Genomic DNA, 41,472 nt, shown 5'->3' on the forward strand with positions numbered 1-41,472 from the left:
GACCCAGAACACGATCCGCCATCCCGAATCTCCCTGCTTCGACCATCATCACAGAATCACCAATCGGCTTCTGTGCAAAGGTCTCACAAGGGGAGAAGGTGGAAGGAGCGGCGCTGGCCCCGACAATTGGTCGTCTGCAAGGCTACGCCTCGAGCCAAACCTTCTCGAAATGCTGCTCGAGCGACTGGTGCTGCTCGCAGCCATGCACGCCCTTGCGGTAGGTGCGGTAGACCGAGCGCCAGTAGGGCTGGATGATGACGCCGGAATCGCGCAGATTCTGTTCGATCTTGGCCATGAGCTCCTTGCGGGCGCCGGGATCGGGCATCGCCAGCGCCTTGTCGAGCAGACTGTCGAATTCCGGATCGGCGTAGGCGCTCTCGTTCCACGCGGCGCCAGACTTATAAGCGAGCGCCAGCACCTGGACGCCGAGCGGCCGGCCGAGCCATTCCGTGCAGGAGAAAGGATATTTGCTCCAGTCGTTCCAGAAGGTCGCGGCCGGCAGCACGGTGCGCTTGATCTTCAGCCCGGCCTCGCGCATCTGCGCGGCGATGGCGTCGCCGGTGCTCTTCTGCCAGTCGACGTCGACCGAGATGAGTTCGTATTCGTGGTCGGCCTTGCTGGCCTCGGCGAGCAGGGCCTTGGCTTGATCAATGTTGCGGACGGCCGGGCCGATATCGGCATATTCGGGATGCATCGGCCCGACATGATGGTTCTCGGCAGGCTTGCCGCGGTTGTCCATGCCGATCTTCAGCACGGCGGCATTGTCGACGGCAAGTTGGGCGGCGCGCCGCACCTTGATGTCGTCATAGGGCGGGTTGCCGACGTTGAAACGCGCCACGATGGTCGAACCGGTGGCGATCTCGGAATTGCTCAGGCCCATGGACTCGGTCTGCGCAACCGTATCGGAGGCGGTTTCGTGGTCGGTGTCGATCTCGCCCGATTCGAAGGCCGACAGCATGGCGTTGGGGTCGGAGCCGTAGTCGACCCATTTGATGCCGTCGAGGTAGAACTCGCCCTTCCACCATGGCTTGTCCTTGCGGCGGACTTCGGCGCCGACCTCGGCGTCCCATGCCACGAGTTCGCAAGGCCCGGTGGTGATCGCCAATGCCTTCAGCGGATCGCCGTCGCCTTCATAGCTGCGGTGCATGATCAGCGCCGGATAGTCGGCCATGCCGGCGATCAGCGAAATGTCGGGCTTGGGCAAATTGAGCCGGACGGTGAAATCGTCGACGCGCTCGATGCCGCCGTCGACGGCCTTCTTGGTATCGGCGTTGACCAGTGCGCCCATGCGCGCGGCCACCGAATTGCCGGCGACGGACGCATCGCACCAGCGCGTCAGATTGTGGATCACGTCGTCGGCGTTGAAGGTGTCGCCGTTCGACCAGGTGATGCCCTTGCGGACATGCAGCGTCAGCACGCGGGCGTCGTCGCTGGTTTCCCAGCTCTCGAGCAGCCATGGCTCGAAGGTGAAGTCGCGCTTCCAGCGCACCAAATATTCGTTGCACTGGCGGGCGACGTTGGACATCTCGACGCCGTCGAAGGTGCGCGGATCCTTCCAGCCCTTGACGTTCATGGCGACGCGCAAGATGCCGCCGCGCTTCGGCTCCTCGGCCCTGGCCGGTGACGGCGCAAGCCCGCCGAGCGCCAGCGCGCCGGTAGCGCTGACGCCGAGCGCAGCCATGGTGGCGAGATATTCGCGCCGGTTCATCTGGCCTTTCTTGAAGCCATCGGCGACGGGCTCGGCCTGCGGATGCAGTTTTCGATCGGTCAGCATGAACTTCATTGTCGTCATTCCCCTGTTGTTGGGCACCTCTGCCGATCGCCAAACGCGGGGGACGGATGCGATCGCCGGAGCGCCATTGCCTCGGGGATGATAGGGCGAGCTCCCGTGGGGGAGTGTTCGGACTTCCGCAGTTCTTGTGCGCTGTTCCGCAAACGGAAGGTCCCCCTCACCCGGATTGCCAACCGAATTGCGAAGGGCAATTCGGGGCAATCCGACCTCTCCCCCGGGGGGAGACGAGGTCGCCAGCGTTGATGCCAGCCTCTTCTCCCCAGCGGGGAGAAGGTGGACGCGAAGCGGCCGGATGAGGGGGCCTTCGCAACCTCAGTAAGGCCAGTCGCCTTTGCCGAGCGCGGCGATGGCCGCAATGATGCGCCCGAAGGCTTCGCCGGCTCGCGGCACGGTCTTGCGGGCGCGTAGAAAGCTATGCACGAGGCGCGGCTCCTCATGCCACCAGGCGCGACCGGCGGCGGCGAGGATGCGGTCGCGATAGGCCTCGCCTTCCGAGGACAGCGGGTCGCATTGCGCGGTGACGATGACCGTCGGCGGCAGCCCGGAGAAGTCGGTGTCGCTGAGCGGCGAAAAGGTCGGGTCGTCCTGCGACTGTCCCTTCGCCGACCGGATCTGGCGATAGAACTCGATGTCGCGCAACGTCAGCAGCGGCGCTTCGGCGTGCTCGACACAGGACCCGGCGCTCTCTTTGCCAACTGGTTCCGGGCCGCCGAGCTCGGGATAGATCAGCACCTGGCCGATCGCATGGCGAGGATGGCGGCGTGTCGCCTGTGCCACCGCAGCGGCCAGATTGCCGCCGGCGCTTTCGCCGCAGAGCACTATCGGCAGGCAGGCCGTCGCCGTCGCCCATTCGAATACGGCCAGCGCATCGTCGAAGGCGGCCGGATGCAGATGCTCGGGCGCCAGCCGGTAATCGGCGGACAGCACGGCAAAGCCGGTGCCGGCGCATATCTCGGCGCAGATGTCGTCATGGCTGTCGAGCCCGCCAAGGACGAAGCCGCCGCCGTGATAATAGACAACCATCGCTTGCGGCGCCGTGCCCGCCATCTGGTAACGCCGGACCGAGATCGCACGGTCGCCGGCAGGAACCGCGCTGTCGCTGGCCTTGACGCCGGGTGGATAGGGCTCGCGAAACGCCCGGCACGTGGCATCATAGACCGCCCGCTGCCTGTCGATCGGCATGTAGACGATTTCGGGCGGATACCACTCGTTGACCCGATCGATATAGGCCCACAGCTCCGGATCGAGCAGCGTTTGGTATTTTCCGCGCCCTCTCGTTCCGGGTCGCTCGGCCTCGGTGATCATCGCTGCGCGATCCCGCTCAGAGCTCGGCGTAGAGCCGGGCAGCATTTTCATAGCTGAAGCGCAGCGGCACCGAGCCCTCGACCTGCCAGGCTTCGACCGTCTCGCCTGCCAGCAGCCGGCAGGCGCCGTCGGTGGTGGTGACGGCACCGCCATAGAGCCGGTTGGCAAGGTTGAGGATGGCCGTCTGGTGCATCGCCGTGCTGCCGCTGCCGCAGGCATCCTTGACCAGCAGCACTCGAAACCCAAGCGCCACCGCATCCTTGACGGTGGCATCGATGCAGGCCTCGGTCCAGACGCCGGCAACGACCAGCCACTCGATGCCGTCGGCCTTCAGCCGCTCGGCGGCAGGCCCCGCGCGGAAGGCGCTGGCATCGGTCTTGACCAGCATCATCTCGCCTGTCGCCGGGCCCACTTCCGCGCAGATCGCAGTCAGCGGATCGTCCTTGTCGGAAAACGCCGACTTGCCGCTGGCCTCGACCGGGTGGAACGGCCGCGCCGTGGCGAGATCGACGATATAGGCCCAGTGGTAAAGGGGCACATTGTTGGCCCGCGCCGCCTCCTGCAGCCGCTGGACGTTGGCGAGGATGTCGCCATAGCCTTCGACCAGATAGCGCTTGTCCCGCCGATGCTCCTCCTGGAGATCGATGAACACCGCCGCCACCTTGCCGCGCTTGATCGAGATCGGGCTTTTCATGCAAAACTGCCTGTCAACACTCAAACATGCCTGTCAAGGAAATCATCCTCATAGGGGAAGCGCGACAGGAGCTCGGTGCCGGTCTCGGTGATCAGGATCTCGTCTTCCAGCTTGACGCCCTCGCGGCCGCCCTTCTCGCCGATATAGCTTTCGACGCTGACCACCATGCCGGGCACGATGACACCGTCGCGGCCATAGGTCTCGTAGTCCATGGCGTGCGCTATGAACGGCGTTTCGCCATGCATGCCGACGCCGTGCATGACCGAGGTATAACGCTGGTCGACGAAGCGGTCCGGTATCTTCCAGGCCCTTTCGGCAATCGCGCGAAACGCCATGCCCGGCTTGACGACCCCGATATTGTGCTGAACCTGGTCGTGCGCCATGCGGTAGAGCGACTTCTGATAGTCCGTCGGCTTGCCCGGTCCGCAACGGAAGGTGCGCGAAAAGTCCGAATAATAGCCGTAGCAGCCGATCGTATCGGTATCGAGCGCCAAGAGTTCGCCCGGCCTGATCTTGCGGCCGCTCGCCTCGTTGAACCACGGATTGGTGCGCTGGCCCGAGGTCAGCAGCCGGGTCTCGATGAACTCGCCGCCTTGCCGGATCACCTCACCATACATGATGGCGAACAGCTCGTTTTCGGAAACGCCAGGCTTGATCGCCTCGCGCACCGCATAGACCGCAGCCTCGGCACCAGCCATCGACACCTGCAGGCATTTTACTTCCTCGGGCGTCTTGACCGCGCGCACCGCCAAAATCTCGCCCTGGCAATCCCGCACCTCGCAGCCGCGCTTTTCCAGCGCCAGTGCCTGCAGATGGCTGCAGCGGTCAAGGCCGAGCTTCATCGAGCCGCCGCCATGCGCCTTGAGCAATTCGGCGATCTCATCGGCGAACGGGCCGGCGGTCTCGTCGTCGCGGCCCGACACCGATGACCAGACCAGCTTGGACGGACGCGCCTCGTCGATCGTGTCGAGCACCATCGAGACATGGTAGCTCTGCGGATATTCGAACAACACGATCGGCCCTTCGGTGGGGATGAAGAAGTAGCGCGTCGAGTTGCGCAGGAAATAGCCGAACATGTTGCGCGAGCCGGTGGCGTAGCGCTGGTTGTAGGGGTCGAACAAAACGACGCCGCCATAGCCGGCCTCGCGCATCCAGGCGCGCAGCCTGGCCAGCCGGCCCTTGCGCAGCGCGTCGGCGTCGATGAAGGACGGCTCGGTGTCCGACAGCCACATGCCGCCGGCCGGATCCGCCGCCGCCGGATGGCGCATGCGGTCCTTGAAGTCGACATCCTCGGTGCTGTCGGGGTCAAAAACGACAATGCTCATGGGGTGCCTCCTGAAGCGGGGAAGATGAGCCATACGTCGTTCAGAGGCTGTGCGCGATACCGCAGATGTTGTGCGAAATACCGCTTGAAGTCGTTCCGTAGCGTTCTACGGCGCCCCCCTCTGTCCTGCCGGACATCTCCCCCTCAAGGGGGGAGATCGGCTCGTCATCGCCGCTTTCGTGAATTTCCACCGTCGCAGGAGGAGCGGAGCATCGAAGCTGCCAATCTCCCCCCTTGAGGGGGAGATGCCCGGTAGGGCAGAGGGGGGCGCTGTCCCGCCAACATCCGAAATACCTACTGCCTCCGCATCACCTTCGGCGCATGGCCATGCTCCTCCCGGAACGCCCGCGCAAAGCTCGACATCGAGGCGAAACCGCAGGCCAGCGCGACGTCGCGCACCATCAGCGTCGAATGCGCCAAGAGGTCGGCGGCACGCTTCAGCCGCAGGCGGCGGTAATAGCCGTTGGGCGAGATACTGAGTTCGGAGCGGAAATTCCGTTCGAGCTTATCGGAGGAGACACCAAGTCGCCCCGCCAGTTCCGCCATGCCGAGCCGCTCCTCCACCGCATCCTCCATGATGGCGATGGCCGACAGCACCAGTTCGTTCTGCACGCCGGTCCGCAGCCTGAGCGGCATCAGCTTGCGGTCGACGCTGGAGCGTAGCGGGCTGTGCACAAACCATTCGGCGACGCCGGCGGCCAGTTCGGCGCCATAATCGCTGGTGATGATCTCCAGCATCATGTCGAGGCTGCCGACGCCACCGGCCGAAGTGAAGCGCTTGCGGTCGATGACGTAGAGATCGCGCCTCAGCTCGATATCCGGAAACGCCTCGGTGAAGGCGGCCTGGCTGGTCCAGTGCAAGGTGCAGGCATGGCCGTCGAGCAGGCCCGCCCGCGCCAGGAAGAAGGCAGCGTCCGCCACCGCGCCGATATGGGCGCCGTCGCGCAGGCTCCTGCGGATCCAGCTCACCGCATCGTGCGCGACGAGATGATCGGCATCGCCGCCCGAGCAGACGACGATGCGATCGACCTTCGGCGCGTCATGGGCGGAAAAGCCGGGCTGGATGACGACGCCGTTCGAGGCCTCCACCGGGCCTTCGGCGGCGCCGATGATGATCCAGCGATAGCAGTCCCGCTTGGCCAGCACGTTGGCGGCGCGGAGCGGCTCGATCACCGAGCTGAACGCCATCATCGGAAAGCCGGGGAAGACGAGGATGGCGAAGGTGAGCGGGGTATCGCTTGCCGTCGGTTGGTTGCGTTGTCGGTTGTTCATAGCTTCCGGAGCCAGGCAGCAAGGTGGATCAGGAAGCTACAATTCTGCCAGATGGCGCCAAGGTCAACGGAATAGAATGTAAGACACATGGATATGGATGCAGAATAAGCGCCGCTCGTTGGCGATCCTTCACGCCCCCTCTGTCCTGCCGGACATCTCCCCCACAAGCGGGGAGATCGGCAGCTTCGCCGTCCCGTCCGTGTTTCAGGTTGGCGAAAGCGCAAGATGACGGCCAATCTCCCCCCTCGTGGCCGAGATGCCCGGTAGGGCAGAGGGCACTGTCCTGCCGACGTCTCGCAGGTTCTTGTTGCCGGGCTCAGCTCGCCAGCGCCTGATCCAAATCCGCGATCAGATCGTCGCCATCCTCGATCCCGGCCGACAAGCGCACCAGCGAATCCGAAATCCCGATCTCGGCGCGTTTTTTCGCCGGGATCGAGCCGTGCGTCATCAGCGCCGGGTGCTCGATCAGGCTTTCGACGCCGCCGAGGCTTTCGGCCAGCGTGAACAGTTGCGTATGTTCGAGGAAGCGTTTGGTGCCGGCGAGGTCGCGGTCGAGCTCGACCGTGATCATGCCGCCGAAGGCGTGCATCTGCCGCCTGGCGATGGCGTGCTGCGGATGGCTGGGCAGGCCGGGATAGATGACACGGCGGATGTCGGGACGGCTTTCCAGCCAGTGCGCGATCTTCTGGCCGTTCGACGAATGACGCTCCATCCTCAGCGCCAGCGTCTTCAAGCCGCGCAGCGCCAGGAAACTGTCGAACGGCCCGGAAATGGCACCGATGGCGTTCTGCAGGAATTTCAGCCGGTCGGCGATATCCTTGTTGTCGCCGACCACGACGACGCCGCCGACCATGTCGGAATGGCCGTTGAGGTATTTCGTCGTCGAATGGACCACGATGTCGATGCCGAGCTCCAGCGGCCGCTGCAGATAGGGGCTGCAGAAAGTGTTGTCGGCGACTGAGAGCACGCCTTTGCGCCTGGCAAGTGCTGCGACGCCTTCGAGGTCGACGACACGCAGCAGCGGGTTGGTCGGCGTCTCGACCCAGAGCATTTTGGTTTCCGGGCGGATCGCCGCCTCGACCGCGGCAAGGTCGGTGAAGTCGACGAAGTCGACCTGCAAATTGGCCGAGCGCTTGCGCACCCGTTCCAGCAGCCGGAACGTGCCGCCATAGATGTCGTCGGTCGCGACGATATGCGCGCCTGAATCGAGCAATTCGAAAATGGTTGCGATCGCCGCCAGCCCCGAAGCGAAGGCGAAGGCGGCTGTGCCGCTTTCGAGGTCGGCCACCGCGCGCTCGAAGGCGAAGCGGGTCGGGTTCTGGCTGCGGGCATATTCAAAGCCCTTGTGCACGCCCGGGCTCTGCTGACCGTAGGTCGAAGTGGCATAGATCGGTACCATCACCGCGCCCGTCGTCGGGTCGTGGCTCTGGCCGCCATGGATGGTGCGCGTAGAGAAGGCGAGGCGGTTTTTGCCCGATACGGTGGCTTTGACGGTCATCGGGCGCGCCTCAGATGGTTGATCAGGTCGATGCGTGTTATCAGGCCGATGAATTCGTCGCCGTCGAAGACGATGGCGACCTCGTTGCGATCGAAGACCGGCAGCAACGCGTCCAGCGTCTGGCTGGCTTGCAGCGTGTGCAGGGTAGAGGTCATAGCCGTACTGACCGGGGCCTTGAAGCGGTCCCAGCGGCTGTCATAGGGGCCTTCGACCTTGGCGAGGATATCGCTTTCGTCGATGATGCCGACGAGCTTGCCCTCGTCCAGCACCGGCAGCTGCGAGACATCCGATCGGCGCATGCGGCCATAGGCGTTGAGCAGGCTTTCGTCCGGGCCGACGGACACGACATCGCCGGTGCGGAGCGTGCGCATGACCAGGTCGCGCAGATCGCCATGCTGCTCCTGCTCGGCCAGGCCCTGCTCGACCAGCCAGAAATCGTCGAAGACTTTCGACAGGTACTTGTTGCCGCTGTCGCAGACGAAGGTGACGACGCGCTTCGGCACGGTCTGCTCGCGGCAATAGCGAAGCGCTGCCGAAAGCAGCGTACCGGACGACGAGCCGGCGAGAATGCCTTCCTTCGAAAGCAGGTCGCGCACCGCAAGCATGCTCTGCTTGTCGGGGATGGAATAGGCCTTCCTGACCAGCGACAGATCGGCATTGGGCGGCACGAAATCCTCGCCGATGCCTTCGACGGTCCAGCTTCCGGCCTCTACCATCTTGCCGGTCTTGATCAACGGTGCCAGCACCGAGCCGACCGGATCGGCCAAAATCATCTCGGTCTTCGGCGAGACTTTCGCAAAATAACGGCCGAGCCCGGTCAGCGTGCCGCCGGAGCCGACGCCGACGACCACCGCATCGACATCGCCTCCGAGCTGTTGAAAGATTTCCGGCCCGGTCGTGGTTTCGTGGGCCAGCGGATTGGCCGGGTCAAACTGGTTGGCGTAGAAGGCGCCGGGCAACTCGGCGGCGATCTTTTCGGCCATGTCCTGATAATATTCGGCATGGCCCTTGCCGACATCGGAACGCGTCATGCGCACTTCCGCGCCGAGCGCCCGCAGATGCTGGATTTTTTCGCGCGACATCTTGTCGGGCACGACGAGGATGATGCGGTAGCCCTTGGGGATGCCTACCTGGGCGAGGCCAAGACCGGTATTGCCAGCAGTCGCCTCCACGATGGTGCCGCCGCGCTTCAGTCTGCCCTGTTTTTCGGCGGCGGCAATCATCGACAGCGCGATGCGGTCCTTGATCGAGCCGCCGGGATTCTGGCTTTCGAGCTTGATGAACAGCCGGCACTTGCCGATGTCGAATTTGGTCAGCTCGACGACGGGTGTCTGCCCGATCAGGTCGAGAACCGAGGCATAGGGCGGGCGCAGGCGGGACGATGCATCGTCCGGTGCCACGATCTTGTGCTTGCTCATGTCAGATGCTCCGTTGCCAGAATGAGCAACCGCCCTGGAAGACGGCAACCTACCGTCTTTTCCAGCCGTTTGCAGTTGGAAAGAAGATAGATCGTGCCAATCCGGCCGCCAGCAGGGGAATGGAATTTCGCGAAAGCTTCGCCGGCCTGCAGGCAGGGCAAAAGATTTGCAGAACCCGCCTGGGGCTAAACGCACCATCTCGTTCGTTGCCGCCGCCGATTCCGCCATGCTACCCGGCGCTGGGCGAACAGCAATGCAAGGAATGGCCGATGAAGATTCTTGCCTATGACAATTTCAAGCCCGGCGTCACGCTCGACGATTTGCGGCCTTATCTGCGCGACGAAGTGTCGAATGTCTGGCGGCTCTGGAAGGCGGGGATCGTGCGCGAGAATTATGCGCGCGGCGATATTGGCGGCGTCATCATCGTCTTCGAACTCGACAGCGTCGCGGAAGCGAGGCGCTACACCGAGGACTTCCCGCTGTCAAAGGCCGGGCTGCTGGAATGGCACTTCATCGCCTTCGACGCGCCATTGCCGCTTGAATTCCTGTTCGATCCGACGGTCGATATCGCCAAGCCATGGGACCGGACGGCGGCATGATCCGGGCGAGCGACGGGATCGAACTCCCGGCCAGCCTGGCTGAGTGGTGCGATCCGCGCCGCACGGCGCTGGTGGTCTACGACATGCAGGTCGGCATCTGTCGCCAGGTGGCCGGCGCCGCGACCATCGTCGAGTGTACCGGCACGGTGCTGGAAGCGGCGCGCGGGGCCGAAATGCGGGTGGCGTTCACGCGCCATCTGTCGCTGCCGCGCAAATGGATGGGCGCGACGCAGCTGCGCACCGCCATGGCCTGGCAGCGGCGCGACAGCCCCGACACGGTCGAGCCGTGGTTCCCGCGCGACGCCGAAGCGACGCGGATCGTGCCCGAGCTGGAACCCCGCGATGACGAGGCGGTGTTCGACAAGCTCACGATGTCGGCCTTCGATTCCACCGCGCTCGGCTTTGCCTTGCGCGATTGCGGCGTGCGCACGATAGCGCTCGCTGGCATCGCCATGGAGATCGGCATCGAGCCGACCGTTCGCCAGGCGACCGACAATGGCTTTGTCGCCATGGTAATCGAGGACGCCTGTGGCTTCGGCAACCGCGAAGCGCGCGACCGCTCGATGGCGACGCTACGCTTCCTCGGCGAAGCCGTCGTCACCGACGTCGCAAGCTTCTGCAGCGCGCTTGCCGGTGCGGGTTGAGGGCAATCGGCTTGCCGGGCGACCCACCGTTTCACGGCAACGCCGAACCGCTCCATCGCTTTGTCTTCACACATTGCGGACGGAAAACCGCTCCGCGCTTTTCCGGAATTGATCTAGGTGGTGGCTGCGCTGTCGGTGCGAAAACGCACGCCCTCGGCGCGGCCGTGCACGCTGCCCCAGTCATAGAGTGCCTGGAGCGCAGCGGCGAGATCACCGCCGCGACCGGTCAAGGCGTAGCGCCCCTTGCCGTCGGGCGACGTCTCGAGCGTGACGAAGCCGATCTCGACAAGCTCGGCCAGGCGCTGCGTCAGCATCTTGTCCGAGAGCGAGGGGATCAGCCGGCGCAGGTCGGAATAGCGCATCGGCTGTTCCTTGATGCGCGCCAGGATCACCGTCTTCCATTTGCCGCCGAGCGCGTCGAGCGCGAACTCGACCGGACAGCCGTAGAGTCTTCCGCGTTGGGTCATGCGCCATGGTAGGCAAGGCACGGTGACGACGAAAGCAGAATTTGCCCGGCCATCTGGCCAGGGTCGCGGCTCACGGCCTCGCCGACTACAAAATCCATGGAGGAGAACGAAGACGAGCGTGCGCGACACCAATCCGGTCAATGCGAGACGGCCGAAACGTGTGGCGTCATCGCCTGGCTGTCTCGACCACCACGGGCTGGCTGGTCGGCTTCTGGTGGAGCGAGCTCCCGCACCCCTGGTTCGCCTTCACCGAACGCGGCTCCGCAGTCGAGATCTTTTCACCCGACGACAGCGGTCTTGCATCCGAGATCGCGTCGAGACAGAGGCAGCCTCATCCGAGCAAGCGCTTGCTCAGCCGCGCGCACTGCACGCGAATATCGGGAATGGCGTCGATTTCGAAGAAGGTGCCGCGCGTCAGTGGCCCGACGGCGAGGATCTTGGCGAATACCGTGCCGTCGCCGGCGATGACCTCGCAGTTCGCGGTCACGTCGAGGCCGAGGCGCAGCGGGTCCGGCCGTGCCAGCCCACGCTCGACCAGCGACCGCACCACGCTGTTCGAGGTGGTCGAGATGTCCCTGGCGATGCCTGTGCAATCATAGATGCGGGTGACGTCGAACCTTTCGAGCTGCTGCGTGTGGCGCGACTGGACCTGTACGCTGAAGCCGTCGCCGGCGGCGATCTCGACGACGCGCCCGGCGACAAGGCGGATGCGGCCCGCTTGCACCGCCTGGGCAACGCGGGCGTAGACTTCCGGCGCCATGCGATGGCGGTGGATGTCCCACCAGGCCTTGGTGTGCTCGACGAAGCGGCGCTTGGCCGAGGACGGCCAGTTCTGCCAGATCTTCTGGTTGAAGGGTCTCAGACCGTCGACGACGTCGCGCCAGTCGATGCCGGCCTTCTGGTTTTCCCGGATCAGGTCGCGGAACCAGCCGACGAAATAGGAAAGCTGGGTGCCGAGCGGAATGTCGGCGACGTCGAGCTTGATCGGATTGCCCTTGCGATGCGGCGAAGGCAGCAGGCCGCGCCGCGACACCGCGACGATCACGCCGCGGTGGCCGCGCTGCTCGAGCGACAGGAAGGCATCGACCATGCTCAAGCCCGTGCCCAGCACCAGGACTCGGGCTTCGGGATCGAGCGCAGTATCCGTCTCGGACCCCATCCTGATCGCATGCCCCTGCCCCGCCCCCGGCTCTTCGTCGTGGCCGGTGGCGAGCACGGCAAGATGCGCAACCACGCTGGTGCCGTTGGCCAGCGCCACTTCGACGCCTGACGCGGTCGGCGAGATCGACAGGCTCTCCTCGCGGATCAGGCGCAGCCGGCCCGTCTGCTGCTCACGCGCCTCGAGCTCGTCGAGCAGCTCCTTGAGATAGCGGGCGTAGACGCTGCGCGGCGCATAGACCGGCGCCTGTTCCGGCGTCGCTATGCCGCGTTCAAGCAGCCAGCGCGAGAAATTGCCGGGATCGTCGGCATAGGCGCTCATGCCCGACGCGCTGACATTCAGCACATGCGCCGACAGCAGCGTTGAATAGGCCATGCCTTGCCCAAAATGCGGGCGTTTTTCGATCAGGCTGACGCGGAGATCGGGATTGGGCGACTTCAGCAGATGCGCGGCAAGCACGACGCCGCTGGCACCGCCGCCGACAATGATGATCGAACTTGGCGTAGCGCGCACGGTCATGCGCACACCGGCTGTCCTGGCGATCGTCGCCGGCTCAGGAGAGATTGGTTCAGGCCTGGATTTTCAACGCCGCCGAAAAATCCTCGTCGCCGGCGATGTCGCGCATTTCGGCGAGGCTGCGCTGGTCCAGCACCTCGGCGATGGCCTGCCGGACCTCCAGCATCAGGTGTCGGACTTGGCATGTCGCCTCGTTGCAGTCTTCGCAGCGCTGATACTGGGTGCGGCTGGCGCAAGGAATGGGGGCAAGCGGTCCGTCGAGCACGCGCACGACGTGGCCGACCTTGATCTCGTCCGCCGGGCGTGCCAGCCGGTAGCCGCCCTCCTTGCCCTTGCGGCTCTGAACGAAACCGGCATTGCGCAATTCGCCAAGGATGGCATCGAGGAACTTCTTCGGAATATTGTTTCCTGTGGCGATGTCGTTGACGAAGGCGAGCTGTCCAACCGGGAGGCGTGCCAGATGGACGAGCGCCTTGAGGCCGTATTTACCTTTTTTCGTGAGCATAACCCGAACGTTTCTCTGTCATGCGATGGCGCAAGGCCACCGGTTGCGAAACGCCTGGCGTGCCTCCCCGCCGCGTCCAAGCTGTCACTACAGATAAATTCTAGTGACATGATATACAAGCCGAGAAACGTTGATTTTGCTTCGTTTTCACGCCGCAATGGCCATTTTGGCCGGGGCTTGTGCTTTTGGAAGCACAGAAGCCGCCGCCAATGGCGTACCGCCAAACTGGCCGGCGGCAGGAATGTCCCCATCGGCGAGAATACCGACAGCAGTTTCTGCCCCTGAATTTGAAGGCCAAAGCATGCCGCGCGCGGCAACAAGGAGGGTGGCGTCGCTCATCGTCCTCTCCAATCCTTCAATGTCGATAAGGATACTAGACTTAACCGCGAACACAGGGAACTTGTTTCCAATTTCTTGGCTACTCGCAGCATGGTTTGCCGATGCAGGGGCGAAAACGGGAAAATCCTTGGTGCGCGCATGGACGACGTGGAAGAGGTTCCCCGGGCAAGGACGATGGTTCTCACCCGGGCCGTCCCGTCACCCAGAAGCGTGCGAATGTGCAACTGCCATAGCCAGATGACTTTTTCTAACAAGACCGAACCGATTGGAAGGATTTAACTCTACAAGAACGATAGAGTTAGGTGACTATGAAACGCAATCCGGGTTTTTCTCGTTTTCCAAGGAGCCTTTCATGTCCGCCATTTCGCGACGTATCGTTCTCTTGTCCTCGGCGGCCTTGGCTGGTGCGGCCTTTCTCGGCCCAGCCGATGCGCAGGACCTCAAGATCACTATCGGCTCCCAGACGGTCGTCGAACCCTCGAAGGTGCCGCAGGCCGACGGCGCCTATGAGAGCGCGACCAAGTCGACAATCGACTGGCGGAAATTCGATTCCGGCGCCGACGTGATCGCGGCGATCGCTTCCGGTTCGGTCGACATCGGTTATGTCGGCTCGAGCCCGCTGGCGGCGGCGGCGAGCCACGAGCTTCCCATCCAGACAATCTTCATTGTCGGGCTGATCGGCGAATCCGAAGCCCTTGTCGCCCGCAACGGCGCCGGCATCGAGAAGGCCGCCGACCTTGCCGGCAAGAAGGTGGCGGTGCCCTTCGTTTCGACGACGCATTACAGCCTGCTTGCCGCGCTGAAGCATGAGGGTGTCGACCCGAAGTCGGTCGATATTCTCAATCTACGGCCACCGGAGATCGCGGCGGCATGGGCGCGCGGCGACATCGACGCCGCCTATGTCTGGGATCCGGCACTCGGCCAGATCAAGACGACGGGCAAGGTCGTGCTGGATTCCTCCCAGGTCGCCGCCTGGGGCGCGCCGACCTTCGACGCCTGGATCGTGCGCACCGACTTCGCCGAAAGGAACCCGGAAGCGGTGCGCGACTTCGTCAAAGTGACGGGCGCTGCCTATGCCGACTTCCTGGCCAAGCCGGATCAATGGTCGGTGTCCTCGCCGCAAGCGGCCAAGATCGCCAGGATCACCGGGGCCAAGCTCGAAGACGTGCCGCAACTGCTGAGGGGCTATGTCTTCCCGACGCTCGAGGAGCAGGCCTCGGACAAGTTCCTCGGTGGCGGCACGGTCAAGGCGGTCGAGGCGACATCGGCCTTCCTCAAGGAGCAGGGCAAGATTGACGCCGTGCTGCCGGATTATTCGAAATACGTGTCGTCGAAATATGTCAGCGAAGCGCTTGCCTCGAACTGACGCCAACGCGCGCGGTTCTCCTTCCCTGACGCCGCGTGCTCCCTGCCCCGAACCGCTTGCGAGGAGCGGCTTCGGGGCAGACAGATTCGGAATATCGGCGAGGTTCCCATGACGCATCTCGTGCTCGACAAGGTCTCGGTCCACTATGACGGTCAGCCGGCGCCGGCGGTCGAAAATGTGTCGATTGAAATCGCCAAGGATGACTTCGTTGTCCTGGTCGGCCGCTCCGGCTGCGGCAAGACCTCGTTGCTCAACGTCGCTGCGGGCTTGGTCGAGCCTGTGCGCGGACGCGCCACGATTGGCGGCAGGCCGGTCACGGCGCCAGGCTCTGACCGCGCCGTCGTGTTCCAGAACGACGCGCTGTTTCCGTGGCTGACCGCGCGGGAAAATGTCGCCTTTGCGCTCAGGCTGCGCGGTGTCAGGGCGGCTGAACGGGCGCGGCGCGCCGACAAGCTTCTGGCCCTGGTGAAGCTCGACGGCGCCGGCGATAAGCGCATCTGGGAGCTTTCCGGCGGCATGCGCCAGCGGGTCGGCCTGGCCCGGGCGCTGGCGGCCGAGCCGCAATTCCTGCTGCTCGACGAGCCGCTGGGCGCGCTCGATGCGCTGACACGCGAACGCATGCAGACAACGCTGCTCGATCTGTGGACGGCAAGCCAGGTCGGCGTGCTGATGGTCACGCACGGCATCGACGAAGCGCTGGTTCTTGCCACCCGCATCATTGTGCTCGCTCCCGGCCCTGGCCGGGTGGTGCGGAGCTTCGAGACCGGCTTCAGCCGGCGCTATGCAGCCGGCGAGGCCATTCGCAGCATCAAGGCCGATCCCGCCTTCGCCGCGGCGCGCGGCGAGCTGACCGACGCGATCTTCGAAGGGGAGGCAGCATGACCGTTACCTCCTATACCGAGCGGCCGCAGCGCTCCAAGGTCGACGACGGAGCCGACGGGTTGTCGGTGCCATGGTCGCGGCCGCGGCCGAGACGCAGCCGCGTTTCGGCCCGCGTGGTCAGCGCAATCACCATTCTGGTGGTGCTGGCGGCGTGGACGGTATCGGCCCGCCTGCAATTGGTGTCGCCGGTTTTCCTGCCGTCGCCTGTCGCAGTCTGGAACAAATTTGTCGTCGTCGCCCGTGACGGCTTTGTCGACGCGACGCTGCTCCAGCATATTGCCGCCAGCCTGTGGCGGGTGTTTGCAGCGCTGATCGCGGCCGTTTTGGTCGGCGTTCCCATCGGGCTGGCTATCGGCATCAGCACGATCGGGCGCGGCATCTTCGATCCGCTGCTCGAATTCCTGCGGCCGATCCCGCCGCTGGCCTATCTGCCGCTGATCATTATCTGGTTCGGCATTGGCGAGCCGTCCAAGATCCTGGTGATTGGCATTGCGATGCTGGCGCCGGTTGCGCTGTCGACGGCATCGGGTGTTCGCGGCGTATCGAAGGACCGCATCAATGCAGCGCGCTCACTTGGCGCCACGCGGCGCCAAGTGATCAGGCACGTGATCCTACCCAGCGCGCTGCCTTCGATCCTGACCGGTCTGCGCATCGCGCTTGGCGCCGGCTGGTCGACGCTGGTCGCCGCCGAGCTGGTGGCCGCGACGCGCGGGCTTGGCTTCATGATCCAGTCCGCTGCCCAGTTCCTCGTCACCGACGTGGTGGTGATGGGCATCCTGGTGATCGCGGCCATTGCCTTCGTGCTCGAATTCATCATCCGCAGGATCGAGCGGGTGCTCGTCCCGTGGGCGGGGCGGGAGTAACCGGACCGGAGACGTGACGATGCCCCATTCCACCGCTGTACTGTTTGCGCATTTCGGCCATTGGCTCCGCCTGATCAAGGCCGGAGACAAACAGCCGCCTGACGGCGAACGCAAAACGCCGACGCCGGTGCATCTGGACGCGGAGCGCAACCGCCTGCCACCGCGCGACGAAAGTTTCTACTGGGGCTGGCAATACTGGTCGCGGTGACCGACTGCCACGGTCCGCTGTGTGCTGCTCCGGCGAATGCCTGAGCATCGACGCCTGCTCAACCACGCGAGCGGTTCGCCCAGGCCAGCCCGGCCAGGCCAACCAGCGCGGTGACGATGCCGACATAGAGCCATTGCGACAGGCCGGTCATGAAGCTGCCACCGATAAGGCCGATGCCTTGCAATGACCACAGCACGCCGGTGGCGAGCACAATCAAGGCCAGCAGATTTTTGATCAATCTCATTGCTGAAACTCCTTTCCAAGTCGATCGTCAGCCGCGTTCCGGCCGGAATGGAACAGCTAAAAGAAGCGGTTCGGTCACGCCAACTTCTACTTAGATGCTAACCTCTGATCCTGCGCAAGACATGCGGAGATCGGTGCAAAGATCATCAAAGAAGCTGTGTCGTGCTGCGGAAACTCTCTGACAAATTGTTTCGCGCCGACTCCAAACGTGTAACATTGTCATGGAACCGACAGATCATTGCCGCATTTGCTGCCTCATTCGCCCCTAACCGCTGCGGGTCTGTCAACGGAGCCAGTCCCCAACACATGAACAAAAGCAACCGGACCGCGCTTGTCGCGGCCACTATCGCGGCTGGCCTGATGGTCGGCGCATCCAGTGCCAGCGCCGCCGCGCAGTGCGGCCGTGCCTCCTGGTACTCACTGCATTCCAGAACCGCTTCCGGCGAACGCATGAACCCGTCGGCGCTGACCGCAGCGCATCGCAGCCTGCCGTTCGGCACCAGGCTGAAGGTGACCAACCGCAACAATGGCCGCAGCGTCGTCGTGCGTATCAACGACCGCGGCCCGTTTATCAGGGGCCGGATGCTCGATCTGTCGAAGGGCGCCGCCAGCCAGCTTGGCTTCATCAGCTCGGGTCACACCGCTGTCTGCATGGCACGGGTCTAACGGCCGCCACGGCCGGACACCGCCTCCGACGCTCGTCCCCAATAGCCGTGCTGCTTGCCAGGCCTTCGCAGGTGCACATTGAGCCGGCTGTTGCCCTTCTAGGCGGATTCTCAACGCCTTGGACGAAAGAATGAGCATAAATCACGCAAGTTGACGTATTGCATCGCAGCAGATTGTTGCTAACTTCCCCGCAAGGCATTCAAGGCTCGGCGCTGCTCGTCGGCCCTTCGATCGCAGTCGGCAGCGGGGTTCTCGATGTTCTACCAGCTCTACGAACTGAACCACGCCGCCTTGCAGCCGGCCCGCCTCTATGCCGATGCGATGCGCCTGTTCTACTCCAATCCGCTCAATCCGGTTTCACACACGTCCTGGGGCCGCTCGGTTGCGGCAACGGCCGAACTGTTCGAGCGCACGACGCGCCGCTACGGCAAGCCGCAATTCGGCCTGACCAAGACCGTGGTCGACTGGAAAAACGTCGAGGTCAGCGAACGCACCGTCTGGTCGCGGCCGTTCTGCAACCTGGTTCGTTTCGAGCGCGCGGTTCCGGCCGGGCGCCGGCCGGATCCGAAGCTGTTGATCGTCGCGCCGATGTCGGGCCACTACGCGACGCTGCTGCGCGGCACGGTGGAGGCGATGCTGCCCTATGCCGACGTGCATATCACCGACTGGGTCGACGCCCGCATGGTGCCGCTGGCCGACGGCAGCTTCGATCTTGACGACTATATCGACTACATCGTCGACATGCTGCATGCGCTTGGTCCCGACACCCATGTGATGGCGGTGTGCCAGCCTTCGGTGCCGGTGCTGGCGGCGGCGGCACTGATGGAAGCCAAGGGCGATCCGTTCGTGCCCTCGACGATGACGCTGATGGGCGGGCCGATCGACACGCGCCGCAATCCGACGGCGGTCAATCTGCTGGCGCAGGAAAAGGGCATCGACTGGTTCCGCGACAACGTCATCATGCGCGCGCCCTGGCCGGTGCCGGGCTTCGGCCGCGAGGTCTATCCTGGCTTCCTGCAGCTTTCGGGGTTCATGAGCATGAACCTCGACCGCCACATCATCGCCCACAAGGACTTCTTCATGCATCTGGTGAAGCATGACGGCGACAATGCCGAGAAGCACCGCGAGTTCTACGACGAATATCTGGCGGTGATGGATCTGACGGCGGAATTCTACCTGCAGACCGTCGACACCGTGTTTGTCCGCCAGGCCTTGCCCAAGGGCAAAATGACGCATCGCGGCGTGGCGGTCGACCCTTCGGCGATCCGCAATGTCGCCCTGTTCACGGTCGAGGGCGAGAACGACGACATCTCCGGCCTTGGCCAGACCAAGGCGGCGCACGACCTGTGCATCAACATCCCGGCCGACAGGCACGCCCATTACATGCAGCCGGCGGTCGGCCATTATGGTGTGTTCAACGGCTCGCGCTTCCGCTCCGAAATCGTGCCGCGCATCGTTGATTTCATTACCAGCTATGGCCGTCAGAACCGCGTTGCGGTGAAGCCGAAACTGGTCCGGACCGGCAAGAAATAGGCGACCAGCGATGATGCCGCGCCCGCGACCTCGCATCAGGTCGGCCAACGCTAAAATTACCGGTTGGAACCGGTGTAGTCCATCCGAGCTGTTGCACAATAGTCGCGTTGGCGCCACGCGGGTAACCATGCCGCAAAATCAATCCATCCTCATAATTGACACGGACTGTAAATACCCCTTAACGTTTCGTTAACAACAAGGGACAAGCGGGGACAATGATTTCCTCACCAATGGCGAGAACGCTGCGCCTGTGCGCGCTGGCCGGACTTACTGTGGCGGCAGGTTGGGCCGGTTCGGCCTCGGCAGCCAGCCCGATGATAACAGGTGGCCCGACCTCGCAGCCGATCGGCCATTATGATTTCTGCAAGAGCTACGCGTCCGAATGCACGATCCGCCCGAAGGATCTGTCGCCCGCCAGCCTGACCGGCTCGCTGTGGCGCAAGCTGCTCAGCGTCACGGCAAGGGTTAACGCCGCCGTCAAGCCGGAGAGCGACTTCGACATCTACGGCAAGGACGAGGTCTGGGCCTATCCCGACAAGGGCGTCGGCGATTGCGAGGACTATGTCCTGGAAAAGCGCCGTGAGCTGAACCGGCTGGGCGTCTCGTTTTCCGATCTGCTTATGACCGTCGTGCGCAAGCCGGATGGCGAAGGCCACGCCGTGCTGACGGTGCGCACCGACAAGGGCGACTACATCCTTGACAATCTGACCGACCAGGTCCGTTCCTGGGACCAGACCGGCTATCGTTTCCTCAAGCGGCAGGCGATTGACAATACCGGCCGCTGGGTCTCGATCCGCGGCGGCCAGCAGGTTCTGGTCGGCTCGGTCCAGTAACAAGGCAGCTCATTTCGGCCGTGCCAGCGCGGCGCGGATCGACGCAATGATGCGGCGAAGCTCGGCTTCGTCGAGCTTTTCAATGTTGTCGGCCAGGAGATTGGCAAGCTCGGTCGCCGCCGGGCTAAGGCCCGACGTGTCGAGCTTGACGCGCGGATGCGAGGTTTCGGCCAGCCGCGCCAGTTCCTCGGCGTCATCCCAAATGATGTTGAAATAGCCGATGATCTTCTGGATCAGCGTCCAGCTCGGCGCACCGCGGCGGCCGTGTTCCAGCGCCGAGAGATAGGCTGCGCTGACGCCGATCGCCTTGGCCATGTCCTTCTGGCTGACGCCGCGCTCGTTTCGCAGCACGCGAAGCTTTTCGCCGAACGGGGTCACAAGCGCACCTTCATGGGTGCATCCTCATAGGTGCGTCCCTCATGGGCGTGTCCTCATGAGCGCGCCCGCCGCAAGCGGATATAGAGCGCACCCGAGCCGCCATGTTTGCGGGCGGCATGGTCGTGGCTGGAGACGAGGGGCCGGAAGGCGGGTGTCGACAGCCATGACGGTACGGCGCGCCGCAAGACGCCATCACCGCCCGACGAGGAACCCTTGCCGGTGATCACAAGGACGTAGCGGATGCCGCCGGCATGCGCCCGGCACAGGAAGGAAAACAGCAGCGAATAGGCTTCGTCCTGGGTCAGGCCATGCAGGTCGACGCGGCCCTCGATCGGCAGCCGGCCCTTCGACAGCTTGTCCAGCGTCGGTTCGTCGAGTGCGTGGGAGACATGCTGCGCCTTCGGCTTTGCGGCCGTGGCAGCATTGCCCGCGACCTGTGCCGGCGGCGGCGCCTGCCTGGTCTCGTCGATCTCCGGCCCGACGTCTGGAATTTCGACGGCGGTTTTGCCCTTCAGCGGCTTTGCCGTGCGCGCCACCAGGTTCCACAGCACCCGGTCGTCCTCGCTCAGCCTGTCGATGCGCCGGGTCATCGGCCTGCTCCTGAAACCAGCGCCCGGGGGATCAGCGCATAAAAATCGGCGGCGTTGCGGATAACGCCGGCGATCTCGCCGGCCGCATCGCCCGACCCGGCAAACAGATCGCCGCGGGCCGGCCCGGTGATCGCCGAGCCGGTGTCCTGCGCGATCATCAGCCGCCGGAACGGTTTTCCGTCGAAAGCGGTCAGCGACGGCGCATCGATATGGAAGGGCGTGCCGAACGTGTGCAGCAGCCGGTCGACGGCGATCGAGCGGCCGGGTGTCAGCGCCACCTTGGCGGCAGCGATCGGGCCGAGCTCTGGGTCGTCGACGCCCATCTCGCGGAAGAAGATGTAGGAGCGGTTGCGCCAAAGGATCTCGTCGACGCGTTCCGGATGCGCCTTGAACCAGGCACGGATCGACTGCATCGTCACTTTCTCCAGCGGGATCTCGCCTTCCTCGCTCAGGATCTGGCCCGGTCCGGTAAAGCGCTGGCCGGATTTGGCGGCATAGGTGATGCGGCGAAGCCTGCCGTCGGTCATCTTGAGCCGCGCCGCGCCCTGCACGTGAATGAAGAAGGCGTCGACCTTGTCGGCGAGCCAGGCAATTTCCAGCCCTTTTTCGGCAAGCGCGCCGCATTCGATCTCGCCGCGGTCGAAATATTCGACCGGGCCGTTCGGCGCCGCACGTGCGAAGGCGAGATAGGGATCCATGCCGGAAGGACGATTGCCGTCGTCGATGTCGACAAGGTCGGGCGGGCGGGCCAGCAATGGCACCGGAAACTGCTCCGTGCGTACCGGCGAGGCGTCGACCTCCGGCTCATAAAAGCCGGTGACCAGGCCGGGACCACCATCTTCGGCATCGATAAGGGCCGGAACGAAATGGCGCTCGAAAAAGCTTCGGGCCTGCAACCGATTCGCCGGCGAAACGGTGCGCGCCTCGGCATAGGCGTCGGCAAAGCCGCTGAAATCGACGCCGAGCGCGCCGGAGCGGTAGGGTTTGGTCAGGACATGAAAGGCCGAGCGGCGAAAGGCGTCAAAGGCCGGGAGGTGGTCGTCCTCGCCCCAGCCCGGCAATTCGCCAAAGGATTTTTCGCTGAAGGTTCGAGAAAACGACACGACAGCCTCCGCCGCCGTCCAGTTCAGTCTTCTTCTTCGGTGGCGACGAGCTTCCAGTTCGGATCGCGCGAGCGCGCGTCACGAGCGAAGGTCCAGACATCCTTGACCTCGGCGACGGTTTCGGGATCGCCGTCGATGACGGCGCCGGCCTTGTCGCGGGTCGCCGAAATCAGTTCGCTGACGATGCGCAGCGTGATGTGCGCCTCGCTGCCCTTCATCTCGGCCGAAACGATGTCGGCCTTGTCGATGCCGACGAAGGAGGACTGGATCTTTTCGGCTTTCGCCTCACGGTCGCCGATGGCCGCGACGAAGCCGTCATAGACCTCGCGCGACAAAAGGTTCTTCAAGGTTTTGCGGTCGCCATCGGCGTAGGCCATGACGATCATCTCGTAGGCCATCTTGGCGCCGTCGACGAAGGTCTTCGGGTCGAAGGTCGGATCATTGTCCTTGATCGCCCGCAGGCCCCGGTTGAGATCGGTGTCCGGCTTGGCAAAGGCATCGATCGCCACATAGGCATCGGCCGCCGGCTCTCCCGCCAGCCGCTTGCGCGGCAGCGAAACCACGTTCTCGGGTTTCTGGGCGGCATCCTTGTCGTTTTTGCGCGCTGCCGTATATGGATCGAAGGGTGGGCGCTCGTTGCCCGTGCGTCGGCCAAGCACGTTGCGCAGCTGGAAGAAGATCACCACCGCCGCAATCAGAAAGAAAATCGTGCCGAAGTCGAAGAAGCCCATATCTTGCGCCAATCAATCCCTGCTTTGGCCGGACCAGCGGCCAAGCAAGGGCCGCGATCACATAGCGTTCAGTATCCAAAGCATATAGAACGCATGGCGCAATCATTCAAATCAAAGGCAGCCATACCTATCTAACAGCTCTGGTGCCAGCGGCGATTGCTCGCCGGCCGGCAAAACATCGAAAACGATCGGTCAAGATTTGCGTATCTCGCTGCTTCCCCTGTTCATTCTCGCGCTTCCGCTGCTGGAGATAGCCGGTTTCGTTATTGTCGGCCGCCAGGTCGGCGCGCTGGCGACAGTCGGCTTGGTGCTGGCCTCGAGTGTCGCCGGCGCCCTGCTGCTGCGGCACCAGGGTTTTGGCGTGATGGCCAGGGTCCGTGCCGAAATGGATGCCGGGCGTGATCCGAGCGGCCAGCTTGCGCATGGCGCCATGATCGTGCTGGCAGCGATCCTTTTGATCATCCCCGGCTTCATCTCGGATATTTTCGGCCTTCTGCTGTTCCTGCCGCCGGTGCGCGATCTTGCCTGGCGGATGCTGAAAGGCCGCATCGTGCTGGCAACCGATTTCAGCAGTGGTTTGCGGGCAAGGCAACGCGGCAAGACCATCGATCTCGACGACGGCGACTATTCGCGGGCCGACGACCATACGCGCGGACCGGGTTCTCCCTGGCGCCGCCTCAAGGACGAGTAGCTGCAAGGCAACCGGCGTCTTTTGCAAACTTGTCTTGTCGGGCCGGCCATGATAGCGAACGCCCGAATTTCAATCCGGTCAGCAACGCTGCCCAGGCAAAAGGACCACAGCTTATGGCCAGCAACGACGACGCGCCGACCGGCGCAGCCAACGGTAATGGAAATGCGGCGCAGCCTTCGCTCAACGTGCTTGCACAATATGTGAAGGACCTGTCCTTCGAAAGCCCCGGCGCACCGAACTCGTTGCGCGGCCGCGACAAGGCTCCCGGCATCGCCATTAACGTCAACGTCAACGCCAATCCGCTTTCGGACAAGCAGTTCGACGTCAATTTGACGCTGAACGCCAAAGCGTCGTTCGACCAGGAAGTGCTGTTCAACGTCGAGCTGGTCTATGGCGGCGTCTTCTCCATCAGCGGCTTCCCGCAGGAGCACATGCTGCCGATCCTGTTCATCGAATGCCCGCGGCTGCTGTTCCCGTTCGCCCGGCAGATCATCGCCGAGGCAACACGCAATGGCGGCTTCCCGCCGCTGATGCTAGACCCGATCGATTTCGCGCAGATGTTCCAGCAGAAGTTGGCCGAAGACCAGGCTGCCGCCGCCAAGGTCAAGGTGAGCTGAGCGCGGCTGTCTCGCTAGCGTTTGGAAAAACCCGGCCTTGCGCCGGGTTTTTTGTTTGAGACGCCGGCGCGGCAGTACCCCCCCTCTGGCCTGCCGGCCATCTCCCTCTCAAGGGGGGGAGATCGGACTTCACGTCAGCCTTCGCCAATCCTTCATCGCCGCAGGAATGAGCGAGACGCTGGGTCTGCCAATCTCCCCCCTTGAGGGGGAGATGTCCGGCAGGACAGAGGGGGGCGCGAAGGATCACTCCGGTCAAAATCACTATGCCGCAGAACTCGTTTCCGGGACGACCCGCAGCCACAGCGCCTTTTCGCCCAATGTGCCAACCATGCCTGCGTGTGCTGCGCGCTCGGCGTCGGTCAGGCGCGACGGCAAGGCGATCGGCCGCACACCGATCGAAATATCGATGTCGTCGACATTCTGCCTGCCGCCCGCCGGAGTCAGGATGCTGTCGAGGATGAGGCTTGCCTGCTTGCCGCCGATGAGCTCGATATAGACCTCGGCCAGCAATTCCGAATCGAGCAGCGCGCCGTGCTTGGTGCGGCGGCCGTTGTCGATGCCGTAGCGGCGGCAGAGCGCGTCGAGCGAATTGGGGCCCATCGGATGCTTGCGGCGCGCCAGCGCCAGCGTGTCGACGATCCGTCCCGGATCGATGGCCGGATGGCCAAGCCGGCCGAATTCGAGATTGAGGAAGCCGATGTCGAAGCCGGCATTGTGCGCGACCAGCTTGGCGCCGTCGATGAAGGCGAGGAACTCCTCGGCGATCTCCATGAAAGTCGGCTTGCCCTGAAGATCGGCGGCGCTGATGCCGTGCACGGCCTGCGCCTCGTGATGGATCTGGCGGCCTTGCGGGTTGATGTATTTGTGGAAGGTTCGGCCGGTCGGGAAACGGTTGACCAACTCGACGCCGCCAAGCTCGATGACGCGGTCCTCGCGCGTGTCGAGGCCGGTGGTTTCCGTATCGAAGATGATCTCACGCATCGAATCAGTCCACTGGTTCCGGCATCATTCTAGCCGAATCACACCAGGAACAAAATGGCAACAAGTAATGTGGGTCTGCAAGCCTCTTAACTAGGCCTGGCTGCCTTATCCACGACTAGTTCGGCGACGATCGCCTTGACGGCCGCACGAGCGGCGTCAAAGCCCTGGCCGGTGTCGATGACGAAGTCGGCGCGCCGGCGCTTTTCGGCGTCGGCAACCTGCCTGGCCAGGATCGACGCAAACTTTTCCTCGTTCATGCCCGGCCGCGCCAGCACGCGGGCGCGCTGGACTTCAGGCGGCGCGGTGACGACCACGACCTTGTCGACGCGATCACGGCCGCCGGTCTCGAACAGCAGCGGTATATCGAGCACGGCAAGCGGCGCGCCGGCGGCACGATTTTCAGCCAGGAAGGCATCGGCGTCGGCACGGACCAACGGATGGATGATCGCTTCCAGCCGTTTCAGGGCGGCGGCGTCGCCGAGCACCCGTTCGGCCAGCTTTGTGCGATCGACCGCACCGGATCGGGTGGTCCCGGGAAAGGCCGCCTCGACCATGGGGGCGGCCTGGTCGGCATAGAGGCGATGCACCGCCTCGTCGGAATCATGGACCGGCACGCCGGCCTCGGCAAACATCTTTGCGGCGGTCGACTTGCCCATGCCGATCGATCCGGTGAGGCCGAGCACGATCATTTTATCGCGCCGATATCGGCGATGATCATTTGCCGCAGTTCGGCGGTGACCTGCGGCCTGGTGCCGAACCAGCGTTCGAAGCCGGGCACCGCCTGGTGCAGCAGCATGCCGAGCCCATCGACGGTTCTCAGGCCGCGCGCTTTGGCCGCGGCAAGGAGCGGCGTCTCCAGTGGCACGTAGACGATGTCGGTGACGATGGCACGGCTAGGCAGTCTGCCCGGGTCGGCGGACAGGCCTTCATTGCCGTGCATGCCGAGCGCAGACGTGTTGACCAGCAGGCCGGCATCCTCGAGCAATTCGCCGGTCGCCGCGAGGTTGTGGGCGGAAACGCCTGCACCGAAGCGGTCGCGCAGGTCCTGCGCCCTCGCAAGCGTCCGGTTGACGATGCGGATATCGTTGATGCCGCGTTGCTTCAGCGCATGGATGACCGCGCGAGCGGCGCCGCCGGCACCGAGCACCACGGCGGGGCCGTTGGCCGCCCAGCCCGGTGCATATTCGTCCAGATTGGCGGCAAAGCCATGGGCATCGGTGTTGCCGCCCCACAATTCGCCATTCTCGAACCACAGCGTATTGACCGCACCGATCTGTTCGGCGTCGGCGTCACGCCGCTTGGCCAAAGCGAAGGCGGCTTCCTTGTGCGGGATGGTGACGTTGCCGCCGCGATAGCCTTGTGCCTGCAGCGTCTGCAGGAATTCGGCAAACGCCTCCGGTGCAACGTCGATGGCCTCGTAGACGCCGCCGATGCCGTATTTCGCCAGCCAGTAGCCGTGGATCTTCGGAGACCTGGAATGCGCGATCGGGTGGCCCGTGACAAACGCCTTTTTCGTGGCCTCAGCCATCGATCGCCCCGAACTCACGCAGCTTGGCCAGCACCGGCAAAAGTGGTAGGCCGACAATAGTAAAATAGTCGCCTTCGATTTTTTCGAACAGCTGGATGCCTTCGCCTTCGATCTGGTAAGCGCCGACGCTGGACAACGCCTTGGCGCCGACGCGCGCAAGATGGCGGCCGATGAAGGCCGGATCGAGCTTGCGCATGGTCAGGCTGGCGATGCCGACATGCCGCCACAGAACCTGGCCGTCACGGCCGAGCACGACGGCGCTGTTGAGATGATGCGTCTTGCCCGACAGCGCCAGCAGATGACGGCGCGCTCCTTCCATGTCGGCCGGCTTATGGAACAGCTCGTCGCCGAGCGACAGCGTTTGGTCGCAGCCGAGCACTAGGGCGCCGGGCTTGCGCTCGCTGACGTCGGTGGCCTTGGCTTCGGCGAGCACCAGGGCGACGTCCTCCGGCGATACGCCACTATTCTGCAGCGGCGCCTCGAGCGCGCGCTCATCGACAGAAGCCGGAACCGCTTCGACAGTGACGCCGGCATTGACGAGCAGCGCCTTGCGGAACGGGCTGCCCGAGGCAAGGATGATTTTTTCAGCCATTTTTTTCGCCTGATCTTTCCTTCTCCCCTTGTGGGAGAAGGTGGATTGGCGCGCAGCGCCAAGACGGTTGAGGGGTGCTGGACGGAGTGCAGGTGATGCCAAGCTGGAACACCCCTCATCCGACCGAGCTTCGCTCGGCCACCTTCTCCCACAAGGGGAGAAGGTAAGGACCACCCACAGCACAAGCGCCCAAACCCTACCGCGTCTTGCCGCGCAGGGCAACGATTGCCGCCGCCGTCTCCTCGATCGAACGGCGGCTGACGTCGATCATCGGCCAGCCGTGCCGCGTGCATATCTGGCGGGCATAGGTGAGCTCTTCCGCGATCGCGGCACGGTCGACATAGTCGGTCGGCTCATAGGCGCTGGTGCCGAGAATGCGGTTCTGCCGAACCTGCGAGATCCGTTCGGCGGTGGCGACCAGGCCGACGATCAGCGGCCTCCTGGCATTGACCAGGGTTTCGGGCACCGGCACGCCGAGCACGATCGGGATGTTGGCGGTCTTGATCCCGCGATTTGCGAGATAGATGCTGGTCGGCGTCTTCGAGGTGCGGGAGATGCCGACGAGCACGATGTCGGCATCGTCCATATTGGCCGGCAGCTGACCATCGTCATGCTCCATGGTGAAGTTGAGCGCGTCGATGCGGCGGAAATATTCGGCGTTCAGCACATGCTGGGCGCCGACGCGTCGGCCGGCAGGCGTGCCGAGATAGGACTGGAACACCGTCAGCACCGGCTCCAGCACCGAGACGCAAGGCAGGCCCATGGCCGCGCAGCGTTCGTCGATACCGCGGGCAAGCTTCTGGTCGACCACCGTGTAGAGGATGATGCCCGGCTCCTCCTCGATGTCCTCGAACACCTTCGTCACCTGCTTTTCGGTGCGGATGAGCGGGTAGATATGTTCGATGGCGCGCGCATCCTTGTATTGCGCGGAAGCCGCGCGGCCGGCGGCCAGCAGCGTTTCGCCGGTGGCGTCGGAAATCAGATGAAGGTGAAAGAAGCTCTGCGGTTTGTTCACAGGATACATTCCAGGCTGTGGGCCGATGTGGATAAGCCGGGCGGAAAACTCGGCCACCGCAAAGCGACTGTATCAGATGCCGGTTTGTCCACAATTCGATGTGCTGTCGGCTTCTCCGGGCGGTTGGGGACAAGTCCGGGGACGGAGCTTTTTGCCTTCGCTTCATCCACAGGGGCAATTTCCCTGGCGTGGCGGCAACGCATTGACTCCAGTCGTAAATTCCCGATTTTCCACAAAGTCCTGCAATCCCGCTGGAGAAGCGCGCGACAATATGCTGGCTGGTCTTTTCGAGGGCAAAGCGGGACAGGAGACAACCACCACAACCAACAGACTCTTAGAATCATAAGATTCCTAAAAATAGAATATTTAATTATAGGGAAGCCTGGAAAGGCGAGCGCTCAATGCCTCAAGACCGGATCGTGCTGGACGTGTTGAGAGGCAAAGCGGCGTTTCCGCCGCCGCTCTGGATGATGCGCCAGGCCGGCCGCTATCTGCCGGAATACCGGGAGACGAGGAGACGGGCCGGATCCTTCCTCGATCTTTGCTACGACCCGGATCTCGCCGTCGAAGTGACGCTGCAGCCGATCGAACGCTTCGGCTTCGATGCATCGATCCTGTTTTCCGATATTCTTGTCGTGCCGCATGCGCTCGGCCGCGACGTGCGCTTCGAGGAAGGACGCGGCCCGCTGCTGACGCCGATCACGGCTGCGGAAATTGCGGCTCTCGACGGCGAAACGTTTCACGTGAATCTCGAGCCGGTCTACGAGACGGTGCGGCGGTTGCGCGCCAGACTGCCTGATGAAACGACGCTGATCGGCTTCTGCGGTGCGCCCTGGACGGTGGCGACCTACATGATTGCCGGCCACGGTACGCCCGACCAGGCGCCGGCCAGGCTGTTCGCCTATCGCGAGCCGGCGGCCTTTCTTAGGCTGCTGAAGGTGCTGGCCGATCATTCGGGCGCTTATCTGATCCGCCAGATCGAGGCCGGCGCCGACGTGGTGCAGATCTTCGATTCGTGGTCAGGCGTACTCGACGAAGCGTCTTTCGAGTTGTTCTGCGTCGAGCCGGTGGCCTCGATCGTCCGGCAAGTGAAGGCTGCCCATCCCAATGTTCCGATCATCGGCTTTCCCAAGGGCGCGGGAGATCACTATCGAAGCTATCGCCAGAAGACCGGCGTGACCGGGCTGGGCCTCGACTGGACCGTGCCATTGTCGACGGCGAAGGAATTGCAGCGTGACGGCGCCGTGCAGGGCAATCTCGATCCGCTGAGGCTTGTAGCCGGCGGCAAGGCGCTTGACGACGGCGTGGGGGCGATCTTGAAGGCGCTGGGCGACGGGCCGCTGATCTTCAATCTCGGCCACGGCATCACGCCGGAGACGCCGCTCGCTCATGTCGAGCGGATGGTCAAGCTGGTGCGGAGCGCATCGTGACGATGATGGGCGCGGACAATGCGAACGGCACCAACACCGGTAAGGGCGCGATGCGCCGCGCGGCAATCGCGATCGCCATTTTCCTGGTGCTGGCCGGGCTGCTGTTGCTGTTCGGGCCCGATGATTTCTATCCTTGGGCGAAGGCGATCCATGTGATTGCCGTCATCTCCTGGATGGCGGGCATGCTCTATCTGCCGCGCTTGCTGGTCTATCATGCCGATGCCGAAAAAGGCTCCGTCCAGTCGGAGACCTTCAAGGTGATGGAGCGCCGGCTGCTGCGCGGCATCATCAATCCGGCAATGGTGATCACCTGGGCATTCGGCCTGTGGCTTGCCTGGAAAGGCTTTGGTTTTCAAGGCGGCTGGCTGCATGCCAAGATCGCTGCGGTGGTTGGCCTGTCGGCCGTGCATGGCTATCTCGCCGGCGCCGTCCGGAAATTTGCCGAAGACCGCAATGAAAAATCGGCAAGGCACTGGCGGATCGTCAATGAGATCCCTACATTGCTGATGATCGTCATCGTCGTCCTGGTTATCGTGAAACCGTTCTGACGTCTTCGGTTGCCCGCAAAAGGCGGCTTGCTCTTTCAACCGACCGACGATAAAAGACGGGTCTTCCTTCCCGTCATGCGCCGCCCATTTATCGCTTCGGCCGCGCCCGGCATTTGTCGCATCCCGCCGATATTTTTCCCAAAGCTTACTCAGAGTCCGTCTAATGATGCAAGAAATGAAACTCACAGAGTTCAAGAACAAGAAGCCGCCAGAGCTGATCGCTTATGCGGAATCGCTCGAAGTCGAGAATGCCAGCGTCATGCGCAAGCAGGAGCTGATGTTCGCGATCCTGAAGAGGCTGGCGACCCAGGATATCGAGATCATCGGCGACGGCGTCGTCGAAGTGCTGCAGGACGGCTTTGGCTTCCTGCGCTCCGCCAATGCCAACTATTTGCCAGGTCCCGACGACATCTATATTTCACCGTCGCAGATCCGGCGGTTCTCGCTGAAGACCGGCGATACGGTCGAAGGGCCGATCCGCAGCCCGAAAGAGGGCGAGCGCTATTTCGCGCTGCTCAAGGTCAACACGATCAATTTCGACGACCCGGAAAAAATCCGCCACAAGATCCATTTCGACAATCTGACGCCGCTTTATCCGACCTCGCGGCTGAAGATGGAGATGGAGGTTCCGACCTCCAAGGATATTTCGGCGCGCGTCATCGACCTGGTGGCGCCGCTCGGCAAGGGCCAGCGCGCGTTGATCGTGGCGCAGCCGCGCACCGGCAAGACGGTGCTGCTGCAGAACATCGCCCATTCGATCACCACCAACCATCCGGAATGCTATTTGATCGTGCTTCTGATCGACGAGCGGCCGGAGGAAGTCACCGACATGCAGCGCTCGGTGAAGGGCGAGGTGGTGTCCTCGACCTTCGACGAGCCGGCGGTGCGCCACGTCCAGGTCGCCGAAATGGTCATCGAAAAGGCCAAGCGCCTGGTCGAGCACGGCCGTGACGTGGTCATCCTGCTGGACTCGATCACCCGCCTCGGCCGCGCCTACAACACCGTCGTGCCGTCGTCCGGCAAGGTGCTGACCGGCGGTGTCGACGCCAATGCGCTGCAACGGCCGAAGCGCTTCTTCGGTGCTGCCCGCAATATCGAGGAAGGCGGCTCGCTGACCATCATCGCCACGGCGCTGATCGATACCGGCAGCCGCATGGACGAGGTCATCTTCGAAGAGTTCAAGGGCACCGGCAATTCGGAAATCGTGCTCGACCGCAAGGTGGCGGACAAGCGCATCTACCCGGCCATGGACATCCTCAAATCCGGCACCCGCAAGGAGGACCTGCTGGTCCCACGCCAGGACCTGCAGAAGATCTTCGTGCTGCGCCGCATCCTGGCGCCGATGGGAACGACCGACGCCATCGAGTTCCTGATCGACAAGCTCAAGCAGACCAAGACCAACGCGGATTTCTTCGATTCGATGAATACGTAGGCGGGGTTGGCCGGCGCCGTCCTTCCCTTCTCCCCTTGTTGTGGGAGAAGGTGGATGGGCGCGCAGCGCCAAGCCGGTTGAGGGGTGCCGGACGGAACTCCGTCGGCGCCAAGCTGGAACACCCCTCATCCGACCGAGCTTCGCTCGGCCACCTTCTCCCACAAGGGGAGAAGGGGGAGCCGCGTTGGACTCATTGCCGGTGCAACAGCCGCTCAAGCTCCTCGGCACTAGTCACCACCGGCAGGCAGACCTGCCCCGTGCAGAGCCAGGCGCCGGGCTCGGCCGTTGGCGGCAGGACGCCGCCTGGCAAGGCCGGCAGATTTGTCGCCGAGCCAACAGGCACGACGATGTCCACCCGGCGCGGGTCTGGATTTCGATTCGCAACCGGAACAAGCCTTGGATCCTCTGGTCTATCCACGATCACCAGCTTCAGCGGTTCAAGCGCCAAGGCACAGGCATTGACTATACCCGCCTGGCCATAGCCCTGGTGCTCCGCCCGCCCGCCCGCGTGCTCTGCAACTGTCCAGGCTTTTTCCCAGAGATCGAGATCGCCCGAAAGCGACGACAATCGGACCAGGGCCTCGATGATCTGGCCGGTAGCGGAAGGAATGGCTTCGTCGACATCGCCGCGGATGCGGATCGGCACATCCGCGCTGTCGGACGCGGTCAGATAGTAGCCGGTCTTGTCGCTGTCGCGGTGCCAAAGATCGAGTTGCTCAATGAAGTTTCCGGCGCGATCGATATAGTCGGGATTGCCGGTCGCCTCGTACAGTGAGATGGCGGCGTTGGCCATGGCGGCATAGTCGCTCGACAGAGCCGGAAACAGCTTCTTTGCGCCGAGCATCGAATGCGGCAGGCGGCCGTCACGTCCGGCAGCCGCAATTGCGGCAAAGGCCGCTGCCGCCGCTTCGATCCAGTCGGATCGGCCAAGCGACCGTCCGGCCTCGGCAAGGGCTGCGATCATCAAGCCGTTCCAGTCGGTCAGCGCCTTGCCGTCACGCCCGGGCCGCACGCGCTGTTCCCTCGCTGCCAGCAGCCTTTGCTTGAGCGGAACCAGAAGGTCACGATCGACGACGCTCTGCGCCAGTTGAGCATCAGTCTGGCAAATGATCGGCTTGCCTTCCCAACCATGCGGACCGGCAAGCGTGAAGTATTTGAAAAACAATGCTGAATCGTCGCCAAGGGCTGCTTCGAGCTCATCCCTGCTCCAGGTGTAGAACAACCCCTCCTCGCCCTCGCTATCGGCATCAAGGCTGGCGGCAAAGGCATCGCCCTCGACTCGCATTTCGCGCAACAGCCAGGCAATCGTCTCTTCGATTCGCAGCCGGAACAATTCCTTGCCGGTTGACGCATAGGCCCAATTGCACAAGCGGATGAGCTGGGCATTGTCGTAGAGCATTTTTTCGAAATGCGGGACCAGCCATTCGGCGTCGGTCGAGTAGCGGCTGAGTCCGCCGCCAATATGGTCATAGATGCCGCCGGCCAGCATCTTTTCGAGGCTGAGGAGAACAGCGTCGCGGTGGGATGCGGTGCCGTCGCGCAGCCAGGACAGCCAGAGGCTCTGCATGAATGGCGCGTTGGGGAATTTCGGCGCGCCGCGCAGGCCGCCCAAATCGCGGTCGATCATGCCGTCAATGCCATTGGCGAGGTTCGCCAGCATGCCGCGGTCGAGCACGGCCTTGCCATGGCTGCCCGCCAGCCGCGTCTCGACATGCGTGGTCAGGCCGTCGGCACTCTGGTTAACGCTTTCTTTCTTCTCCCGCCAAGCCTTGTCAACCGCCTCCAGCACCTGGACGAAACCCGGCCGGCCGTAGCGGGCTTCGCGCGGAAAGTAAGTGCCGCCCCAGAACGGCTTGCCCTCCGGCGTCAGGAACATGGTCAGCGGCCAGCCGCCCTGCTCGCCCATCGAGGACAGCGCCGCCATGTAGATCTGGTCGATGTCGGGGCGCTCCTCGCGGTCGACCTTGATATTGACGAAGAGACGGTTCATGACGGCGGCGACGTCGTCGTTCTCGAAGCTCTCATGCGCCATGACATGGCACCAATGGCATGCGGCGTAGCCGACAGAGAGCAGGATCGGACGCTGCAGCACCTTTGCTTCGGCCAGAGCGGCGGGCGACCATGGCCGCCAGTGCACGGGATTGCCGCTGTGCTGCTGCAGATAGGGGCTGGCCTCTTCGGCAAGCAGGTTTTGTGCAGGCAATGTCACGGCACTACTCGATGCGGATTGAACAGGCATAGCTAGGGCGCTTCGGCAGAGCGGGCAAATGATTTCAAAAGACTCCATCGTGGCGCTGTCGAGCGGGCGCCTGCCGGCCGGCATTGCGGTGATCCGGATTTCCGGGCCGCATAGTCGATTCGCTGTCGAAACGATTGCGGGATCGAAGGTGCCAAACCGCGTTGCCACCTATCGCAAGTTCCGGGCGCCCGACGGATCGGTGCTGGACAGCGGCCTTGCCGTCTTCTTTGCCGGTCCCGACAGTTTTACCGGCGAGGACGTTGCAGAGTTCCATGTGCATGGCGGGCGCGCCGTTGTGGCGAGGATGCTGGAAACGATCGCCTCCTTCGACGGTGTCAGGCATGCCGAGCCTGGCGAATTCACCCGCCGCGCCTTTCTCAACGGCAAGCTCGATCTGGTCGAAACCGAGGCGCTGGCCGATCTCATCAACGCCGAAACCGAGGCGCAGCGGCGCTTTGCCGTTCACAACGCCCAAGGTGTGCAGAGCGAGCTCTATCTAGACTGGCGCCGACGGCTGATCCACGCCCGCGCGATGATCGAGGCCGAGATCGACTTTGCCGACGAGGATGACGTGCCGGGCTCGGTCGCCGATACGGTCTGGTCCGATGTCCGGGCCATGATCGACGAAATCGAGCGCCATGTCGCCGGCTTTCGTGCCGCCGAAATCATCCGCGACGGGTTCGAAGTCGTCATCCTTGGCGCGCCGAATGCCGGCAAGTCCAGCCTGTTCAACGCGCTGACGCGGCGCGAAGCGGCCATCGTCACCGACGAGCCGGGCACGACCCGCGACCTGCTCGACGTGGTACTGGACCTGCAAGGGGTGCGGGTCAGGGTAACCGACACCGCCGGTCTGCGCGAGGCGCCCGGCAAGATAGAGGCGATCGGCATCGAGAAGGCCAGGAGCAAGGCGCACAGTGCCGATCTGCTGTTGCTGCTGGAGGATCTGGCGGAGCCAATCGCGATCGGTGTGCCGGCGGGCGACATTCAGGCGCTGAGGGTTGGAACAAAAATTGACCTGCTGGGGGGCAAATCGCCCTCGCCTGCGGTGCACTATGATTTCGCTATCTCGACGCGGGACGGCACGGGTCTGGCCGAACTGCTGGACGAGATCGGGCGTCGTGCCGCAGTCCAGATCGGCAAGGCCGGCGATATCCTGCCGTCGCGGCTGCGGCACGTCGAGCTGCTCAACGAGACGAAACCCTTCCTGCTCGCAGCAGTGGCCAGTGGTGATCGCGGACAGGAGCTGCGGGCCGAGGAGCTGCGCCTGGCGGCGGACCGGCTCGGACGAATTGTCGGGTCGGTCGATGTAGAGGATATGCTCGACGTTATCTTTTCGCAGTTCTGTATCGGCAAATGACTCACGTGAAACATTGCCAAGTGCCGAGATGCGGGCGTGTCGCTAGCGTGCTCGCATAGTGGCGGGAAGCCGGTGATGATTCACGTGAAACACGTAGCGATGAACGCAGACGGAATTGTTTCACGTGAAACGACTAGTTGGTGTCCTTGACAGTGCAGGCTCACGGGCACATGTGTCGGCAGATTTGAATCGGAATATACAAATGACCAATCACTATGATGTGGTTGTGGTGGGTGGCGGTCATGCTGGTTGCGAGGCAGCCAGTGCCGCTGCGCGGGCTGGCGCCAGGACGGCGCTGGTGACGCTGCGCTTCGACACGATCGGCGTGATGTCCTGCAATCCGGCAATCGGCGGCCTCGGCAAGGGCCATCTGGTTCGCGAGATCGACGCCATGGACGGGCTGATGGGGCGCGTCGCCGATGCCGCCGGCATCCAGTTCCGCCTGCTCAACCGCCGCAAGGGGCCAGCGGTGCGTGGTCCGCGAACGCAGGCCGACCGAAAACTCTATCGCCTCGCCATGCAGGCGGCAATCCGCCAGCAGGCTGGCCTCGATGTCATCGAAGGCGAGGTGCTGGATTTCGAAATCAACAACGGGGAAATCGACGACGGACGCATCGCGGCGGTGCTATTGGCGGATGGAAGCCGGCTCGCCTGCGGCGCCGTGGTGCTGACGACCGGCACTTTTCTGCGCGGGCTGATCCATATCGGCGAGAAGAAGATCGTCGCCGGCCGCATGAACGAGCAGGCGAGCGTCGGCCTGTCGGCGACGATGAGCCGCGCCGGCTTCAGGCTCGGGCGGCTGAAGACCGGCACGCCGCCGCGGCTGGACGGCAGGACGATCGATTGGGCGTCACTGGAGAGCCAGGCGGCGGACGAGGACCCCGTGCCGTTCTCGCTGCTGACCGATCGCATCGAAAATCCGCAGATCCATTGCGGCATCACCCGAACGACCAATGCGACGCACGAGCTGATTCGCACCAATCTCGGCCGCTCGGCCATGTATTCGGGGTCGATCGAAGGCGTCGGGCCGCGTTATTGCCCGTCGATCGAAGACAAGATCGTCAAGTTCGGTGACCGCGAAGGCCACCAGATCTTTCTGGAGCCGGAAGGGCTGGACGACGACACGGTGTATCCGAACGGCATTTCGACCTCGCTGCCCGAGGACGTGCAACTCGACATCCTGAAGACCATTCCGGGGCTGGAGCGGGCAACCATGCTGCAGCCGGGCTATGCCATCGAGTATGACCATGTCGATCCACGCGAGCTCAAGCCGACGCTGGAAACCAGGCGGATCGCCGGCCTTTTCCTCGCCGGCCAGATCAACGGTACCACCGGCTACGAGGAGGCCGGCGCGCAAGGGCTGCTTGCCGGCTTGAATGCAGCGCGCAAGGCGTCGGCGAGCGAAGAAATCGTGCTGAGCCGCACCGAAGCCTATATCGGCGTGATGGTCGACGATTTGACCAGCCGCGGCATCGCCGAGCCGTACCGCATGTTCACCTCGCGGGCCGAGTTCCGGCTTTCGCTGCGAGCCGACAACGCCGATGAGCGGCTGACGCCACTGGCGATAAGGCTGGGGATTGCCTCGCCGGAGCGGATGCAGCGGTTCAACAATGGTATGCAAGACCTTGAGAAGGCGCGACAGCTCGCCCTCGGCACCACCATGACCCCCAATGAGGCAGCGCGCCATGGGCTCGAAATCAACCGGGACGGCGTCCGTCGCTCGGCCTATGAGTTGCTGGCCTATCCCGGCGTCGACATCGCTTGGCTGGCGCGGGTCGAGCCGGCTTTCGCGGCGATCGACAGCAAAACGGCCGAACGTCTTGAAACGGAAGCCAAATATTCTGTCTATCTCGACCGCCAGCAGGCCGATGTTTCGCAGATCAGGCATGAGGAGAGCAGGCTTATTCCCGAGTCGCTCGACTTTGCTTCTGTTCCCGGCCTGTCGAACGAGTTGAAGCAGAAGATGCTGGCACGCCAGCCGCGCTCGATTGCCGATGCGCAACGCATGGAAGGCATGACGCCGGCGGCGCTGGCGATTATTGTCGCCCATGTCCGCAATGCCGAGGCGGCCGCGCGAAAGCAGGTCGCGTGAGCGCTGCGTCCTGGGCAAACCTGCAGACGGCAGCGGGCCCGGTTTCACGTGAAACATTCGATCGCCTGGTCGAGTTCGAGGCCGTCTTCCAGAAATGGAACCGCCGGATCAATCTGGCCGCGCAATCGACGCAGGACGATGTCTGGCGCCGCCACATCCTCGACAGCGCGCAGCTGGCGCGAATCAAACCAGAGGCGAAGCGCTGGGTCGATCTCGGCTCCGGCGGTGGGTTTCCGGGCCTTGTGCTGGCCTTTTTGCTTGCCGAGCGGGACGGCGCCGGTATCGACCTGGTTGAAAGCAACCGGAAAAAAGCATCGTTCCTGCAAGCGGTCATCGGACAGTTCAGCCTGCCCGCCAAGGTTATCGCGCGCCGCATCGACGACAGCTATCCTCTTGTTCCAGCACCGCAAATCGTCACAGCCAGGGCACTCGCCTCGCTGCCGGCTTTGCTCAACCTGGCGGCACCGTGGCTGACCAAGGGGTCGCGCGGCCTGTTTCACAAAGGCCGGGATTACCGCGCCGAATTGGCAGAAAGCGCTCAACGATGGTCTTTCGATCTGGTAGAACATGCCAGTGCAACCGACGCGCAGGGCGTCATTCTCGAAGTATCCGACTTGCGACAGCACCCTGGCTTGTGACCGGCGACCCAAATGAATTTCTGGCATAGACCCATGATGAAGAACGGCCCCCGAATCATCACAGTCGCCAACCAGAAGGGCGGCGTCGGCAAGACGACGACGGCCATCAATCTGGCCACCGCGCTGGCGGCCATAGGCGAACAGGTGCTGATCGTCGATCTCGACCCGCAGGGCAATGCCAGCACCGGGCTTGGCATCGACCGGCGCGACCGCAGCGTCTCGTCCTATGATGTGCTGACCGGCGAGCTGGATCTCGAAGCGGCGGCGATCCCGACGGCGGTGCCTGGCCTGTCGATCGTACCGTCGACGCTCGACCTGCTCGGCATCGAGATGGAAATCGCCTCGGCGCCGGATCGGGTGCTGCGGCTGCGCAACGCGCTGCGGGCTTCGGCCGAGCGCTCGGCCAACTTCGGCTATGTGCTGATCGACTGCCCGCCGTCGCTCAACCTGCTGACACTGAATTCGATGGCTGCGGCCGATTCGGTGCTGGTGCCGCTGCAGTGCGAGTTCTTCGCGCTGGAGGGCCTGAGCCAGCTTTTGGAGACGGTCGAGCAGGTGCGCCGCTCGATCAACCCCGACCTGACGATCCAGGGCATCGTGCTGACCATGTTCGACGGGCGCAACAATCTCGCCAACCAGGTGGTGCAGGATGTGCGGGCGCATATGGGCGACAAGGTCTATGAAACCGTCATCCCGCGCAATGTCCGCGTTTCCGAGGCGCCGTCCTATGGCAAGCCGGCGATTCTCTACGACCTAAAATGCTCGGGCAGCCAGGCCTATCTGCAGCTTGCTTCGGAAGTCATCCGCCGCGAGCGCAAATTGCGTGTCGCCTAGCAGTAACCAACAAGCGATTCGATACCGAAACGATTTGGACGGACGATGAACGAAGACCCTTCGAGAAAAAGACTGGGACGGGGACTGGCGGCGCTGATCGGCGAAATCGATCGCCCGGCGGCTCCGGAAAAGCCCGGGCTGGCGGCCGACGGCAAGGTGCCGATCGAGTTCCTCAGCCCCAACCCGAAGAACCCGCGCCGGCATTTTGGCGACGCCGACCTGACCGACCTCGCCCAGTCGATCCGCGAACATGGCGTGGTGCAGCCGGTGGTGGCGCGGCCGTCGAAAACCCAAACGGGCCGCTACGAGATCATCGCCGGCGAGCGTCGTTGGCGCGCGGCGCAACGCGCCGGGCTGACCGAAATCCCGATCATCGTACGTGACGTCAACGATCGCACGGCGCTCGAACTGGCGATCATCGAAAACGTCCAGCGCACCGACCTCAACCCGGTCGAGGAGGCGCTGGGCTACCAGCAGCTGATCGACGACCACGGCTATACCCAAGCCGATCTCGGCCAGGTGATCGGCAAGAGCCGCAGCCATGTCGCCAATACGCTGAGGCTGCTGAAGCTGCCCGACGTCATTCGCGACATGCTGGTCGACGGCGCGCTCTCGGCCGGCCACGCCCGCACCCTGGTGACGGCCGACGACCCGGCCGGGCTTGCCAAGCGGATCATCGACGAGGGGCTTTCGGTGCGCCAGGCCGAAGCCTTGGCGCAGCTGCCGGTCGGCGCGCCGGCGGCAAAGCGCCAGCCCGCCGCACCGCCGCAAAAGGATGCCGACACACTGGCGCTGGAGCGGCTGATGACCAGCACGATCGGCATGATCGTCACGATCGAGCACAACCAGCGCGGCGGCGTGATCAGCGTCGCCTACCGGACGCTGGAGCAGCTCGACGAGCTTTGTCGAAGGCTGAAGCGGGAGTAGGTAGGTTGCTAAAATTAGCCGGCAAATAACGTTTTGCTGCCGCGCGGTGATTGGCGAAATCGTCGAAGTAGTTAATCTCCCCCCTTGAGGGGGAGATGGCCGGCAGGCCAGAAGGGGTCGTCAAATTTCAAGCGCCCACGTCCTCTGTCTTCGCGGAAGGGGCTGGTGTTCTACGCGCTGTGACCCCCTCTGTCGCCTTTGGCGACATCTCCCCCTCAAGGGGGGAGATTAGGTGCGCTGCGCCAGCCTGGCACTCTCCACGGCAATGCCGAGCAGGGCCTGGCGTGCCAGCGCGATCGACAGATCCGGCCGCCGGCGTGTCTGCAGGACCGCCGTCTGCAGGCGGTTGAGTGCGCGGCCGAGCGCTTCGCTGCTCCACCGTTCGAGGGCTTTCTCCACCAGCTTGCGCCGGGAGAAAAAAACCGGCGGGCGCGCCGCGGCAACGACCGAAGCGGCATTGCGGCCGCCGGCGTCCATCTGGCCGCGCATCGCCTGGATTGCCTGCAACTGCCGCATCGCCGATGAAAGTACCAGAAAGGGCTGGCCGCCGGACTGGCAATGGCGGGTGAAGGCGGTGTCGAAGTCGGCGATCCTGCCTTCGAGCAGGGCGTCGACGGCCGCATCGAAGGAGAGGCCGGAGACATCGCCGGATGTCGCCTTGACGTCGTCGAGGCCGATTTCGGCCTGGCCATGCGCATAAAGCACCAGCTTTTCGATTTCGCCCCGCGAGGCCAGCCGGTCGCCGCCGAGATTGCGGCGCAGCGCCTGCCGCGCCTCCAGTGTCATCGACATGCCGGCCTTGCGCAGTTCGTCGTCGATGACCGTATCGATATCCCTGGCCTCATCGGCATAGCAAGGCAATGCCATGGCATTGTCCGCCGCCTCCACCACGGCGCGCAGGCCGACGCCCTTCTTCAGGTCGCCGGCCTCGATGAGGATGATGGCGTCCCGCGCGGGCTCGGACGTCAGCGCCTTGACGTCGTCGGCAAGCGCCTTCTGGGCGCCGGCATTGCGCACCCATAGCAGGCGCCGCTCCGAAAACATCGGCACGGTGCGGGCCTCGTCGAGCAGGCGGCCCTCGTCGCGATCGACCTCCGAACCGTCCAGCCTGACGACCGAGAACGGATCGTCAAGCGGCAGGCCGGTCTTGCCGGCAAAGGCCTTTGCCCGCTCGGCAACCAGCCCGCGATCGGGACCGTAAAGCAGCACGATCGAGACGCGCGGATCCGGCTTCGCGAGCCATGCATCGACCTCGTATGCTTTCTTTTGTGCCATGGGCGCTGATTAGCATGACGCGGGCGCGGGGTGAACGGCGCCGCCCTCCTTTCCTTCTCCCCCTTGTGGGAGAAGGTGAATTGGCGCGTAGCTCCAAGACGGTTGAGGGGTGCCGGCCGGAGTGCTGTCGATGCCAAGCTGGAACACCCCAAATCCGACCGAGCTTCGCTCGGCCACCTTCTCCCACAAGGGTGTTTGGACTGGGGACATCGCGAACAGATGTGCGAGGACATCGCGAACAGTTTTGCATGCTATCGCGCCACGACATTGAGGTCGATGGTTTCTATTTTCTGATGTCTGAACCAGGCGTCGAAGACACCGTCTGTGGCGGTGGGCCTGAAGGCGACG

At 63.7% G+C, this 41,472-nt stretch carries 43 protein-coding genes; 19 read left to right on the forward strand and 24 right to left on the reverse strand.

Annotated features, from left to right (window positions below):
• Positions 1-142: 142 nt before the first annotated feature.
• From NKI58_RS30505 to NKI58_RS30535, 7 genes are all read right to left on the reverse strand, one after another.
• Positions 143-1,783: an ABC transporter substrate-binding protein gene (locus tag NKI58_RS30505; RefSeq protein ID WP_023678945.1), complete on the reverse strand. Its 1,641-nt coding sequence runs from the start codon at positions 1,781-1,783 to the stop codon at positions 143-145.
• A 321-nt stretch (positions 1,784-2,104) separates the two neighbouring features.
• Positions 2,105-3,097, reverse strand: a complete 993-nt coding sequence (locus tag NKI58_RS30510; protein WP_352787791.1) for an alpha/beta hydrolase — start codon at positions 3,095-3,097, stop codon at positions 2,105-2,107.
• Positions 3,098-3,113: 16 nt separating this feature from the next.
• Positions 3,114-3,791, reverse strand: a complete 678-nt coding sequence (locus tag NKI58_RS30515) for an isochorismatase family protein (RefSeq protein ID WP_023678943.1) — start codon at positions 3,789-3,791, stop codon at positions 3,114-3,116.
• 20 nt (positions 3,792-3,811) lie between these two features.
• Entirely contained in the window at positions 3,812-5,116 is a 1,305-nt protein-coding gene (locus NKI58_RS30520; RefSeq protein WP_352787788.1) for a M24 family metallopeptidase, read from the reverse strand.
• Positions 5,117-5,409: 293 nt separating this feature from the next.
• Complete coding sequence (locus NKI58_RS30525; RefSeq protein ID WP_352787785.1) at positions 5,410-6,387, reverse strand: GlxA family transcriptional regulator; 978 nt, start codon at positions 6,385-6,387, stop codon at positions 5,410-5,412.
• A gap of 316 nt (positions 6,388-6,703) precedes the next feature.
• A complete protein-coding gene (locus NKI58_RS30530; RefSeq protein WP_352787782.1) occupies positions 6,704-7,885 on the reverse strand; it encodes a cystathionine gamma-synthase in 1,182 nt (393 codons plus the stop codon).
• Positions 7,882-9,303: a pyridoxal-phosphate dependent enzyme gene (locus NKI58_RS30535; protein ID WP_352854179.1), complete on the reverse strand. Its 1,422-nt coding sequence runs from the start codon at positions 9,301-9,303 to the stop codon at positions 7,882-7,884. The genes NKI58_RS30530 and NKI58_RS30535 overlap by 4 nt, the downstream gene beginning before the upstream one ends.
• A gap of 269 nt (positions 9,304-9,572) precedes the next feature.
• Here NKI58_RS30535 and NKI58_RS30540 point away from each other — a divergent pair, with 269 nt between their 5' ends.
• Both NKI58_RS30540 and NKI58_RS30545 read left to right on the forward strand, forming a co-directional pair.
• On the forward strand, positions 9,573-9,902 hold the full coding sequence (locus NKI58_RS30540; RefSeq protein ID WP_023718782.1) for a hypothetical protein: 330 nt from the start codon (positions 9,573-9,575) through the stop codon (positions 9,900-9,902).
• A complete protein-coding gene (locus NKI58_RS30545; RefSeq protein ID WP_352827336.1) occupies positions 9,899-10,546 on the forward strand; it encodes a cysteine hydrolase family protein in 648 nt (215 codons plus the stop codon). Before NKI58_RS30540 ends, NKI58_RS30545 begins: the two co-directional genes overlap by 4 nt.
• 113 nt (positions 10,547-10,659) lie before the next feature.
• On the opposite strand, the gene NKI58_RS30550 is transcribed toward NKI58_RS30545, so the two are convergent.
• From NKI58_RS30550 to NKI58_RS30565, 4 genes are all read right to left on the reverse strand, one after another.
• Complete coding sequence (locus tag NKI58_RS30550) at positions 10,660-11,013, reverse strand: winged helix-turn-helix transcriptional regulator (protein ID WP_352570132.1); 354 nt, start codon at positions 11,011-11,013, stop codon at positions 10,660-10,662.
• 331 nt (positions 11,014-11,344) lie between these two features.
• Positions 11,345-12,691 (reverse strand): FAD/NAD(P)-binding protein, encoded by a 1,347-nt coding sequence (locus NKI58_RS30555; protein WP_352787773.1) that lies wholly within the window; start codon positions 12,689-12,691, stop codon positions 11,345-11,347.
• Positions 12,692-12,740: 49 nt separating this feature from the next.
• A complete protein-coding gene (locus NKI58_RS30560) occupies positions 12,741-13,193 on the reverse strand; it encodes an RrF2 family transcriptional regulator (RefSeq protein ID WP_023675902.1) in 453 nt (150 codons plus the stop codon).
• A gap of 147 nt (positions 13,194-13,340) precedes the next feature.
• Positions 13,341-13,532, reverse strand: a complete 192-nt coding sequence (locus tag NKI58_RS30565; RefSeq protein ID WP_352570128.1) for a hypothetical protein — start codon at positions 13,530-13,532, stop codon at positions 13,341-13,343.
• A 352-nt stretch (positions 13,533-13,884) separates the two neighbouring features.
• On the opposite strand from NKI58_RS30565, the gene tauA reads away from it, so the two are divergent.
• The 4 genes from tauA (at position 13,885) to NKI58_RS30585 (ending at position 16,851) form a co-directional block, all read left to right on the forward strand.
• On the forward strand, positions 13,885-14,898 hold the full coding sequence (gene tauA, locus NKI58_RS30570) for a taurine ABC transporter substrate-binding protein (protein WP_352854182.1): 1,014 nt from the start codon (positions 13,885-13,887) through the stop codon (positions 14,896-14,898).
• A gap of 108 nt (positions 14,899-15,006) precedes the next feature.
• On the forward strand, positions 15,007-15,780 hold the full coding sequence (locus tag NKI58_RS30575; protein WP_352575414.1) for a taurine ABC transporter ATP-binding protein: 774 nt from the start codon (positions 15,007-15,009) through the stop codon (positions 15,778-15,780).
• Entirely contained in the window at positions 15,777-16,643 is an 867-nt protein-coding gene (locus tag NKI58_RS30580) for an ABC transporter permease subunit (protein WP_352787765.1), read from the forward strand. The genes NKI58_RS30575 and NKI58_RS30580 overlap by 4 nt, the downstream gene beginning before the upstream one ends.
• 19 nt (positions 16,644-16,662) lie before the next feature.
• Complete coding sequence (locus NKI58_RS30585) at positions 16,663-16,851, forward strand: hypothetical protein (RefSeq protein WP_023675907.1); 189 nt, start codon at positions 16,663-16,665, stop codon at positions 16,849-16,851.
• Between the two features lie 58 nt (positions 16,852-16,909).
• On the opposite strand, the gene NKI58_RS30590 is transcribed toward NKI58_RS30585, so the two are convergent.
• The gene (locus NKI58_RS30590) at positions 16,910-17,095 is read right to left on the reverse strand and encodes a hypothetical protein (protein ID WP_352636503.1); all 186 of its coding nucleotides are present in this window, start codon (positions 17,093-17,095) and stop codon (positions 16,910-16,912) included.
• Between the two features lie 305 nt (positions 17,096-17,400).
• Here NKI58_RS30590 and NKI58_RS30595 point away from each other — a divergent pair, with 305 nt between their 5' ends.
• From NKI58_RS30595 to NKI58_RS30605, 3 genes are all read left to right on the forward strand, one after another.
• On the forward strand, positions 17,401-17,760 hold the full coding sequence (locus NKI58_RS30595) for a septal ring lytic transglycosylase RlpA family protein (protein ID WP_352575422.1): 360 nt from the start codon (positions 17,401-17,403) through the stop codon (positions 17,758-17,760).
• Between the two features lie 255 nt (positions 17,761-18,015).
• A complete protein-coding gene (locus NKI58_RS30600; RefSeq protein ID WP_352570116.1) occupies positions 18,016-19,293 on the forward strand; it encodes a polyhydroxyalkanoate depolymerase in 1,278 nt (425 codons plus the stop codon).
• Between the two features lie 215 nt (positions 19,294-19,508).
• Positions 19,509-20,126 carry a transglutaminase-like cysteine peptidase gene (locus NKI58_RS30605; protein ID WP_023675911.1) on the forward strand — a complete coding sequence of 206 codons (618 nt, stop codon included), beginning with the start codon at positions 19,509-19,511 and terminating at the stop codon, positions 20,124-20,126.
• 9 nt (positions 20,127-20,135) lie between these two features.
• On the opposite strand, the gene NKI58_RS30610 is transcribed toward NKI58_RS30605, so the two are convergent.
• The 4 genes from NKI58_RS30610 to NKI58_RS30625 are packed head-to-tail and all read right to left on the reverse strand — an operon-like array spanning position 20,136 to position 22,928.
• Positions 20,136-20,504, reverse strand: coding sequence for a helix-turn-helix domain-containing protein (locus tag NKI58_RS30610; RefSeq protein ID WP_023675912.1), 369 nt, complete (start codon positions 20,502-20,504; stop codon positions 20,136-20,138).
• A 53-nt stretch (positions 20,505-20,557) separates the two neighbouring features.
• On the reverse strand, positions 20,558-21,094 hold the full coding sequence (locus tag NKI58_RS30615) for a Smr/MutS family protein (RefSeq protein WP_023675913.1): 537 nt from the start codon (positions 21,092-21,094) through the stop codon (positions 20,558-20,560).
• Positions 21,091-22,197, reverse strand: coding sequence for a murein transglycosylase A (gene mltA / locus NKI58_RS30620; RefSeq protein ID WP_352787758.1), 1,107 nt, complete (start codon positions 22,195-22,197; stop codon positions 21,091-21,093). Before mltA ends, NKI58_RS30615 begins: the two co-directional genes overlap by 4 nt.
• A gap of 23 nt (positions 22,198-22,220) precedes the next feature.
• Positions 22,221-22,928, reverse strand: coding sequence for a Tim44/TimA family putative adaptor protein (locus NKI58_RS30625; RefSeq protein ID WP_352453662.1), 708 nt, complete (start codon positions 22,926-22,928; stop codon positions 22,221-22,223).
• Positions 22,929-23,127: 199 nt separating this feature from the next.
• Here NKI58_RS30625 and NKI58_RS30630 point away from each other — a divergent pair, with 199 nt between their 5' ends.
• Together NKI58_RS30630 and secB are read left to right on the forward strand one after the other, a co-directional pair.
• Positions 23,128-23,619, forward strand: coding sequence for an FxsA family protein (locus NKI58_RS30630; protein WP_023675916.1), 492 nt, complete (start codon positions 23,128-23,130; stop codon positions 23,617-23,619).
• A 113-nt stretch (positions 23,620-23,732) separates the two neighbouring features.
• On the forward strand, positions 23,733-24,236 hold the full coding sequence (gene secB, locus NKI58_RS30635; RefSeq protein WP_352453643.1) for a protein-export chaperone SecB: 504 nt from the start codon (positions 23,733-23,735) through the stop codon (positions 24,234-24,236).
• Between the two features lie 261 nt (positions 24,237-24,497).
• Here secB and dnaQ read toward each other — a convergent pair whose 3' ends face one another.
• The 5 genes from dnaQ to NKI58_RS30660 all read right to left on the reverse strand — a co-directional run bounded on the left by dnaQ (position 24,498) and on the right by NKI58_RS30660 (position 28,352).
• The gene (gene dnaQ, locus NKI58_RS30640) at positions 24,498-25,217 is read right to left on the reverse strand and encodes a DNA polymerase III subunit epsilon (RefSeq protein WP_352787755.1); all 720 of its coding nucleotides are present in this window, start codon (positions 25,215-25,217) and stop codon (positions 24,498-24,500) included.
• Positions 25,218-25,303: 86 nt separating this feature from the next.
• Positions 25,304-25,906: a dephospho-CoA kinase gene (gene coaE / locus NKI58_RS30645; RefSeq protein WP_352854183.1), complete on the reverse strand. Its 603-nt coding sequence runs from the start codon at positions 25,904-25,906 to the stop codon at positions 25,304-25,306.
• Positions 25,903-26,745, reverse strand: coding sequence for a shikimate dehydrogenase (locus NKI58_RS30650; protein WP_352787750.1), 843 nt, complete (start codon positions 26,743-26,745; stop codon positions 25,903-25,905). The genes coaE and NKI58_RS30650 overlap by 4 nt, the downstream gene beginning before the upstream one ends.
• Positions 26,738-27,337, reverse strand: a complete 600-nt coding sequence (locus NKI58_RS30655) for a Maf-like protein (RefSeq protein WP_352458815.1) — start codon at positions 27,335-27,337, stop codon at positions 26,738-26,740. Before NKI58_RS30655 ends, NKI58_RS30650 begins: the two co-directional genes overlap by 8 nt.
• 196 nt (positions 27,338-27,533) lie before the next feature.
• Positions 27,534-28,352: a pyruvate, water dikinase regulatory protein gene (locus tag NKI58_RS30660; RefSeq protein ID WP_352570103.1), complete on the reverse strand. Its 819-nt coding sequence runs from the start codon at positions 28,350-28,352 to the stop codon at positions 27,534-27,536.
• 401 nt (positions 28,353-28,753) lie between these two features.
• Between NKI58_RS30660 and hemE the strand changes: the two genes are divergently transcribed.
• The 3 genes from hemE (at position 28,754) to rho (ending at position 31,762) form a co-directional block, all read left to right on the forward strand.
• Positions 28,754-29,782, forward strand: a complete 1,029-nt coding sequence (gene hemE, locus NKI58_RS30665) for a uroporphyrinogen decarboxylase (protein WP_352685116.1) — start codon at positions 28,754-28,756, stop codon at positions 29,780-29,782.
• A 2-nt stretch (positions 29,783-29,784) separates the two neighbouring features.
• A complete protein-coding gene (gene hemJ / locus NKI58_RS30670; protein ID WP_031211566.1) occupies positions 29,785-30,330 on the forward strand; it encodes a protoporphyrinogen oxidase HemJ in 546 nt (181 codons plus the stop codon).
• Positions 30,331-30,496: 166 nt separating this feature from the next.
• Positions 30,497-31,762: a transcription termination factor Rho gene (gene rho, locus NKI58_RS30675; protein ID WP_023675925.1), complete on the forward strand. Its 1,266-nt coding sequence runs from the start codon at positions 30,497-30,499 to the stop codon at positions 31,760-31,762.
• A gap of 190 nt (positions 31,763-31,952) precedes the next feature.
• Here the strand turns inward: rho and NKI58_RS30680 are convergent, their stop codons facing one another.
• On the reverse strand, positions 31,953-33,971 hold the full coding sequence (locus tag NKI58_RS30680) for a thioredoxin domain-containing protein (protein WP_352787746.1): 2,019 nt from the start codon (positions 33,969-33,971) through the stop codon (positions 31,953-31,955).
• A gap of 58 nt (positions 33,972-34,029) precedes the next feature.
• Here NKI58_RS30680 and mnmE point away from each other — a divergent pair, with 58 nt between their 5' ends.
• From mnmE to NKI58_RS30705, 5 genes are all read left to right on the forward strand, one after another.
• Positions 34,030-35,358 (forward strand): tRNA uridine-5-carboxymethylaminomethyl(34) synthesis GTPase MnmE, encoded by a 1,329-nt coding sequence (mnmE, locus tag NKI58_RS30685; protein ID WP_352787743.1) that lies wholly within the window; start codon positions 34,030-34,032, stop codon positions 35,356-35,358.
• A 202-nt stretch (positions 35,359-35,560) separates the two neighbouring features.
• Positions 35,561-37,450, forward strand: a complete 1,890-nt coding sequence (gene mnmG, locus NKI58_RS30690) for a tRNA uridine-5-carboxymethylaminomethyl(34) synthesis enzyme MnmG (protein WP_352644926.1) — start codon at positions 35,561-35,563, stop codon at positions 37,448-37,450.
• Positions 37,447-38,088, forward strand: coding sequence for a 16S rRNA (guanine(527)-N(7))-methyltransferase RsmG (gene rsmG, locus NKI58_RS30695; RefSeq protein ID WP_023675929.1), 642 nt, complete (start codon positions 37,447-37,449; stop codon positions 38,086-38,088). The genes mnmG and rsmG overlap by 4 nt, the downstream gene beginning before the upstream one ends.
• Positions 38,089-38,121: 33 nt before the next feature.
• A complete protein-coding gene (locus NKI58_RS30700) occupies positions 38,122-38,922 on the forward strand; it encodes a ParA family protein (protein ID WP_084641031.1) in 801 nt (266 codons plus the stop codon).
• Between the two features lie 45 nt (positions 38,923-38,967).
• A complete protein-coding gene (locus NKI58_RS30705; protein WP_023675931.1) occupies positions 38,968-39,849 on the forward strand; it encodes a ParB/RepB/Spo0J family partition protein in 882 nt (293 codons plus the stop codon).
• A gap of 228 nt (positions 39,850-40,077) precedes the next feature.
• Here NKI58_RS30705 and holA read toward each other — a convergent pair whose 3' ends face one another.
• Positions 40,078-41,124, reverse strand: a complete 1,047-nt coding sequence (holA, locus tag NKI58_RS30710) for a DNA polymerase III subunit delta (RefSeq protein ID WP_352787737.1) — start codon at positions 41,122-41,124, stop codon at positions 40,078-40,080.
• Positions 41,125-41,375: 251 nt separating this feature from the next.
• Positions 41,376-41,472 (reverse strand): hypothetical protein (locus NKI58_RS35655; protein ID WP_502897039.1); only part of this gene is annotated, 97 nt, incomplete at its 5' end.

The sequence above is a fragment of the Mesorhizobium sp. M0522 genome (genome assembly GCF_040321085.1).
GTDB lineage: Bacteria > Pseudomonadota > Alphaproteobacteria > Rhizobiales > Rhizobiaceae > Mesorhizobium.

What these genes read in the sequence shown, in the direction of transcription:
- NKI58_RS30505 (WP_023678945.1), bottom strand. Translation starts at nt 1,783, where the DNA reads ATGAAGTTCATGCTGACCGATCGAAAACTGCATCCGCAGGCCGAGCCC.
- NKI58_RS30510 (WP_352787791.1), bottom strand. Translation starts at nt 3,097, where the DNA reads ATGATCACCGAGGCCGAGCGACCCGGAACGAGAGGGCGCGGAAAATAC.
- NKI58_RS30515 (WP_023678943.1), bottom strand. Translation starts at nt 3,791, where the DNA reads ATGAAAAGCCCGATCTCGATCAAGCGCGGCAAGGTGGCGGCGGTGTTC.
- NKI58_RS30520 (WP_352787788.1), bottom strand. Translation starts at nt 5,116, where the DNA reads ATGAGCATTGTCGTTTTTGACCCCGACAGCACCGAGGATGTCGACTTC.
- NKI58_RS30525 (WP_352787785.1), bottom strand. Translation starts at nt 6,387, where the DNA reads ATGAACAACCGACAACGCAACCAACCGACGGCAAGCGATACCCCGCTC.
- NKI58_RS30530 (WP_352787782.1), bottom strand. Translation starts at nt 7,885, where the DNA reads ATGACCGTCAAAGCCACCGTATCGGGCAAAAACCGCCTCGCCTTCTCT.
- NKI58_RS30535 (WP_352854179.1), bottom strand. Translation starts at nt 9,303, where the DNA reads ATGAGCAAGCACAAGATCGTGGCACCGGACGATGCATCGTCCCGCCTG.
- NKI58_RS30540 (WP_023718782.1), top strand. Translation starts at nt 9,573, where the DNA reads ATGAAGATTCTTGCCTATGACAATTTCAAGCCCGGCGTCACGCTCGAC.
- NKI58_RS30545 (WP_352827336.1), top strand. Translation starts at nt 9,899, where the DNA reads ATGATCCGGGCGAGCGACGGGATCGAACTCCCGGCCAGCCTGGCTGAG.
- NKI58_RS30550 (WP_352570132.1), bottom strand. Translation starts at nt 11,013, where the DNA reads ATGACCCAACGCGGAAGACTCTACGGCTGTCCGGTCGAGTTCGCGCTC.
- NKI58_RS30555 (WP_352787773.1), bottom strand. Translation starts at nt 12,691, where the DNA reads ATGACCGTGCGCGCTACGCCAAGTTCGATCATCATTGTCGGCGGCGGT.
- NKI58_RS30560 (WP_023675902.1), bottom strand. Translation starts at nt 13,193, where the DNA reads ATGCTCACGAAAAAAGGTAAATACGGCCTCAAGGCGCTCGTCCATCTG.
- NKI58_RS30565 (WP_352570128.1), bottom strand. Translation starts at nt 13,532, where the DNA reads ATGAGCGACGCCACCCTCCTTGTTGCCGCGCGCGGCATGCTTTGGCCT.
- tauA (WP_352854182.1), top strand. Translation starts at nt 13,885, where the DNA reads ATGTCCGCCATTTCGCGACGTATCGTTCTCTTGTCCTCGGCGGCCTTG.
- NKI58_RS30575 (WP_352575414.1), top strand. Translation starts at nt 15,007, where the DNA reads ATGACGCATCTCGTGCTCGACAAGGTCTCGGTCCACTATGACGGTCAG.
- NKI58_RS30580 (WP_352787765.1), top strand. Translation starts at nt 15,777, where the DNA reads ATGACCGTTACCTCCTATACCGAGCGGCCGCAGCGCTCCAAGGTCGAC.
- NKI58_RS30585 (WP_023675907.1), top strand. Translation starts at nt 16,663, where the DNA reads ATGCCCCATTCCACCGCTGTACTGTTTGCGCATTTCGGCCATTGGCTC.
- NKI58_RS30590 (WP_352636503.1), bottom strand. Translation starts at nt 17,095, where the DNA reads ATGAGATTGATCAAAAATCTGCTGGCCTTGATTGTGCTCGCCACCGGC.
- NKI58_RS30595 (WP_352575422.1), top strand. Translation starts at nt 17,401, where the DNA reads ATGAACAAAAGCAACCGGACCGCGCTTGTCGCGGCCACTATCGCGGCT.
- NKI58_RS30600 (WP_352570116.1), top strand. Translation starts at nt 18,016, where the DNA reads ATGTTCTACCAGCTCTACGAACTGAACCACGCCGCCTTGCAGCCGGCC.
- NKI58_RS30605 (WP_023675911.1), top strand. Translation starts at nt 19,509, where the DNA reads ATGATTTCCTCACCAATGGCGAGAACGCTGCGCCTGTGCGCGCTGGCC.
- NKI58_RS30615 (WP_023675913.1), bottom strand. Translation starts at nt 21,094, where the DNA reads ATGACCCGGCGCATCGACAGGCTGAGCGAGGACGACCGGGTGCTGTGG.
- NKI58_RS30625 (WP_352453662.1), bottom strand. Translation starts at nt 22,928, where the DNA reads ATGGGCTTCTTCGACTTCGGCACGATTTTCTTTCTGATTGCGGCGGTG.
- secB (WP_352453643.1), top strand. Translation starts at nt 23,733, where the DNA reads ATGGCCAGCAACGACGACGCGCCGACCGGCGCAGCCAACGGTAATGGA.
- dnaQ (WP_352787755.1), bottom strand. Translation starts at nt 25,217, where the DNA reads ATGCGTGAGATCATCTTCGATACGGAAACCACCGGCCTCGACACGCGC.
- coaE (WP_352854183.1), bottom strand. Translation starts at nt 25,906, where the DNA reads ATGATCGTGCTCGGCCTCACCGGATCGATCGGCATGGGCAAGTCGACC.
- NKI58_RS30650 (WP_352787750.1), bottom strand. Translation starts at nt 26,745, where the DNA reads ATGGCTGAGGCCACGAAAAAGGCGTTTGTCACGGGCCACCCGATCGCG.
- NKI58_RS30655 (WP_352458815.1), bottom strand. Translation starts at nt 27,337, where the DNA reads ATGGCTGAAAAAATCATCCTTGCCTCGGGCAGCCCGTTCCGCAAGGCG.
- hemE (WP_352685116.1), top strand. Translation starts at nt 28,754, where the DNA reads ATGCCTCAAGACCGGATCGTGCTGGACGTGTTGAGAGGCAAAGCGGCG.
- hemJ (WP_031211566.1), top strand. Translation starts at nt 29,785, where the DNA reads ATGATGGGCGCGGACAATGCGAACGGCACCAACACCGGTAAGGGCGCG.
- rho (WP_023675925.1), top strand. Translation starts at nt 30,497, where the DNA reads ATGCAAGAAATGAAACTCACAGAGTTCAAGAACAAGAAGCCGCCAGAG.
- mnmE (WP_352787743.1), top strand. Translation starts at nt 34,030, where the DNA reads ATGATTTCAAAAGACTCCATCGTGGCGCTGTCGAGCGGGCGCCTGCCG.
- mnmG (WP_352644926.1), top strand. Translation starts at nt 35,561, where the DNA reads ATGACCAATCACTATGATGTGGTTGTGGTGGGTGGCGGTCATGCTGGT.
- NKI58_RS30700 (WP_084641031.1), top strand. Translation starts at nt 38,122, where the DNA reads ATGATGAAGAACGGCCCCCGAATCATCACAGTCGCCAACCAGAAGGGC.
- NKI58_RS30705 (WP_023675931.1), top strand. Translation starts at nt 38,968, where the DNA reads ATGAACGAAGACCCTTCGAGAAAAAGACTGGGACGGGGACTGGCGGCG.
- holA (WP_352787737.1), bottom strand. Translation starts at nt 41,124, where the DNA reads ATGGCACAAAAGAAAGCATACGAGGTCGATGCATGGCTCGCGAAGCCG.